The organism is Streptomyces sp. NPDC088794 (genome assembly GCF_044750545.1).
Classification (GTDB): Bacteria; Actinomycetota; Actinomycetes; order Streptomycetales; family Streptomycetaceae; genus Streptomyces.
The window spans coordinates 111824-168630 of sequence record NZ_JBIVKB010000006.1 but is presented as its reverse complement, the minus strand read 5'-3'; the positions used below and the strand labels follow the sequence as shown (position 1 = coordinate 168630).

Annotated in this window: 51 protein-coding genes, 1 tRNA gene and 3 pseudogenes (2 of these 55 running past the window's edge); 25 read left to right on the top strand and 30 right to left on the bottom strand. The window is 69.5% G+C overall.

All coding sequences use genetic code 11. From position 1 onward, the window contains the following. The 17 genes from ACIP6U_RS19205 to ACIP6U_RS19125 form a co-directional block, all read right to left on the bottom strand. Positions 1 to 90, bottom strand: partial view of a hypothetical protein gene (locus ACIP6U_RS19205; protein ID WP_401718943.1) — the 5' portion only. 69 nt of this gene lie to the left of the window's left edge; 90 of the gene's 159 nt are visible here — the first part of the coding sequence; the start codon lies at positions 88 to 90; its stop codon lies beyond the left edge, outside the window. After that, positions 87 to 767: a hypothetical protein gene (locus ACIP6U_RS19200; RefSeq protein WP_401718940.1), complete on the bottom strand. Its 681-nt coding sequence runs from the start codon at positions 765 to 767 to the stop codon at positions 87 to 89. Before ACIP6U_RS19200 ends, ACIP6U_RS19205 begins: the two co-directional genes overlap by 4 nt. Then, complete coding sequence (locus ACIP6U_RS19195; RefSeq protein WP_401718937.1) at positions 764 to 967, bottom strand: DUF6907 domain-containing protein; 204 nt, start codon at positions 965 to 967, stop codon at positions 764 to 766. The genes ACIP6U_RS19200 and ACIP6U_RS19195 overlap by 4 nt, the downstream gene beginning before the upstream one ends. A gap of 180 nt (positions 968 to 1147) precedes the next feature. Further along, on the bottom strand, positions 1148 to 1363 hold the full coding sequence (locus tag ACIP6U_RS19190) for a hypothetical protein (protein ID WP_401718934.1): 216 nt from the start codon (positions 1361 to 1363) through the stop codon (positions 1148 to 1150). 80 nt (positions 1364 to 1443) lie between these two features. Next, entirely contained in the window at positions 1444 to 1611 is a 168-nt protein-coding gene (locus ACIP6U_RS19185) for a hypothetical protein (RefSeq protein WP_401718931.1), read from the bottom strand. Beyond that, positions 1611 to 2234, bottom strand: a complete 624-nt coding sequence (locus tag ACIP6U_RS19180; RefSeq protein ID WP_401718928.1) for a hypothetical protein — start codon at positions 2232 to 2234, stop codon at positions 1611 to 1613. The genes ACIP6U_RS19185 and ACIP6U_RS19180 overlap by 1 nt, the downstream gene beginning before the upstream one ends. After that, a complete protein-coding gene (locus ACIP6U_RS19175; protein WP_401718926.1) occupies positions 2231 to 2431 on the bottom strand; it encodes a hypothetical protein in 201 nt (66 codons plus the stop codon). The genes ACIP6U_RS19180 and ACIP6U_RS19175 overlap by 4 nt, the downstream gene beginning before the upstream one ends. A gap of 13 nt (positions 2432 to 2444) precedes the next feature. Next, positions 2445 to 2969 carry a single-stranded DNA-binding protein gene (locus tag ACIP6U_RS19170; RefSeq protein WP_401718923.1) on the bottom strand — a complete coding sequence of 175 codons (525 nt, stop codon included), beginning with the start codon at positions 2967 to 2969 and terminating at the stop codon, positions 2445 to 2447. Positions 2970 to 3043: 74 nt separating this feature from the next. Beyond that, complete coding sequence (locus tag ACIP6U_RS19165) at positions 3044 to 3580, bottom strand: hypothetical protein (protein WP_401718920.1); 537 nt, start codon at positions 3578 to 3580, stop codon at positions 3044 to 3046. Continuing rightward, the gene (locus tag ACIP6U_RS19160) at positions 3577 to 3801 is read right to left on the bottom strand and encodes a hypothetical protein (protein WP_401718917.1); all 225 of its coding nucleotides are present in this window, start codon (positions 3799 to 3801) and stop codon (positions 3577 to 3579) included. Before ACIP6U_RS19160 ends, ACIP6U_RS19165 begins: the two co-directional genes overlap by 4 nt. Further along, positions 3798 to 4013, bottom strand: coding sequence for a hypothetical protein (locus ACIP6U_RS19155; protein WP_401718914.1), 216 nt, complete (start codon positions 4011 to 4013; stop codon positions 3798 to 3800). Before ACIP6U_RS19155 ends, ACIP6U_RS19160 begins: the two co-directional genes overlap by 4 nt. A gap of 424 nt (positions 4014 to 4437) precedes the next feature. Continuing rightward, positions 4438 to 5982 carry a phage/plasmid primase, P4 family gene (locus ACIP6U_RS19150; protein WP_401718911.1) on the bottom strand — a complete coding sequence of 515 codons (1545 nt, stop codon included), beginning with the start codon at positions 5980 to 5982 and terminating at the stop codon, positions 4438 to 4440. Next, entirely contained in the window at positions 5979 to 6554 is a 576-nt protein-coding gene (locus tag ACIP6U_RS19145) for a hypothetical protein (protein ID WP_401718909.1), read from the bottom strand. Before ACIP6U_RS19145 ends, ACIP6U_RS19150 begins: the two co-directional genes overlap by 4 nt. 80 nt (positions 6555 to 6634) lie before the next feature. Next, on the bottom strand, positions 6635 to 6835 hold the full coding sequence (locus ACIP6U_RS19140) for a hypothetical protein (RefSeq protein ID WP_401718906.1): 201 nt from the start codon (positions 6833 to 6835) through the stop codon (positions 6635 to 6637). After that, positions 6832 to 7005 (bottom strand): hypothetical protein, encoded by a 174-nt coding sequence (locus ACIP6U_RS19135; RefSeq protein ID WP_401718903.1) that lies wholly within the window; start codon positions 7003 to 7005, stop codon positions 6832 to 6834. The genes ACIP6U_RS19140 and ACIP6U_RS19135 overlap by 4 nt, the downstream gene beginning before the upstream one ends. A 149-nt stretch (positions 7006 to 7154) precedes the next feature. Continuing rightward, complete coding sequence (locus ACIP6U_RS19130) at positions 7155 to 7907, bottom strand: DUF6907 domain-containing protein (RefSeq protein ID WP_401718901.1); 753 nt, start codon at positions 7905 to 7907, stop codon at positions 7155 to 7157. Between the two features lie 154 nt (positions 7908 to 8061). Further along, the gene (locus ACIP6U_RS19125) at positions 8062 to 8247 is read right to left on the bottom strand and encodes a helix-turn-helix domain-containing protein (RefSeq protein WP_401718898.1); all 186 of its coding nucleotides are present in this window, start codon (positions 8245 to 8247) and stop codon (positions 8062 to 8064) included. A 221-nt stretch (positions 8248 to 8468) separates the two neighbouring features. Here ACIP6U_RS19125 and ACIP6U_RS19120 point away from each other — a divergent pair, with 221 nt between their 5' ends. After that, positions 8469 to 9335, top strand: coding sequence for a helix-turn-helix domain-containing protein (locus ACIP6U_RS19120; RefSeq protein WP_401718895.1), 867 nt, complete (start codon positions 8469 to 8471; stop codon positions 9333 to 9335). Here the strand turns inward: ACIP6U_RS19120 and ACIP6U_RS19115 are convergent. Then, on the bottom strand, positions 9332 to 10819 hold the full coding sequence (locus ACIP6U_RS19115; protein WP_401718892.1) for a recombinase family protein: 1488 nt from the start codon (positions 10817 to 10819) through the stop codon (positions 9332 to 9334). The two genes, ACIP6U_RS19120 and ACIP6U_RS19115, sit on opposite strands and share 4 nt — an antisense overlap. A 42-nt stretch (positions 10820 to 10861) precedes the next feature. Here ACIP6U_RS19115 and ACIP6U_RS19110 point away from each other — a divergent pair. The 6 genes and pseudogenes from ACIP6U_RS19110 to ACIP6U_RS19085 form a co-directional block, all read left to right on the top strand. Then, positions 10862 to 11461, top strand: a pseudogene (locus ACIP6U_RS19110) (CpaF family protein); the annotation flags it as partial. A gap of 196 nt (positions 11462 to 11657) precedes the next feature. Beyond that, complete coding sequence (locus tag ACIP6U_RS19105; protein ID WP_401719617.1) at positions 11658 to 12533, top strand: type II secretion system F family protein; 876 nt, start codon at positions 11658 to 11660, stop codon at positions 12531 to 12533. A gap of 72 nt (positions 12534 to 12605) precedes the next feature. Next, positions 12606 to 13394, top strand: coding sequence for a type II secretion system F family protein (locus ACIP6U_RS19100; protein ID WP_401718889.1), 789 nt, complete (start codon positions 12606 to 12608; stop codon positions 13392 to 13394). Positions 13395 to 13566: 172 nt separating this feature from the next. Next, positions 13567 to 13776 (top strand): DUF4244 domain-containing protein, encoded by a 210-nt coding sequence (locus tag ACIP6U_RS19095; protein WP_401718886.1) that lies wholly within the window; start codon positions 13567 to 13569, stop codon positions 13774 to 13776. Next, entirely contained in the window at positions 13763 to 14149 is a 387-nt protein-coding gene (locus tag ACIP6U_RS19090; RefSeq protein ID WP_401718883.1) for a TadE family type IV pilus minor pilin, read from the top strand. The genes ACIP6U_RS19095 and ACIP6U_RS19090 overlap by 14 nt, the downstream gene beginning before the upstream one ends. Next, positions 14149 to 14433 (top strand): annotated as a pseudogene (locus ACIP6U_RS19085) (Rv3654c family TadE-like protein); the annotation flags it as partial. The gene ACIP6U_RS19090 and the pseudogene ACIP6U_RS19085, both read left to right, overlap by 1 nt. 40 nt (positions 14434 to 14473) lie before the next feature. Here the strand turns inward: ACIP6U_RS19085 and ACIP6U_RS19080 are convergent. Next, positions 14474 to 17089: a DEAD/DEAH box helicase gene (locus tag ACIP6U_RS19080; protein ID WP_401718880.1), complete on the bottom strand. Its 2616-nt coding sequence runs from the start codon at positions 17087 to 17089 to the stop codon at positions 14474 to 14476. 80 nt (positions 17090 to 17169) lie between these two features. Here ACIP6U_RS19080 and bldG point away from each other — a divergent pair, with 80 nt between their 5' ends. The 12 genes from bldG to ACIP6U_RS19020 all read left to right on the top strand — a co-directional run bounded on the left by bldG (position 17170) and on the right by ACIP6U_RS19020 (position 36614). Then, positions 17170 to 17511 carry an anti-sigma factor antagonist BldG gene (gene bldG, locus ACIP6U_RS19075; protein WP_003975386.1) on the top strand — a complete coding sequence of 114 codons (342 nt, stop codon included), beginning with the start codon at positions 17170 to 17172 and terminating at the stop codon, positions 17509 to 17511. A gap of 116 nt (positions 17512 to 17627) precedes the next feature. After that, complete coding sequence (locus ACIP6U_RS19070; protein WP_123998665.1) at positions 17628 to 18059, top strand: ATP-binding protein; 432 nt, start codon at positions 17628 to 17630, stop codon at positions 18057 to 18059. Between the two features lie 320 nt (positions 18060 to 18379). Continuing rightward, positions 18380 to 20788 (top strand): sodium-translocating pyrophosphatase, encoded by a 2409-nt coding sequence (locus ACIP6U_RS19065; protein ID WP_401718877.1) that lies wholly within the window; start codon positions 18380 to 18382, stop codon positions 20786 to 20788. Positions 20789 to 21005: 217 nt separating this feature from the next. After that, positions 21006 to 21596 (top strand): small secreted protein, encoded by a 591-nt coding sequence (locus ACIP6U_RS19060; protein WP_401718874.1) that lies wholly within the window; start codon positions 21006 to 21008, stop codon positions 21594 to 21596. Positions 21597 to 21785: 189 nt separating this feature from the next. Beyond that, on the top strand, positions 21786 to 23321 hold the full coding sequence (locus tag ACIP6U_RS19055) for a methyltransferase (RefSeq protein ID WP_401718871.1): 1536 nt from the start codon (positions 21786 to 21788) through the stop codon (positions 23319 to 23321). A 232-nt stretch (positions 23322 to 23553) separates the two neighbouring features. Beyond that, positions 23554 to 26208 carry a protein kinase gene (locus ACIP6U_RS19050; RefSeq protein ID WP_401718868.1) on the top strand — a complete coding sequence of 885 codons (2655 nt, stop codon included), beginning with the start codon at positions 23554 to 23556 and terminating at the stop codon, positions 26206 to 26208. Positions 26209 to 26349: 141 nt separating this feature from the next. Continuing rightward, positions 26350 to 26547: a hypothetical protein gene (locus ACIP6U_RS19045; RefSeq protein WP_401718865.1), complete on the top strand. Its 198-nt coding sequence runs from the start codon at positions 26350 to 26352 to the stop codon at positions 26545 to 26547. A 248-nt stretch (positions 26548 to 26795) separates the two neighbouring features. Next, on the top strand, positions 26796 to 29627 hold the full coding sequence (gene topA, locus ACIP6U_RS19040; protein WP_401718863.1) for a type I DNA topoisomerase: 2832 nt from the start codon (positions 26796 to 26798) through the stop codon (positions 29625 to 29627). 146 nt (positions 29628 to 29773) lie between these two features. Next, positions 29774 to 33121, top strand: coding sequence for a dTMP kinase (gene tmk / locus ACIP6U_RS19035; protein WP_401718860.1), 3348 nt, complete (start codon positions 29774 to 29776; stop codon positions 33119 to 33121). Positions 33122 to 33414: 293 nt separating this feature from the next. Further along, the gene (locus tag ACIP6U_RS19030) at positions 33415 to 34620 is read left to right on the top strand and encodes a DNA polymerase III subunit delta' (RefSeq protein WP_401718857.1); all 1206 of its coding nucleotides are present in this window, start codon (positions 33415 to 33417) and stop codon (positions 34618 to 34620) included. Between the two features lie 214 nt (positions 34621 to 34834). Further along, positions 34835 to 36421, top strand: coding sequence for an alpha/beta hydrolase (locus ACIP6U_RS19025; protein WP_401718854.1), 1587 nt, complete (start codon positions 34835 to 34837; stop codon positions 36419 to 36421). Between the two features lie 119 nt (positions 36422 to 36540). Beyond that, positions 36541 to 36614: transfer RNA gene (locus ACIP6U_RS19020), tRNA-Thr, on the top strand. A gap of 47 nt (positions 36615 to 36661) precedes the next feature. On the opposite strand, the gene ACIP6U_RS19015 is transcribed toward ACIP6U_RS19020, so the two are convergent. From ACIP6U_RS19015 to ACIP6U_RS18970, 10 genes are all read right to left on the bottom strand, one after another. Next, positions 36662 to 38059, bottom strand: a complete 1398-nt coding sequence (locus ACIP6U_RS19015; protein ID WP_401718851.1) for a tyrosine-type recombinase/integrase — start codon at positions 38057 to 38059, stop codon at positions 36662 to 36664. Positions 38060 to 38123: 64 nt separating this feature from the next. Further along, complete coding sequence (locus ACIP6U_RS19010) at positions 38124 to 38309, bottom strand: helix-turn-helix domain-containing protein (protein WP_366433649.1); 186 nt, start codon at positions 38307 to 38309, stop codon at positions 38124 to 38126. 455 nt (positions 38310 to 38764) lie between these two features. After that, a complete protein-coding gene (locus ACIP6U_RS19005) occupies positions 38765 to 40240 on the bottom strand; it encodes an ATP-binding protein (RefSeq protein ID WP_401718848.1) in 1476 nt (491 codons plus the stop codon). Further along, on the bottom strand, positions 40233 to 41075 hold the full coding sequence (locus ACIP6U_RS19000; protein WP_401718845.1) for a DNA primase: 843 nt from the start codon (positions 41073 to 41075) through the stop codon (positions 40233 to 40235). The genes ACIP6U_RS19005 and ACIP6U_RS19000 overlap by 8 nt, the downstream gene beginning before the upstream one ends. After that, positions 41072 to 42145, bottom strand: coding sequence for a DNA cytosine methyltransferase (locus ACIP6U_RS18995; protein WP_401718842.1), 1074 nt, complete (start codon positions 42143 to 42145; stop codon positions 41072 to 41074). Before ACIP6U_RS18995 ends, ACIP6U_RS19000 begins: the two co-directional genes overlap by 4 nt. Before the next feature lie 98 nt (positions 42146 to 42243). Further along, entirely contained in the window at positions 42244 to 44085 is a 1842-nt protein-coding gene (locus tag ACIP6U_RS18990) for a type IV secretory system conjugative DNA transfer family protein (protein ID WP_401718839.1), read from the bottom strand. Positions 44086 to 44405: 320 nt separating this feature from the next. Then, positions 44406 to 44714: a hypothetical protein gene (locus ACIP6U_RS18985; RefSeq protein WP_401718836.1), complete on the bottom strand. Its 309-nt coding sequence runs from the start codon at positions 44712 to 44714 to the stop codon at positions 44406 to 44408. Positions 44715 to 44731: 17 nt separating this feature from the next. Continuing rightward, positions 44732 to 45097 (bottom strand): RRQRL motif-containing zinc-binding protein, encoded by a 366-nt coding sequence (locus tag ACIP6U_RS18980; protein ID WP_401718833.1) that lies wholly within the window; start codon positions 45095 to 45097, stop codon positions 44732 to 44734. Further along, positions 45097 to 45990: a DUF2637 domain-containing protein gene (locus tag ACIP6U_RS18975; RefSeq protein ID WP_401718831.1), complete on the bottom strand. Its 894-nt coding sequence runs from the start codon at positions 45988 to 45990 to the stop codon at positions 45097 to 45099. The genes ACIP6U_RS18980 and ACIP6U_RS18975 overlap by 1 nt, the downstream gene beginning before the upstream one ends. Next, a complete protein-coding gene (locus ACIP6U_RS18970; protein WP_401718828.1) occupies positions 45987 to 46253 on the bottom strand; it encodes a DUF6284 family protein in 267 nt (88 codons plus the stop codon). Before ACIP6U_RS18970 ends, ACIP6U_RS18975 begins: the two co-directional genes overlap by 4 nt. Before the next feature lie 556 nt (positions 46254 to 46809). Here ACIP6U_RS18970 and ACIP6U_RS18965 point away from each other — a divergent pair. From ACIP6U_RS18965 to ACIP6U_RS18955, 3 genes are all read left to right on the top strand, one after another. Then, positions 46810 to 47604 carry a GntR family transcriptional regulator gene (locus tag ACIP6U_RS18965; RefSeq protein ID WP_401718825.1) on the top strand — a complete coding sequence of 265 codons (795 nt, stop codon included), beginning with the start codon at positions 46810 to 46812 and terminating at the stop codon, positions 47602 to 47604. Continuing rightward, positions 47601 to 48266, top strand: a complete 666-nt coding sequence (locus tag ACIP6U_RS18960; protein WP_401718822.1) for a YdcF family protein — start codon at positions 47601 to 47603, stop codon at positions 48264 to 48266. Before ACIP6U_RS18965 ends, ACIP6U_RS18960 begins: the two co-directional genes overlap by 4 nt. A 523-nt stretch (positions 48267 to 48789) precedes the next feature. Continuing rightward, the gene (locus ACIP6U_RS18955) at positions 48790 to 50553 is read left to right on the top strand and encodes an AAA family ATPase (RefSeq protein WP_401718819.1); all 1764 of its coding nucleotides are present in this window, start codon (positions 48790 to 48792) and stop codon (positions 50551 to 50553) included. Positions 50554 to 50813: 260 nt separating this feature from the next. On the opposite strand, the pseudogene ACIP6U_RS18950 reads toward ACIP6U_RS18955, so the two are convergent. After that, positions 50814 to 51136: pseudogene (locus tag ACIP6U_RS18950) on the bottom strand (hypothetical protein); the annotation flags it as partial. A gap of 269 nt (positions 51137 to 51405) precedes the next feature. Here ACIP6U_RS18950 and ACIP6U_RS18945 point away from each other — a divergent pair. The 3 genes from ACIP6U_RS18945 to ACIP6U_RS18935 all read left to right on the top strand — a co-directional run. Continuing rightward, a complete protein-coding gene (locus ACIP6U_RS18945; RefSeq protein ID WP_401718816.1) occupies positions 51406 to 54207 on the top strand; it encodes a hypothetical protein in 2802 nt (933 codons plus the stop codon). Positions 54208 to 54213: 6 nt separating this feature from the next. After that, the gene (locus ACIP6U_RS18940) at positions 54214 to 55794 is read left to right on the top strand and encodes a hypothetical protein (RefSeq protein ID WP_401718813.1); all 1581 of its coding nucleotides are present in this window, start codon (positions 54214 to 54216) and stop codon (positions 55792 to 55794) included. Between the two features lie 240 nt (positions 55795 to 56034). After that, on the top strand, positions 56035 to 56807 hold the beginning of the coding sequence (locus ACIP6U_RS18935; protein WP_401718810.1) for a WD40 repeat domain-containing protein. The gene runs 2050 nt beyond the window's last position; 773 of the gene's 2823 nt are visible here — the first part of the coding sequence; its start codon is at positions 56035 to 56037; the stop codon falls past the right edge of the window.

The following is a 56807-nucleotide window of genomic DNA, read 5'->3' as shown; positions in this document are numbered from 1 at the left end:
GACGATCGAGTTCGCGGCGACCGCAAGGACCAGGGCGGGGCACAGGACCAGGAGGAGGCCGAGGATGGCGCCGGCCAGGATCCACCTCATGCCCTCACCCCCATGTGCGGCGGGTTGAGTTGCTCAGGGTGGAAGAGGTTGTGTCCTCGGGCGTCCTTGGTGAAGACGTCCAGGCGTCCGGCCGCGACCCAGCCGCGAACGGTGGACGGGTCGACGCCGTAGTGCTCGGCGACGTCCTTGGACGTGAGGAGACGCAGCTCGGACGGCTCGGCGTCCTGCGCGTCCTGGTCTGTCCCGGGCGGGAGTTCGGGGGTCTCGCCGGTGTTCTGCTGCTCGTCGCGTGCGAGGGAGATCTCGATGTCCGGCGGGACGTCCGGGACTCGCTCGGGGACGGGCGGGACAGTGGTGGACGGCATGTCGTCCAGGGGCGTCTGCCGGGCGAGCGCGTGCGTCCTCCACAGCGCGATCGGTACGAGGAGGGAGACGACGGTGACGAGGGTGAGGTCGACCTCGACGACGCCGGCCTCCAGGGCGTGGGCGGCGACCTGCGCTGCGCCCATCAGGGCCAGGGACAGGAACACGTCGACGGCGCGGAACCACTTCAGGGCGGCGACGACGTAGCAGTCGATCGAGGTCGGGAGCATGACCGCGATCGGCGGGCGGGCGCCGAGGCGGCGGGCGAGCTCGTACTCGGCGATCGCCGTGTAGCAGAGGCCGGCGGCGGTGGAGGCGCGGCGGATCCACACGCGGGAGTTGTCGGTGCTCATGCGGCGCCTCCGGCGAGGATCTCGGCGAGCTGGCGGCCGAGGTCGCCGGGGGCGATGACGTGCTCGGGTCCGGCGTGGGAGACGTCGACCTTGTAGCCGGCGCGGTCGGTGTCGTGGCCGGCGCACCAGTCGGGTTCGTCGATCTCCAGGGGCTTGGTGACCCAGACATTGACGGTCGCGGTACGGGGCTCGGTGCTCACTGGCCACCGCCGGCGGGCAGGTCGCGGACGGGTTCGGTGAGGGGGGAACTTGCGGCGCCGTCGGGGCGCGCGGAAAGATCGGCCATAGCCGGATCTCCTCCTGTGTTGGCAGGTAGGTGGTGCGGTCAGGCCCTTGGCTGGCGTTGGCGCGCCGGCCTTGGGCCGTCTTCAGTTGTGGGGCTACGCCCTCGACTGCTTCTTCTTGAGGGCGTTGATGGCGCGGCTGATGCCGGCGCGGGTGACTCCGAGTTCTCTGGCTACTTCGGCTTGGCTGCCGAGTTCGGTCTCGCCGTCGATGAGGGCTTGGGCCCGTTCGTCGGTGGCCTCCTGGTAGGCCTGCTGTGCGGCCTCTTGCTTCTGGACGGCGGCGTCATGGCGCTCTCTCCACGTAGTCACGTCCCTCCCTTTACCGGAAGCGGTGACTGCCCGACAACTGTAACCAGGGGTGGCGACAGGCGTCAACACCCCTGGCGACGTCACGGCTTCTCCTTGCTCTTCGCCCGCTGGAACGCCTCATGTATGAGTCGCTGCGCGGCGGCCAAGTGGCGTGTGCAGATGAGGAGTTCCGCCGACCCGTCGACGGCCTCGCCGGTGCACTGGTTGCCGTTCCGGTTCAGCACGCGGCAGGTCAGGTAGCCGGCCATCACACCGCCTCCTTCGGCTGGTGGAACTGCAGAAGTAGCAAGTCCTGCTCGGTCCGGTACTCCGTGCGGCACCACCGGCAGCGCAGCGTCTCCCCGGGCAGCCGGGACAGGACCGCGCCGCACACCGTGCCCGCGTCGTCGGTCACCGCCACGCACAGGCCGAGCCGCTGACGGCGCGGCACCGGATCCCCGACGACCGACCGGGCCGCCCGCTCCAGCTCCCGCACCTCGCGCGCCAGCTCCCCGGCCGCCGGGTAGTGCTCGGCGATCCACTCCAGTTCCATGGCCAGCCAACGGGCGTCGGCGCCCAGCCCGCCCGGGGGCGGTGCGCTGTGCTGCGGCCAGCGCACCCGCTGTACGTCCACCCGCCAGGAGTGCACGACGGCCGCCATGCCGCCGGTGCCCATCTCGTCGAGCACGTCCTCGTTGAGCGGGGAGCGCGGGCCGGCCGCGCCCCGGGTCGCGACGATCTCGCCGAAGCCGGACCGGCGCGGCACCAGGCACTGGACCAGCTCGTCGTACAGCAGGGGCAGTTCGGCAAGGCGCCCGGCCAGGGCCACGGTGTCCCGCTCGCACAGGTACCGGCCGCCGGTGTCGTCGCCGCACAGTTCGCAGGTGGTCATGCCCGGCTCCGCTGCTGCAGCTGGTAGAGGCGGAAGCTGCTGTGGAAGAGGTCGCCGGCCGTCTGCTTGCGGGCGGTCTCGGCTTCGGTCCGGCCGCGGCGGGCTCCCCGCATGCTGCCGATCATGTCGAGTGCGGCCATGCCCTGGGCGCCGATGCCGATGCCGTAGATGAGCATCTGGAACTCGGTCAGTGTCACGTCGTCTCCCGGCTCAGAAAGGGGGCTCTTCGGGGTGGCCGACCGGGGCCGCGGCGGGCTGCTGCTGTTGCGCGCCACCCCATCCGCCACCCTGCGCCTGGCCGTTGGCGGGCTGCGCTCCGGCCCAAGGGTCAGTCGTTGCTCCCTGGGCAACACCTGCCTGCCCGCCACCGCTCGGGTTCTTGGTGACCTTGGCGGTGGCGCGGGCGAGGGTCGGGCCGACCTCGTCGACGTCGATCTCGTACACGGTGCGCTTGACCTGCTCGCGGTCCTCGTAGCTGCGCTGCTTGAGCCGGCCCTGCACGATGACGCGGACGCCGCGGGCGAGGGACTCGGCGACGTTCTCGGCGGCCTGACGCCACACCGAGCAGGTCAGGAACAGGCTCTCGCCGTCCTTCCACTCGTTCGAGGTCTTGTCGAAGACGCGCGGGGTGGAAGCGATGCGGAACTTGGCGACGGCGACGCCGGCCGGGGTGAAGCGGAGTTCGGGGTCGTCGACCAGGTTGCCGACGATCGTGATGACGGTCTCTCCGGACACGGAGGGCTCCTTCTGTGGTGTGCTGGGTGGGCGGCCGGGCCCGATATCCGCGGGCCCGGCCGGTGTTGTGCGGGTCAGGCGTCGTCGCCGGTGCCGTTGGCGCCGTCGAGGTCCTCGACGATCTCCAGGTCGAGCGTGGCGGCGATGCCGCCGAGCTTCAGGTAGGTGTCCTCGTCGAGCTTGTCGGCGAGCGCCTTCGTGACCTGGTTGATGGCGGCTGCGGCGTAGGAGCGTCCGACGTGGTTGAGCGCGGTAGCCAGGGCGTGCCGGTGGGCCGCGTCCCCTTCGAGGTCCAGGTAAGCGACGGCAGCGTGCTGCCCCTGCATGTACTCCTCGACGGCCCTGGCGAGGACGCGCTTGTAGGCGAGCGCGCTGTAGGGGCTGGTGTGCTCGTTGAGGACGTACTGGGTGATGGTGGCGCCGCAGTCGAAGTGCTCGCTGATCGGGTCGCCGGCCTTGATGCCGCAGGCGCAGCACTGCAGGAAGTTGCCGCCCTTATGGGTCTTCGGGTCCCACCAGCTGCCGAAGTGCACGCTTTCGGTGGTGCCGCAGTCCTGGCAGTTGGTGGGTCCGGTGTGGCCGTGGGCGCGGGCGATATCGGTGGTGGTCACTGGTTCTCCTCGGGGGTGTTGAGGCCGCGGGCGGCGGCCACGATCTGGTCGACGAGGGCCTGGCCGCGGGCCGGGTTGGGTGAGTGGGCGGCGAGCGTGCGCATGCCGGCTTCGTCGATGACGACGTGTGTGCGGCCGAAGGTGTCGGTGATGGTCTTGGTGTCGACGCCGAGTGCGGCACAGATGGCCTTGGCGTCGGCGTCGGTGAAGTCGTCGGTCACTGGTTCTCCTCGGTGGTGTTTGTGGAGGACGGGATGTCCTTCGCAGATCCGTCCGTCTGCTGGACGGAATTCAGGTGCCGCAGCTTGGCGGCGTGCCGGTGGGCGAGGCCGCGCTGCCGGGCGGCGTTGAGGGCTGCGCGCCGGCGCTTCGCTTCCTCGGCCCGGCGGGCGGCGGCGGCGATCTTCTCGGCCACGACGTCGTCGACGTTCACGACGGACGCGCAGGGGGCAGCAGGGGCAGCCGTGCGCGCAAACTCTCGGCGGTACAGACAGAGCGACCCATCCGTGATCCGAATGCGGGGTAATGTCCGTTTCCGCTGAAGTAGCTACAGGGAAACTTTCCGGAATTAGCTGCCCCCACTGCCCCCTGCGGAAGAAAAGCCCAGGTCGCGGCGGGTTTAGAGCGGGGGCAGACACGGCCTTTTACCTGCCCCCAAGCTGCCCCCACCTGCCCCCTTGTTGCTGCCCCTTGCTGCCCCAAAACTGCCCCCTGTGGATAACTCCGGCTTGAGCCATGAAGGCGCAGGTCAGTGGCTGTGGAGAAACGCAGCAGCAGGGAGGTGGTGTGGGGCTGGGGGCAGCTGCTGGGGGCAGGTGGGGGCATGGTGCTGGAGGGGGCAGCAGGGTGCTGGTGCATCAACGTCCCCAGCCTGCGGGCGCCATCTGCTTGGGGCCGATGGTGATGCCCGCGTAGCCGCGCGTGCCGCTGATCTTGGCCTGGCGGTACGACACATCGAGGCGTGCGTAGAACCTGGACGGGCGGAGCGGCTCGCGCATGGCGGACTCCTTGCACCACCGCTTGTACATCTCGTACAGCTCGGTGCGCGGGGACCAGCCGCCCTCCTCGATGGTGAGGAAGTCGTCCTCGGCGAACTCGGCGACGAACGCGGTGACGCCGTCCGCAGTGGACCTGAACCGCTCGCCGGCCTGGACGACTTCGGGCGGTGGGGCGAGGCCGTCGCTCAGGTACTTCTCCAGGCCACGAGCGGCCCACGCGAAGATGCCTTCCAGCTCGCCGTGCAGCTTCTCCTCAAGCCGCTCGTCGCGGTCGGGGTCTCCGGCGAGGAACTGGCGGAGGAACGGGACGACGCGGATGCGGGTCCAGATGGCGTCGTCGTCGCCGGTGATCTTCGGGTACTGGTTGGAGCACACCCAGATCACGCACTCCGGTGTCCATGTCCGGTTGTTGGCGTAGAGCTCCCTGGTGGTCTGCTCGTCGCGGCCGGTGAGCCGCTTGACGAGGGCCTCGTCCATCTCCTCGCCGGGCCGTGATTCGGAGGTGGTGACGAACCGTCTACCCGCCATGCCGTCGACGTCGTTGTTGACGGCGCCCTCGCGGCGGGGGCGGAGTGCGCCGTCGGATGCGACCTGCCCGTACTCGCCGAACAGGCGGGACATGACGCCGGTGAAGATGCTCTTGCCGGTGTCGGAGGGGCCGTACAGGTAGACCAGTGTCTTCTCGTTAGACAGGCCGGACAGGGTGTATCCGGCGGCTTTCTGCAGGTACAGGCGGGTGGCCTCCTCGGGGATGTTCATTTCCAGGAAGCGCTCCCACTGGGGCGCCTTGGCGTTCGGGTTGTAGGGGACGCCGAACATCTTCGACAGCATCAGGTCGGGTTCGTGGGGGCGGAGTTTCACTCGGTCGGTGTCGAGTACGCCGTTCGGCAGGTTGAGCCAGCGCCGGTCGCGGTCGAAGTCGTCTGTCTGCGCGTGCAGTTCGGGGAAGGACAGGGCGGCGGAGATGGCGCGACCCATGGCGCGGTGGTCGCGGAGCTTGGCGACGTAGGCGAGGAAGACGTCACGGTCGCTGGGCAGTTGCTTGCCCTTGTCGTCGACCGGGTTGTCGCTGCTGTACTCCAGGGCTTCGGACCTGGGCAGGTCTTCGACGGTGAGGCGCATGAGGGTGCGCACGAGGGTGTCGCCACCGTGGAACGCCCACCGGCGGCCGTCGTACACGGCCCACTCGCCGCCCTTCTTGACGAGCACCCAGCGGACGATCGGTCCGTACCGGTCGATGAGGCGCTGGGCGTTGCCGATGTCGTCGCGGGTCCGCATCGTCCGGGCGGCACGCGGGGGCGGCGGGAAGGTGGTGACGGTACGCAGCTTCGGCACTGCGTCCGTCCACTCCTCGCCTCCCCACATGTCGTCGGCGGGTGAGCCGACATCGGCGGCGGAGGTCACGCTGCCTCCTGTCGCTGCTGGGTGTAGGTGAGGTACGTGCCGGGCTGGCCGGGTACGGCGATCGGCGGCCACCCTGCCGTCGCGTGCAGCTGGTGTGCAGGCTTGGGCCTGGCGGCCTCGTCGAGCTGGGCACGGCTGCGGGTGTCGATGAGGTTGGGTGTGCGGCCCAGGTTCTTCAGCCAGGCGCCGAGTTCCTCCTCGTCGCCGTAGCGCCGCCACATCTCGGCGGCTTCGAGGGCTCCAGCCAGCCGGCGGGGGTCATCGGGGGTGAGGGCGACCCACTCGGGGCTGCCGTAGCGGGGGAAGTCGCGCGCCGACCAGGCGATCTTGGCGTTTGCCCACAGCGCGGTCATGGCGTCCGGGTCCACGGTGGACGGCTCTGGGGCAGGGGTACGCACTTCCTGCGTACCCTCACCGCACCCGGCGGCGGTGCAGTCGAGGGGGTCGCGGTGCCCACAGTCGAACGGCTCGCAGCGGCTCGCCGCGGCGCGACGGTTCGCCAACTGGGCCGCGATGCCGAGGGAGTCGAGCCGGATCGCTTGGATCGGCTTCTGCTCGGGGGTGCTGTTCACGAACGGCTCTTCTCTTCGAGCTGGATCAAGAGTTCGCGGGGGTGCAGGCCGGGCGCGGCGCGGTACACCCGGCCTGCGGCTCACCCGGTGCTGCGTCGCTGTTTGGCGAGCGCCTCGGCCATGGCGGTGACCTGGTTGCACCAGCGGCGGCCGGCGGCAAGGACGCTGCGCGGGGAGGGCTGGGCGTCAAGGTCCGCGCGGATCGCGTCGATGGTGAGTTGACGGCGGGCCCGCTCGGCGGCATACCGAAGCCGCACGTCGTCGTCTGGGGGCTGGCTCACGCCGCCTCCCTTGCTGCGGGCGCGTGGAAGGCGGCACGGATCCGGGCGCGCTGATCGTCCGTGAGGGGCGGCGCCTGGTCGGCGATGCGGACGATGCGTGCCCAGTAGGCGGCGTTCCGCACCGGGTCGTCGAAGCGGACGGGCCGGGCCGAGGGGTACACAAGGGCCATCGAGTCCTCCTTGGACTCTCCAGGCCCCGCGCCTGTGTCCAAGCACAGCACAGATTCGCTGCCGTGTTCCCCCTGCTCGGGCCTGGCCGGGCGGCCGGGGGTTTCGGGTGTAGCGAAACCCCCAGCCGTCGCGGTGTTCTGTGGGGTGCTCACGCCTCGGCTGCCTTGAGGTGCAGGCGCATGGCGCGCAGCTGGTCGAGGAACGCGGCCAAGTCGTCGATGACGGGGTCGAGTTCGTCGCCGGTCAGGACCGTGCCGTTGCTGTCGGATCCGCTGATGGAGACGGTTGCCCCGCCCCCGTCGCTGGCGTCGGAGCAGAGCCGGGCACTGAGCAGCGTGCCTTCTGCGGTCTGCACGTGCTGCGGCGCGGACACGGAACTCTCGAAGCCCACGTGGTCGACGTAGTCGCCCTGTTCGTCGGGGTCGCCGCTGACGCACGCACCGGGCTGGCACCACGGGAAGTGGCCAGCGACGGGTTCAGCCGTCATGCTGCGGGCGAAGTGGGTGAGCCCCCGGACCTCGGAGCCGAACGTCGTGAGCCTGCCGCTGAAGGTGTCGGCCTGGTCGAGGGTGTAGAAGCCGGCCTGGCCGCCGCCCTCTGTGATGCGGACGTGGGGTTCGCGCATCTTCGGGTCGGACGAGTAGATGTCCTGGCCGAGCTGGCCGTAGGCGAACAGGTCGTCCGCGCTGCCGTCGAAGCAGGGCGCGTAGAGGTTGACAGGCCTGCCGGTGTGGTCGATGTCGACGACATCCCGGAAGCGGTTGGTCTCGTGCTTCTCACTGCAGAACCAGGTCGGGCAGGCAATGGGAACCTGAATCCCACTGACGTGCGCGGTGACGATGGCCAGGCCGAGGTGGGGGGAGCGCTGGACGGTCGGGGTCGACGGCGTCGTTGCCGCCATGGGAAGCTTCATGTGAGTTGTTCCGTTCTCTTACTGGTGTGAGGTGCGGATTGCTCGACTGGAGAGCCCGGCTGAGACCCGGGCTCTCTGTCGTTTCCGGCGGACGCTCCCGGCTGAGACCCGAGAGCGGCCGAGGCTTCGGTGGTCGGCGCGCTCACGCGACCTTCTCCCGCTCGGCGAGCCAGGCGTCGACGGCTTCGCGGCGGTAGACGATGTCCCTCCCGAGGCGGAATCCGTTGGGGCCGACCTTGCGGTGGCGCCATCCACGGATGGTGTTCACCGGCTTGTTGAGGTACGTGGCGAGCTGCTTCGTAGTGAGCAGCTCAAGACTCTGGGTCATGGGCAGTGCTCCGTTGTGGCTGGGCGTCGCCATTGTGATTGGCGTTGCGAGCTGACCCACAATTTACGCAACGTTATGACCAACGTCAACCACAATGTTGGGAGTGTGTAGAACATTGTGGGTGATCATGGAGCCCTGGCCCAAAGCTGCACTAGCGCTGCACCCCAACGTTGTGGATGCTGTACCTCGACGATGACCAACGTTGAGGAGGATTGGACGGCATGGCCACAACGCGGAAGCCAGAAGACTGGGCGCGGCTCGGCGAGTGGATCGCCTTGCGGCGCAGGCAGTTGGGGATGGACCAGAGCGAACTGGCTGAAGCGTCAGGGGTCTCTGAGAACACGATCAGCAACTACGAGCGCGGGCGGGTGCCAGCAAGGGGCAAGGTGCCGGCTGGGTATTACCGCGTAGAGAAAGCTCTGCAGTTCGCCAAAGGTAGCGTCGACCTGATCCTCGACGGCTACGACCCTGGGTTCGCTGTCGAAGGGGCGATGAGTGACCGAATGACTCTGAGGTCACCGGATGAAGTTGATGACCCGCTGCTTGCCGCAGTGGTCGAGAAGATCCAGGAGGCCATGCAGCTATCGGCTGCCGTCTCGCTATTCCTGGACCTTGCGCATCGCTGGAATGCGCCTCGGGAGGATATTGAGCGCTTCAAGGAGGCTCATGATGTGCTTTTCGGCAGGCTTTTCGAGGCGGGGAACGGACCACCGGAGGTGCAGCGATGGCACGAAGCAGCCGCTGCAGGCAAGGTGTCATCTGAACTGCTGAGTAAGCGTCCCGACCTTGGGTGGGCCGCCCTGGCCCTCGATCCTGCGGACCTGGAATCGCACCACAGTATCGGTGATGTACTCCGCGAGGCATGCTTGGACAAGGGGATCGACCAGGACGAATTGGCTCGGCTCAGTAGGGTCCCGAAGCGGATCGTCAGTCTGATCTTGGCCGACCGATACGACTTTCCCGGCGCATTCATGCATGCGCCTGTCTATATCCGCCTCCTCGCTGATGCTCTCGAAATCGATTCGGCGCCACTCCTCGAACAGTTCGATGAAAAGTACGCGAAAGACTTGGATGAGAGCGAGGACTAGTTTCCCCTCTTCCAGCCGAACACGACGGCGTCGTAGTCGAAGTACCCGCCGTCGGGCATGCGCCCGGGCCGCGGCGTCTTCAGCGTGACCTCGACCAGCGCCCGCAGTACGTTCCGCTTCCGCTCCAGCTCCAGCGCCCGCCACGCCTTCCGCACATCCGGTGCACCCACGAGGCCGACCAGCGGATCGACCGTCGCCGCACGCGCCAACTGCCGCGTCACGCCCTCCAGCTGCGCGCGGGCCGTGTCCATGCCCTCGGTGAACGGCGCCAGCTCCAGCTGGCCCGCACCGAACATGCCGCCCAGATCCTGCATGCGCTGCCGGATCCGCGCGTCCTCGGCTTGCAGCCCCGCCACGTCCACGCCGTCGTCCACGGGCAGCAGCAGGTCGTGCGCGTCGTCGCGTGACAGACGCTCGACGAGGACGTCCTCGACGTACTGGTCGACCTTCTCCGCCCGCCGGCCGCCGCCGTGCCCGGTCTGGCACCGGTAGGACGGGTACAGCCGCCCGCCGCTCTGCGTCACGTACACGAAGTGCGGGCAGTCCCCGCGACCGCACCGGAACAGGATCGACCCCAGCCACCTCGGGGTGGTGCCCCGGGACGTCCTGCGGGCCGGGTCCTTCAGGATCGCCACCACGGCCCTGTACTTCGCCTCGTCGACGATCGGCTCCCACTGGCCACGCCCGACCTCCTCGCCCTTGTAGACGGCGATCCCGGCGTTCCTGGGGCGCATCAGCATGTCCCGCAGCTCGGTGTGCGTGATGGGGTTCCCGCGCGTCGTGAGGATGCCCTTGGCCGCGCACCACCGCACCAGGCCGTGGATGGACCCGCCGCCGAGCATCTCGTCCGTCCAGTGCCGCAGGACCTCGGCCTCCTCGGGGACGGTCTTCGACATGTCCAGCTCGGGGACCTCGACCTCCTCGCCGGTCTTCCGGTCGACCCGCTTCTTCAGCTCGCCAGTGGGCACGCCCCACCCGAACGGGCGGATCCCGCCGGCCCACTCACCGGCCATGGCCTTCTGCTGGCGGGCCCGGGCGACACGGTGCCCCTTGTGCTCGGACTCCTGGCGTGCGACGGCGCCGAGGATCCGCGCGGTCATCCGGCCGGACGGCGTGGCGAGGTCGATCGTCCCGGCCTGCACCGTGTGCGTGGCGATGCCGCGGCGGTCGGACAGCTCGATGTACTCCTCCAGCTCGACGATCGAGCGGGTCAACCTGTCGGTGTGCCAGACGATGACGACCGTCGCGGTGCCCTCGTCGAGGTCGGCGAGCATCCGCCGGTAGCCCTTGCGCAGCTTCCCACTGTAAGCAGACACGTCGTTATCGACGTACACCTCGACGACGTCCCAGCCGTTACGTTCCGCGAGCGCCCGACAGTCTTCTTCCTGCCGCTCGACGCCGAGGCCGGCGCCCGTCCGGTCCTGCGAGATCCGGCAATAGATCGCGGCGCGCGTCGGGGTGTTGGCCGCTGGAGTGGGCTTCATCCTCCGAGTCTGCCCCAGTAGTGGTGTCACTGTCCCAGGTTCGGGAAGACGACTCTCTTGAGCGCGCTGCTGGGGCTGATCGGGCCCGGCGAGCGGATCGTGCTCGCGGAGGACTCTGCGGAGTTGCGGCCGGACCATCCACATGTCGTCCGCCTGGAGACCAGACCCGCCAACCAGGAGGGCGCGGGCCTCGTCACGCTCCAGGACCTGGTCCGGCAGGCGCTGCGGATGCGGCCCGACCGGCTGGTCGTGGGCGAGGTGCGCGGAGCCGAAGTGGTGGATCTCCTGGCCGCGTTGAACACCGGCCACGAGGGAGGCTGCGGCACCGTGCACGCCAACGCGGCCGCGGACGTGCCGGCGCGGTTGGAGGCACTCGGCGCGGCGGCCGGGCTCGATCGGGCGGCGCTGCACAGCCAGTTGGGGGCGGCGTTGGCGGTGGTCCTGCATCTAGTGCGCGACCGGACCGGACGGCGGCGGATCGCTGAGGTGCACGTGCTGGAGCGGGACCAGTCCGGGTTGGTGCGAACGGTGCCGGCGCTGCGGTGGGGGGAGGCGGCGTTTGTGTACGAGCGGGGGTGGGAGCGGTTGCGGGGGTTGTTGGACGGCGGGTTCTTCGATGGAGCGCCGGGTGGGTGTGGGTGAGGCGGGGTTCGTGTGTGGGCGGGGGCTGTTGGAGGGCGAGTTCAGGGACGGGGACAGGGACGGTGGTCGGCATGACGCAGGCGGAGGCGGGAGTGGCTGACGGGGCTGAAGGGGCTGCTGAAAAGCGAGTTCGTCGGAGGAGGACGTGATGGGTGGGACGGCGATGGCTGCGATGACGGAGGCGGGGATGGCGGAGATGGGGGCGATCGGGGTGCCGGAAGCGGCGATGGGTGCGGCCGTGGTGTGTGCCGGTGCCGTGGTGTGGCTGTTGGGCGGGCGGCAGTCCGGGGCTCGGCGGGCGCAGTTGCTGCTCGCGGGTGGTGGGGCGGTGGGGAGTGGGCCGCCGTTCTGGCGGGAGGCGGTCGGGGAGCTGCGGCGGCTTCGGGGGCGGCTGGGCGCTGAGTGGTGGGCGCCGGTTGCCGGGCTGGTGCTGGCGGTGCTGGGTGGTTCGGTGCTGCCGGTCGTCGCGGGGGCGGCCGGGGTGCCGTTGCTGCGCCGGGTGCGGGTGGCGAGCGAGGCCCGGCGTTCCCGGGAGAACCGGGCGGACGCGGTGATCGCGCTGTGCGGGGCGGTCGCCGGGGAGGTGCGGGCCGGGCGGCAGCCGGGGGAGGCGTTGTTGCATGCCGCGCGTGACTCCGGCGGGCTCGGGGACGGGCAGGCCGTGGTGCTGGCGGCGGCGCGGTTCGGCGGCGATGTCCCTGAGGCTCTTGCGGCGGCTGCTCGGCAACCCGGTGCGGAAGGCCTGCTGGGCCTGGCCGCGTGCTGGCGGGTGGCGGTCGGCCAGGGGGCGGGCCTGGCGGCCGGACTCGACCGGCTCGAAGGGGCGCTGCGCGCGGAGCGGGACCAACGGGCCGACCTGCGCGCCCAGTTGGCCGGCGCCCGGTCGACGGCCGTGATGCTCGCCGGCCTGCCGGTCCTGGGCCTCCTCCTCGGCGTGGCTCTGGGCGCCGACCCACTGCATGTCCTGCTGCACACCGGCGCGGGGTTGGGGTGCCTGGTGGTCGGGGGCGTGCTGGAGGGCGTCGGGATGTGGTGGGCGATGCGGATCGTGAAGGGGGCCGAGGCGGTGTGAGGGCGGGAGCGGGGCGCGGGTGGGTGGCGTGGTGTCGGGCGTGGATCGGGAGTGCGGAAGGGGTTGGGCGGTGTGAGTGCGGAAGTTGTCCACAGGGTGGGGGTGACCTTGGGGGTGTTGTGCGTCCTGGGGTGGCTGCTGCGGTGGGCCGAAGGGGTCCGGCGTGAGCGGCGGGTACGGCGTCGGGTGACTGAGCTGCTGGCCGCTGCGGAGCTGACGTCCGGGCGCCCGTGGGGCGAGGTGCGGACGGGGGTGCGGCGGCAACTGCCCTTGGTGGCGGCGGGGTGTGCCGGGTGGGTGCTGGTCGGGGGCGTTGCCGGTGTCGTCGTGGGGCTGGTGATCGCTGCTGGGCTGTGGTGGTGGCGTGAGCGGCAGTCGGCGGCGGGTGGTGTGCGGACGTACGACGAGGGCGAGGCGGCGCGTCAACTGCCTCTCGCGTCTGATCTGTTGGCCGCGTGTATCGCCGCGGGCGCCGGTCCCGTGGTCGCTGCTCAGGCAGTGGGCGAGGCGCTCGGCGGCCCCGTCGGGGAGGCGCTCGCTCGGGGTGCGGCGGAGGTGCGGCTCGGTGGGGAACCGGCAGAGGCCTGGCGGAGATTGGCCGCGTTGCCCGGCGCCGGGGCTCTGGCGCGGCTGCTGGAACGCGCCGATGTGTCCGGGCTCCCTGCGGCGGGGCCGGTGGCCCGGTTGGCGGCGGAGGCTCGCGCCGAGTGGACGCGCGCCGCGACGGCACGGGCCAGACGGGCGGCCGTGATGGTCACCGTGCCGGTGGGGCTGTGCTTCCTGCCCGCGTTCATCGCGGTCGGCGTACTGCCCGTGGTGATCGGGCTGGCGGGAGGAGTGATGGGAGGGGGTGGCGGGTGACGAGGGGCGAGTAGCCGTCGCTGGTGGACGGGATCGGTGGGCCGGAGGGCCTGTCCCGAGAAGCACGGCAGTGAGAAGTACGGCAATGAGAAGTGCGGCGCCAATCAGCGCGGCAGCACGACAGCACGACGACAGAGATCGTCAACGGGACTGATTCCTTACGGGGGTTGAGATGTACAAGGTGATGCGGGCACGGCTGTACGCCCTGGTGTGCCGGGTGTCGGCGGTGCGACGGGATTCCGGGATGGTGACCTCGGAGTACGCGATGGGGATCGTGGCGGCGGTGGCCTTCGCGGTGGTCCTCTACAAGGTGGTGACCAGTGGGGAGGTGAGCGCTGAGCTGCAGGGCATCGTGAAGAGGGCGCTCGATGCGGGGGTGTGAGCGCGGCAGCGGGAGCGGCCGTGAGGAGGGCGCGGACCGGGGGTTCGTGACGGCGGAGTCGGCCGTGGTGCTGCCCGTGCTGGTGCTCTTCGCGATGGGGCTGGTCTGGGGGCTGCTCGTGGTGGCCGCACAGATCCAGTGCGTGGACGCGGCGCGTGCGGGAGCCCGTGCGGCTGCCCGCCAGGATCCGGCCGACGCCGTCGTGGAGGTGGCCCGCGGGGTGGCGCCGGGCGGCGCGAGCGTCACGGTCAGCCGGGAGGGGGAGCGGGTTCGAGTGGTCGTGGTGGCCAAGCCGCCGGCGCTGAGCGGTCTGCCCTTCGAAGTGCGGGAGGAGGCCGTGGCGGACGCGGAGGAGACGGTGGGGGTCGGGTGATGAGGAGCAGAACCGTGATGCCGGTGGACGCAGACCGTGGCTCCGCCACCGTCTGGAGCCTCGGTGCCATCGCTGTGCTGTGCGTGGTGTTCGGGATCGTGCTCGCGATAGGGCACGCCGTCGTGACCCGGCATCGCGCGGCCGGCGGTGCGGATCTCGCGGCGCTCGCGGCGGCGGACCACTGGGCGCAGGGTGCTGCGGTGGCCTGCGCCCGGGCGGACGAGGTGGCCCGCGCGCAGGCCACCAGACTCGTGCGGTGCGCGATCGTCGGCGACACCTCGGACGTGACGGCGGCGTCGGGGCGGGGCCCGTTCGCGGCGGAGGTCAGGGCACGGGCGGGGCCTGCGGGTCCGGACCCGCAGTCGGTCCCTCCGCCGGCAGGTCGCGCAGGCTCGGTTCCAGCGTCGCTCCCTCCAGGAGCTGCTCCCCAGGCCGTTCCCCAGCCCCAGCCTTAGCCCCAGCTTCCGCCTCCCCCTCCGCCTCGGCCTTATCCTCCGGCGCCCCTCGAAGCAGCACCGTGAGCAGTCGCACCGCCCCCCGCTTGTGCAGCGGATCGTTGCCGTTGCCGCACTTGGGGGACTGGATGCAGGAGGGGCAGCCGGCGTCGCACTCGCAGGAGGAGATGGCCTGGCGGGTGGCGGTCAGCCAGGCGGCGGCGGTGTGGAAGGCGCGCTCCGCGAAGCCCGCGCCGCCCGGGTGGCCGTCGTAGACGAAGACCGTGGGCAGCAGCGTGTCGGGGTGCAGGGGGACCGAGACTCCGCCGATGTCCCAGCGGTCGCAGGTCGCGAAGAGGGGGAGCATGCCGATCGACGCGTGCTCGGCGGCGTGCAGGGCGCCGCCGAGGATCTCCGGGTTGATCCGGGCCTCGTCGAGCTGGTCCTCGGTGACGGTCCACCACACCGCGCGGGTGCGCAACGTACGAGGAGGGAGGTCGAGTTTGGTCTCGCCCAGCACTTCACCGGTGATGAGGCGGCGGCGCAGGAAGGAGACGACCTGGTTGGTGACCTCGACGGAGCCGTAGCACAGGCGGCCGTCGCCCCAGGGGATCTCGGTGTCCGTGGACAGCACGGAGATGGCGGTGGTGTCGCGGGCGACGGTCGAGTAGGAGGGGTTGGCCTGCTCCACCAGGGCCACCGAGTCCTCCAGGTCCAGGGAGCGCACGAGGTACGTGAGGCCCTGGTGGAGGTGGACGGCGCCCTCGTGGACGGTCGTGTGGGCGGAGCCCGCGTCGACCGTGCCCATCAGGCGTCCCGTGCCGGCTTCCACTATCTGGACCGGGCGTCCGCCCTCGCCGCGGATGTCGGCCAGGTCGGCGGCCCGTTCCCGGCGGGTCCAGTGCCAGGCCTTGGTCCGGCGGCGCAGCAGCTTCGCGGCCTCCAGCTGGGGGAGCAGTTCCTCGCAGGCGGGGCCGAAGAGGGGCAGGTCGTCGTCGGTGAGCGGGAGTTCGGCGGCGGCCGCGCACAGGTGCGGGGCGAGGACGTAGGGGTTGTCGGGGTCGAGGACGGTGGACTCGACGGGCTGGTCGAACAGGGCCTCGGGGTGGTGGACGAGGTAGGTGTCCAGGGGGTCGTCGCGGGCGACCAGGACGGCCAGTGCGCCCTGTCCTGAGCGGCCCGCGCGGCCCGCCTGCTGCCACAGGGAGGCGCGGGTGCCCGGGTAGCCGGCGATCACGACGGCGTCCAACCCCGAGACGTCGATGCCGAGTTCGAGGGCGGTGGTGGCGGCGAGGCCGAGGAGTTCGCCGGAGTGGAGGGCCTGTTCGAGGGCGCGGCGTTCCTCGGGGAGGTAGCCGCCGCGGTAGGCGGCGACGCGCCGGGCCAGGGAGCGGTCGATCTCGGCGAGGCGCTCCTGGGCGATCACCGCGATCAGCTCGGCGCCGCGCCGGGAGCGGACGAAGGCGACCGAGCGCACGCCCTGGAGGGTGAGGTCGGTCAGCAGGTCGGCGGTCTCGGCGGTGGCCGTGCGGCGGACCGGGGCGCCCCTCTCGCCGTGCAGCTCGGTGAGCGGGGGTTCCCAGAGGGCGAAGACCAGTTCACCGCGCGGTGAGGCGTCGTCGGCCACCTCGACCACCGGGAGGCCGGTCAGGCGGCGGGCGGCGACGGAGGGCTCGGCGGCGGTCGCGGAGGCCAGCAGGAAGACGGGAGAGGAGCCGTAGCGGGCGCAGAGGCGGCGCAGCCTGCGCAGGACCTGGGCGACGTGCGAGCCGAAGACGCCCCGATAGGTGTGGCATTCGTCGATGACGACGTACTTCAGCGACTTCAGGAAGGAGGCCCAGCGGGGGTGGGACGGGAGGATGCCGCGGTGGAGCATGTCCGGGTTGGTCAGGACGTAGTTCGCGTACTGGCGGATCCATTCGCGTTCCTCGAACGGGGTGTCACCGTCGTACACCGCGGGGCGTACCGCATTTCCCAGAGGTTGTGAAAGTTCCTTCACGGATCGCCGCTGGTCTGCCGCGAGCGCCTTGGTCGGGGCCAGGTAGAGGGCGGTGGCGCCGCGGCCGTTCGGAGCTTCGGAGCCGTCCAGGAGGGTGGAGAGGACTGGGACCAGGTACGCCAGCGACTTGCCGGAAGCAGTCCCTGTGGCGACGATCACGGATTCGCCGTCCAGAGCGTGCTCGGCGGCCCGTGCCTGGTGGGCCCAGGGGTGTTCGATACCGGCCGACTGAACGGCGGCGATGACTTCCGAACGAATCCGGTCAGGCCAGACGGCATGGCGGCCCTCACGTGGGGGCAAGTGCTCCGTATGAGTGATGCGCGAAGCCCGGCTCGGCCCGGAGGCGAGTCGGCCCAGGACCGTGCCCGGCGAGAGCCGGGAAACGGGGTCCGTCGGGGATCTGTCGGATCGATGATTCTTGGCCATCGGCACCGAGTGTGTCACTGGCGTGACGGACAATGGGACCAAGGCGTCGTGCACGCCTGCCGGTAAGTGATTGAATGCCATCGCGGCTGGCGATCCGTTCCGGGGGCTCTGCCGAGGTGTCCCGAGGGGCGACCGCTCGATAGCAAGGTGCTGGAGGATCCGTGGACCTGTCCCTGTCGACCCGTACCGTCGGCGATCGTACGGTCGTCGAGGTCGGTGGAGAAATCGACGTATATACCGCGCCAAAGCTGCGCGAGCAGTTGGTCGAGCTGGTGAACGACGGGAGTTTCCACCTCGTCGTCGACATGGAGGGCGTCGACTTCCTCGACTCCACCGGGCTCGGCGTGCTGGTCGGCGGCCTGAAGCGGGTGCGTGCCCATGAGGGCTCGCTGCGCCTGGTCTGCAACCAGGAGCGCATTCTCAAGATCTTCCGCATCACCGGCCTCACCAAGGTGTTCCCGATCCACACCTCGGTCGAGGAAGCGGTGGCGGCCACCGACTGACCACCGTCCCACGGAGCGGGAAAGGACCGCTCCAGGACGGAAGAAGTACCAACAGGGGGTCCGGGCTTTCGGCGGCCCGGTCCCCCGACAGCACGCCCGAAGTCTTAGGGGGATGCATGGCCACCGTTGAACTCCGCTTCAGCGCGCTGCCCGAGCACGTCAGGACCGCCCGACTGGTGGCGGCAGCGGTGGCGCGCAGGGCCGGAGTGGACGAGGCCGTCCTCGACGAGGTCAGACTCGCGGTCGGCGAGGCCTGCACCCGTGCCGTGGGGCTGCACCAGAGCGGTGGCATCACCGCCCCCGTGAAGGTGCTGCTGATCGAGGAGGAGAAGCAGTTCTCCATCGAGGTCGGCGACGAGGCGCCGCATGCGGCCCCCGGTGACAGCGCTTCGGGATCGGCGGGCGACGATGTGGACATCGAAGAGGACGAGATGGGTCTCGCGGTCATCAGCGGGCTCGTCGACGATGTCGAGGTGACCGCAGGAGAGCACGGCGGATTGATCCGCATGACCTGGCCGACCACGCCGCCGGCCGCGGTCCTCTCCTGAGTTCACCCCAGTTCAGCCATTGAACTAACTCTCGTACGATCTTCAAGGGCCCTGCTGAGCAGGGCCCTTGGTGTTTTTCAGTCGCACCCCGGGAATTCGTGAATCAATTCACGATCGATGGCCCGATAATTCGATCAAGCGCCGGTGCAGGCGTCAATGCCTTCGGGGCATTACTCCATTCGGGTTCCGTGGCGTGTTGTCGATCATTTGCTGTAGGGCATGTGAAGGCTAATTCCGTTTACCGCGCTCTGTTTTGATCAGGTGCGGGTACCTAGAATCCGTCCACATCTTGAGCTCAGCACAGGCGTCAAGGAGGACGAATGGCGGGGCTTTCTACCCCTCAGCAGTTGGACCACCCCACAACCCTCGCAGCAGCGGTACTGACCGACGGCAACCGGGTCATCGTGATCGTGATCGCGGTGGTCGCCCTGGCCGCGCTCGTGGTCGCGGGCGTCCTGGTACGCCAGGTGCTCGCGGCGGGCGAGGGCACCGACAAGATGAAGGAGATCGCGTCGGCGGTCCAGGAAGGCGCCAACGCCTATCTGGCCCGACAGATGCGCACACTGGGCGTATTCGCCGTCGTGGTCTTCTTCCTGCTCATGCTGCTGCCCGCGGACGACTGGAATCAGCGCGCCGGACGATCGGTGTTCTTCTTGATCGGCGCGGGGTTCTCGGCGGCCACCGGCTATATCGGCATGTGGCTCGCCGTGCGCAGTAATGTGCGGGTCGCCGCGGCGGCCCGGGAAGCGACCCCGGCGGAGGGAGAACCGGAAAAGGATCTCATCACCGTCTCGCACAAAGCCATGAAGATCGCTTTCCGTACGGGCGGCGTCGTCGGCATGTTCACGGTGGGGCTCGGTCTGCTGGGCGCCTCGTGTGTGGTGCTGGTGTACGCGGCCGACGCGCCGAAGGTGCTCGAAGGCTTCGGCCTCGGCGCCGCGCTGATCGCGATGTTCATGCGTGTCGGCGGCGGCATCTTCACCAAGGCCGCCGACGTCGGCGCCGACCTGGTCGGCAAGGTCGAGAAAGGCATTCCGGAGGACGACCCGCGCAATGCCGCGACCATCGCCGACAACGTGGGCGACAACGTCGGCGACTGCGCGGGCATGGCGGCCGACCTCTTCGAGTCGTACGCCGTGACCCTGGTGGCCGCGCTGATCCTCGGCAAGGCCGCCTTCGGCGACTCCGGACTCGCCTTCCCGCTGATCGTGCCCGCGATCGGCGTCGTCACCGCCATGATCGGTATCTTCGCGGTCGCCCCGCGCAGGACCGACCGCAGCGGCATGTCCGCGATCAACCGCGGCTTCTTCATCTCCGCGGTGATCTCACTCGTACTCGTCGCGGTGGCCGTCTTCGTCTACCTGCCCGGCAAGTACTCCGACCTGGATGGCGTCACCGATGCCGCGATCCGGGCCAAGGACGGCGATCCGCGGATCCTCGCGGTCGTCGCGGTGGCGATCGGCATCGTGCTGGCAGCCGTCATCCAGCAGCTGACCGGCTACTTCACCGAGACCACCCGCCGCCCGGTGCGCGACATCGGCAAGACCTCGCTCACGGGGCCCGCCACCGTCGTCCTCGCCGGAATCTCGCTGGGGCTCGAATCGGCCGTCTACACCGCCTTGTTGATCGGCCTGGGCGTCTACGGCGCCTTCCTGCTCGGCGGTACGTCGATCATGCTCGCGCTGTTCGCGGTCGCGCTGGCCGGTACCGGCCTGCTCACCACGGTCGGTGTGATCGTCGCCATGGACACCTTCGGACCCGTCTCCGACAACGCGCAGGGCATCGCGGAGATGTCCGGCGACGTCGAGGGCGCGGGCGCGCAGGTGCTCACCAACCTGGACGCGGTCGGCAACACCACCAAGGCCATCACCAAGGGCATCGCCATCGCCACCGCCGTCCTGGCGGCGTCGGCGCTCTTCGGGTCGTACCGGGACGCGATCACCACGAACGTGGCGGACGTGGGCGAGAAACTCACCGGGGCGGGTGCGCCACTGACCCTCTCCATGGACATCTCGCAGCCCAACAACCTCGTCGGCCTCATCGCCGGCGCCGCGGTCGTCTTCCTCTTCTCGGGGCTGGCGATCAGCGCGGTGTCGCGGTCGGCGGGCGCGGTGGTCTACGAGGTGCGGCGGCAGTTCCGCGAGCACCCCGGGATCATGGACTACACCGAGAAGCCGGAGTACGGGCGAGTCGTCGACATCTGTACGAAGGATGCTCTTCGGGAGCTGGCCACGCCGGGTCTGCTCGCCGTGATGGCGCCCATCTTCATCGGGTTCACGCTCGGTGTCGGCGCGCTCGGTTCGTATCTCGCCGGCGCGATCGGCGCGGGCACGCTGATGGCGGTGTTCCTCGCCAACTCCGGTGGCGCGTGGGACAACGCCAAGAAACTCGTCGAGGACGGCAACTACGGCGGCAAGGGCAGTGAGGCCCACGCCGCCACCGTGATCGGCGACACGGTCGGCGACCCCTTCAAGGACACCGCGGGACCCGCGATCAACCCGCTGCTGAAGGTGATGAACCTGGTGTCACTGCTCATCGCGCCCGCGGTCATCAAGTTCAGCTACGGCGCCGACAAGAACCTCGGCGTCCGGATCACGATCGCGGTCCTGGCGTTCCTGGTCATCGTCGGGTCGGTCTACATCTCCAAGCGGCGCGGCATCACCATGGGCGACGAGGAGGAGGACGGGGAGCAGAAGACCAAGTCGCCGGATCCCGCGGTGGTTTCGTAGGCGGTCCCACGACACGGTCCGACCGGGCCGGGCTCAGGTCCGACCCAAGGGGCGGGCGGGAGGCGCGCGTTGACGCGTCGACCGCCCGCCCTCGTGTGTGTGCGCCCTTTTCGTGAGCCTTCTCTCGCCTGGTGCAAATGGCTTCAAAAGCGTCTGTAGTGGATGCCCGGCATACGGCTGACGTCTGTGCGGCGTGTATGTTCCGGGGCCGAGAGCCATGGAAGGGACCAATCCGGTGAACAAGAAGCTCACGGCCGCACTGTCCGGCGGTGCGGTACTGGTACTGGCGCTGTCGGGATGCAGCAGCGACGACAGCAACGCGAAGCTGGATGCCTGGGCCAAGCAGGTCTGTGACGCGGTGCAGCCGCAGGCCAAGAAGATCGAGGCCGCCAACGCCGCGATCCAGCAGCAGACCTCGGACAACAGCACTCCGGAGGACGTCCAGAAGACCGACGCGCAGGCTTTCCAGGACATGTCCGACGCCTACAAGGCGATCGGGGACGCCGTGGAGAAGGCCGGGGCGCCGGATGTCGACGACGGTGCGAAGAAGCAGACGAACGCGGTGAAGGAACTCGACGGGATCGCGACGTCGTACGCCTCCTTGAAGACCCAGGTCGACAAGCTCGACACCAAGGACCAGGCGAAGTTCGCCGATGGCCTCAAGGACATCGCCACCTCGCTCGACAAGCTGGGGCAGAGCGGGAACGACGCGCTGAAGACGCTGGAGGAGGGTGACGTGGGGAAGGCGATGGCCAAGCAGGCCACCTGCAAGAGCGCGTCGGCTTCTTCTTCGTCCACGGCGAGCTGACGCGGGTAGGGGCGCGGGCGCGGGTCCGCTCGGCGTCGGGGCCGGAGCGTGTTGAGCCGGGCCCGGCGTTGCAGACTGTGCCCACCCGTTCCGCCCTGCGGAACGACTGCCCACAGCGGTAGCGGGGCAGTGGGGCTGTCGTAGGTGCACCGCTACGCGGTAAGCCGGCTGCCCGGACACAATGGGGGCGTGAGTAATTCAGGCCTGCCCACTCTGCCCGATTCCGATCGTTCCGATGTTGCCGCTCGGCTGCGGGATGCCCTGCTTGGCGCGTCCTTCACCGCCGACGGGCTGCTCGATCTGCTCGGGGCCCCCGCTTACGCGGCGCTGGCCCGTAGCGAGACCGTGCCCGCGCTCAGGGCGACCAGAGGGGACACCCCGCTCGCGGTGCTCGTACGGCTGTTCCTGTTGCAGCAGCCCGTGCCGCACGCACGCGTGGAGGGCGTTCTGCCCGTCGCCGCGTGTCTGGAGGCCGGGTGGCTGGTCGCCGTCGGTGCGGACGAGGTCGCCGCGACCGTGGACGTGCGGCCGTACGGCGGGCCCGGCGGTGAGGACTGGTTCATCGTGTCCGACCTGGGGTGCGCGGTCGGCGGCGCCGGCGGGATCGGCAGCCGCGAGGAGGGCGTCGTCCTGGGCGTCGGCGGCGCGTCCACGACCCTCGCGGGCATCACCGTGCGTACGCCCGTCCCGGCCGCCCTCGACCTCGGTACCGGCTCCGGCATCCAGGCGCTGCACGCCTCGCGGCACGCCACGCGCGTGACGGCTACCGACGTCAACCCGCGCGCGTTGCACATCACCGCCCTCACGCTGGCGCTCTCCGGCGCGCCGGCCGCCGAGCTGCGCGAGGGCTCGCTGTTCGAGCCGGTCAAGGACGGGGAGACGTACGACCTGATCGTGTCGAACCCGCCGTTCGTGATCTCACCGGGCGCGCGGCTGACCTACCGCGACGGCGGGATGGGCGGGGACGATCTGTGCCGCACGCTCGTTCAGCAGGCGGGGGAGCGGCTGACCGAGGGCGGGTTCGCGCAGTTCCTCGCCAACTGGCAGCACGTGGAGGGGGAGGACTGGCAGGACCGGCTCCGGTCGTGGGTGCCGCGCGGCTGCGACGCCTGGATCGTGCAGCGCGAGGTCCAGGACGTCACGCAGTACGCCGAGCTGTGGCTGCGGGACGCCGGTGACCACCGCGAGGACCCGGCCGAGTACCAGGCGCGGTACGACGCGTGGCTGGACGAGTTCGAGGCACGCAAGGTGCGGGCCGTGGGCTTCGGCTGGATCACCCTGCGGAAGACGGATGCCGCCGAGCCCTCGATCCTCGCGGAGGAGTGGCCGCACCCGGTCGAGCAGCCGCTCGGGGACGCCGTACGGGCGCACTTCGAGCGGCTCGACTATCTGCGGGCGCACGACGACGCGGCCCTGCTCGAAGAGCACTTCAGGCTGTCTTCGGAGGTCATCCAGGAGCAGGTCGGGCTGCCCGGCGCCGAGGACCCCGAGCACGTGGTGCTGCGCCAGCACCGCGGGATGCGCCGGGCGACCAAGGTGGACACCGTCGGCGCGGGGTTCGCGGGCGTGTGCGACGGCTCGCTGAGCGCCGGTCGCATCCTGGACGCGATCGCCCAACTGGTCGGCGAGGACCCGGTCCTGCTGCGCGACCGCACGCCCGCCCAGATCCGCCTCCTGGTGGAGCAGGGCTTCCTCGAACCGGCCCGAGAGCTGTCGCCGTCCTGAAGGCTGTCCTGAAGTCCGCCCCGGATCCGGGGCGGATTCCGGTCCGTTCCGGGTCCGCGTACGCCGGGCGCGCGTCACGGCTGGGGCGCGCCCGCACCCCTGATGCCCCTGTGTCCGACCTGATGGGATTGGCCCCGAAAAGGTCTGCTGTCAGTGGTGGGTGCGAAGCTATCTTCGAGGGACAGGGCCGCACGCGTTCTCGGGGGAGGCGCGCTGTCTCGGGGGAGGCGTGATGGCGGGGGAGACGCCGGATCAGGGCGAAGACAGGATCATCAACGGCCGGTACCGGTTGACGCGGACGCTCGGTGCGGGCGGCATGGGCCGCGTCTGGCTCGCGTACGACGAGGAGTTGGCCTGCGAGGTCGCGATCAAGGAGATCGCGCTCGCGGACGTGCCGACGGACCCGAGCGCGCCTTCGCAGCGCATCGCGCGCGCCCGCAGCGAGGCCCGGCACGCGGCGCGCCTGCGCGGCCACCCGCATGTGGCGACGGTGCACGACGTGGTGATGCACGAGGGGCTGCCCTGGATCGTCATGGAGTACGTGCCGGACGCGGTCGACCTCCAGGCGCTCGTACGGCGGACGGGGCCGCTGTCGCCCGTCCAGACGGCCCGCATCGGGCTCGCCGTGCTCGACGCGCTGACCGCCGGGCACCGCATCGGCATCCTCCACAGGGACGTGAAACCGGCCAACATCCTTCTGGCGTCGGACGCTTCGGGCGACCCCTACGCGCGCGTGCTGCTCACCGACTACGGCATCGCGCTCCAGCCCGAGTCCCGCGAGCCGCGCCTGACCGCGACCGCCGGCATCCTCGGCACGCCCGGCTATCTCGCCCCGGAGCGCGCGCGGGGCGAGCCGCCGACACCGGCCGCCGACCTGTTCTCCCTGGGCGCCACGCTGTACGCGGCCGTCGAGGGCCGCGGTCCCTTCGACCGCCACGGCGACTACGCCACCCTGACGGCCCTGCTCGGCGAGGAACCGACCCCGGCGGAGCGGGCCGGTGAACTGACGCCGGTGCTCCAGGGGTTGCTGGTCAAGGACCCCGTCCGCAGGTCGTCGCCCGAGACGGCCGCGCGGGGGCTGGAGCGGGTGGTGCGGGGGGCTCCGCAAGGGGCGGCCGACGGGGGCGTGGGATTCGGGCCACCGGTCGGGTACGTCCAGGGTGCGCCGCCCGGGTACGTCGGCGGCCCGCCACCGGGGTACGTCAGCGGTCCGGAGCCGGGCTACGTCAGTGGCCCCGCGCCCGGCTACGTCAGCAGTCAGCCGCCGGAGTACGCCGCCGGCTGGAGCGGCGGTCCCGGGGCGGGGGCGCCGCAGACTCCGGGTGCGCACCAGGACCCCGACTCCCCGCGGACACCGCACACTCCGGCGGGCGGTCCCGCCGGTCCGGCCACGCCCGGTGCCACGCCCGGTGCCACGCCAGGCTCGCCGCCCGGGGCGTCGGCCTACGACATGTGGGCGCCGCCCACCCAGCAGCGCGCGGCGGATCCGGCCAACCCGTACGCGCAGCCATCACCCGGCACCCCGTACGCGGGCGGTGGCGGTCAGGCGCCGTACGCGGGAGGGTCCACGCCGGCGGGGACGCCCGGGGGCGCGGGTGGGGCGCCGTACGCCGGGAGCAACACCCCGGCGTCCGCGCCGGGGAGCGCGGGTTCCGGCCCGTATGCCGGGGGCGCCGCTCCGGGGTCCGCATCGGGGAGTGCCGGTTCGGGGCCGTACGGCGGGGGTGCCGCTCCGCCGGCATACCCGCAGGGTGGCGCGGGCGCCTATGGGAGCGCGGGCGCCGCACCGCCGTACCAAGGCGCTGCTCCACCGCCGTACCAAGGTGGCGGTGCGACACCGGCGTATCCAGGTGGTGGCGCGACACCGACCAACGCGAGCCCAGGTCCCGGTGGTTACTGGAGCTCGGCTGCCCCCACGGCTCACGGGGTCGGTGGTCCGGGCGGGCCCGGTGGTGGTGGGGCTGCGTTGCCTCCGAGGTCGGCCGGGAAGCGGCGGCCGGCGGTTGTCGCGCTCGTCGTGGGGATCGTTCTCGTCATCGCCGGTGGTGCGTGGGGGGTTGCCTCCCTAATCGGCGGGGACGGTGACGGGGGCAAGAACAGCGCGGCGACGAAGAAGTCCGCGTCGCCGAGCGCGTCGCGCAGTTCGGCGACGCCGACCGGGCCGGTGCTGCCGTACGGAGATGTGGTGGGGCTCAGCCGGCCCCTGGAGACCGGGGACTGTGTGAAGGCGGTCTGGTCGGGGACGCCGTTCGCATCGGCGCCGAACCTCGGCGTGGTGGACTGCGCGAACGACTGGCCCGACGGACAGGTCGTGGCGGTTGACACGGCCACCGACTTCGCCGGCGCCAGCGCTCAGGGCGCGCGGCGCTGCGAGAGCCAGAGCAGGGCGGTCGTGGACGCGCTGCCGGACGCGGCCGGATACGCCGTCGTGCCGACGAAGGAGGGGTTCGGGGCGGCCGACAGCGGTACGGCGTGTCTCGTACTGGGGCGGCACGCGGCGATCGGCGGCGAGGTGGGCAGTTTCCGGGACGCGGGTTCGAACCTGTGGGTCGGTCAGATGAGTGTCGGTGACTGCTGGGAGTACGTGGAGGTGGACGACGGCTACAAGGCGCCGCTCACCGACTGCGTGAAACCGCATACCGACCAGGTCATAGGCGCTGTCCAGGCCCCGGAGAAGATGAGTTTCAAGCAGGGGTCCGAGAACGCGACCAAGCTCTGCGGCAACAAGTTCGAGTCGACCTGGGCGCCGGGGTCGGAGCGGGTCGTTTACGGCTGGGTGGCCGATCAGGACGACTGGGACCGGGGCTTCAGCAAAGTGGTGTGCACGGTGAGTCGCTCGGACAACACGAAGACGACCGGAAAGATACCTGTGCCCGGCTCCGTATGAGCCGGGTGCGGGACGGCCGTCCGGTGAGTCCACAGGTACGTCGGCCCCGCGTTCACCTGGGGTTCGTCTGTGCGCCGTCCGTTCGTGTCAGCCTCCACGGGCCGGGCACGCGCGGACGGGAGAAATGGGGCGAGGCAAGCCATGGAGAGCGGACCTGCGATCTTTGCGGGAGTGGTGTTCGCCCTGTTCGGAGGCGGGCTGCTGGTGTGGACGGTGAGCCGGGCGCGGCAGGGAGAACCGGTCGCGCAGGGTGTGAGTCCGGTCGCATCGGTGACGATCGCGAGTCTCATGTCACTGATCGCGCTGATTCTCGGGGTCTGGTGCTTCACGAGGGTCTGAAAGCGGGCCCGGAGCTGGGACTCCGACAACTGGGAGGTGATCCTCCGGTCAGGCGCGAAAGAGCCGGTGGGTACTCCGGGCGGCAGGAATGGCGGTAGTCGGGTTACCGTTCGAGTGGCCGTTGCGGGCTTTTCCCGTTTGACACGGGGGCGGGATGTACCGTCACACTCCGCAGCGTCACCATGACCCGACCCCGGGCCGAGCAGCTTCGGGGGAGGCCCCAGCGTCGACCGGAGAGAAGAGCGAAGTTGTCCCCGACCAGCGAGACCGCACACGGCGGCCGCCGACTCGTCATTGTCGAGTCGCCCGCCAAGGCGAAGACGATCAAGGGCTACCTTGGCCCCGGATATGTCGTCGAGGCGAGTGTCGGGCACATCCGTGACCTTCCCAACGGCGCCGCGGAGGTGCCCGAGAAGTACACGGGCGAGGTCCGTCGCCTCGGCGTGGACGTCGAGCACGACTTCGAGCCGATCTATGTGGTCAACGCCGACAAGCGCGCCCAGGTCAAGAAGCTCAAGGACCTGCTCAAGGACTCCGACGAACTCTTCCTGGCCACCGATGAGGACCGCGAGGGCGAAGCCATCGCGTGGCACCTCCTGGAGGTCCTGAAGCCCAAGGTCCCGGTCAAGCGCATGGTGTTCCACGAGATCACCAAGGACGCGATCCGTGCCGCCGTGGCCAACCCGCGCGACCTCAACCAGCTGATGGTCGACGCCCAGGAGACCCGACGCATCCTCGACCGCCTCTACGGCTACGAGGTCTCGCCGGTCCTGTGGAAGAAGGTCATGCCGCGCCTGTCGGCCGGCCGTGTCCAGTCCGTCGCCACCCGGCTCGTGGTGGAGCGGGAGCGCGAGCGCATCGCCTTCCGTTCCGCCGAGTACTGGGATCTGACCGGCACCTTCGGGACCGGCCGGGCCGGTGACGCGAGCGACCCGTCGTCCCTCGTCGCCCGCCTCCAGGCCGTCGACGGCAAGCGGGTCGCGCAGGGCCGCGACTTCGACTCCCTGGGACAGCTCAAGACCGCGAACACCCTCCACCTCGACGAGGCCAACGCCCGCGCGCTGGCCGCCGCCCTGGAGAACACGCGGTTCGCCGTCCGCTCCGTCGAGTCGAAGCCGTACCGCCGCTCGCCGTACGCGCCCTTCCGTACGACGACGCTCCAGCAGGAGGCCAGCCGCAAGCTCGGCTTCGGCGCGAAGGCCACGATGCAGGTCGCGCAGAAGCTGTACGAGAACGGCTACATCACCTACATGCGTACGGACTCCACGACCCTGAGCGAGACGGCGGTCACCGCCGCCCGCGCCCAGGTGACGCAGCTGTACGGCGCCGACTACCTGCCGGCCCAGCCGCGCGTGTACGCCGGGAAGGTCAAGAACGCGCAGGAGGCGCACGAGGCGATCCGCCCCTCGGGTGATCGTTTCCGCACGCCCGCCGAGACCGGCCTGACCGGCGACCAGTTCCGGCTCTACGAGCTGATCTGGAAGCGGACCGTCGCCTCCCAGATGAAGGACGCGGTCGGCAACTCCGTCACCGTGAAGATCGGTGGCACCGCCGCCGACGGCCGGGACGTCGAGTTCAGCGCCTCCGGCAAGACGATCACCTTCCACGGCTTCCTGAAGGCCTACGTCGAGGGCGCGGACGACCCGAACGCCGAGCTGGACGACCGCGAGCGCCGGCTGCCCCAGGTCGCCGAGGGCGACGCGCTGACCGCCGAGGAACTCACGGTCGACGGGCACGCCACCAAGCCCCCGGCCCGCTACACCGAGGCCAGCCTCGTCAAGGAGCTCGAAGAGCGCGAGATCGGCCGCCCGTCGACGTACGCGTCGATCATCGGCACGATCCTCGACCGCGGCTACGTCTTCAAGAAGGGCACGGCCCTGGTGCCGTCCTTCCTGTCCTTCGCCGTGGTCAACCTCCTGGAGAAGCACTTCGGGCGGCTCGTCGACTACGACTTCACCGCCAAGATGGAGGACGACCTCGACCGCATCGCCAGCGGCGAGGCGCAGGCCGTGCCGTGGCTGCGGCGCTTCTACTTCGGCGAGGGCGAGGCGACGGGCGCCGCCGAGGCCGGCAACGGCGACGGCGACCACCTGGGCGGCCTCAAGGAACTCGTCACCGACCTGGGCGCGATCGACGCCCGCGAGGTGTCGTCCTTCCCGGTCGGCAACGACATCATGCTGCGCGTCGGCCGCTACGGCCCCTACGTGGAGCGCGGCGAGAAGGACTCCGAGAACCACCAGCGCGCCGACGTGCCCGAGGATCTGGCCCCCGACGAGCTGAGCGTCGAGCACGCGGAGGAGCTGCTCGCCAAGCCGAGCGGCGACTTCGAGCTGGGCGCCGACCCCGAGTCGGGCCACCAGGTCATCGCCCGTGACGGCCGCTACGGCCCGTACGTCACCGAGGTGCTCCCCGAGGGCACCCCGAAGACCGGGAAGAACGCCGTCAAGCCGCGTACGGCCTCGCTGTTCAAGTCGATGTCCCTCGACACGGTGACGCTGGCCGACGCGCTCAAGCTGATGTCGCTGCCGCGCGTCGTCGGCACGGACGCGGACGGCGTGGAGATCACCGCGCAGAACGGCCGCTACGGCCCGTACCTGAAGAAGGGCACGGACTCGCGGTCGCTGACGGCCGAGGACCAGCTCTTCACGATCACGCTGGAAGAGGCGCAGGCGATCTACGCCCAGCCCAAGCAGCGGGGCCGCGCGGCCGCCAAGCCGCCGCTGAAGGAACTGGGCGTGGACCCGGTCAGCGAGAAGCCGGTCGTGGTGAAGGACGGCCGCTTCGGGGCGTACGTCACCGACGGGGAGACCAACGCGACCCTGCGCTCCGGCGACAGCGTCGAGGAGATCACCCCGGAGCGCGGCTACGAGCTGCTCGCCGAGAAGCGCGCCAAGTCGCCCGCCAAGAAGACGGCGAAGAAGGCGCCCGCCAAGAAGGCCGCACCGGCCAAGAAGGCGACGGCGGCCAAGAAGACCGCGGCGAAGAAGACGACGACGGCCGCCAAGAAGACGACCACGAAGAAGGCCGCCACGAAGACGGTCGCCAAGAAGGCGACGGCTTCGAACTCGGCGGACGACTGAGAGACGTTCGGGGCGGGGCCCACAATCGGCCCCGACCTTCACGTTCTGTTCGCGAAACGAACGCCTCGGCATCAGTTTGGTGTCGAGGCGTGCGCACGTTCGGGTGGGCGCCGCGTGCTGTCAGTCCGTCCCGATAGGCTGAAAGCATGACGCGAGCCGAGCAGCCAACGGCCCACCACCCGGCCCCCGACGACGCCCTTGTCGCGGACTCCCGCGAGCGCGCCGTCCGCGCCCTGTTGCGGCAACCGCAGCTGAAGCGATTGTGGAGCGCACAGTTCGTGGGGTCGGTCGGCGACACCCTCGCGCTGCTGGCGCTGGTGCTCCTCGCCCTGCAAGCGGCCATCGCCGAGGGCTCGTTCGGCGGCGGCTACCGAGGCGTGGCGTTCGCAGTGGCGACCGTTTTCGCGGTGCGCGTCCTCGCGACACTGCTCTTCGGCGCCGTGCTCCTGGGCCCGCTCACCTCGCTGACCTCGCACGAGGGCCCGCTGGACCGCCGCTGGACCATGGTCGGCGCCGACGGACTGCGCGCCCTGGTGCTCATCGTCGCGCCCCTGTGGATCGACTGGACGCCGGACGACGCACTGGCCGTCCTCTTGGTCACCGCCTTCGTCACCGGTGTCGCCGAGCGCTTCTGGACGGTGTGCCGCGAGAGCGCGGCGCCCGCGCTGCTGCCGGCCCCGCCCCTGGAGGGCGCGACGGTACGACCGCTGCCGGACCACATGGACGCGCTGCGCCGCCTCTCGCTGCGCACGACCTTCGTGGCGGTCCCCGCCGCCGCCGTCGTGCTCGTCGTGGCGGGGCTCGTCAACAACCTGCTGGGCACCGGGATCGAGTGGTTCGCGCAGCACCAGGCGGCCCTCGCGTCGTACGTCGCGGCCGGACTGTTCGCCGCGTCCCTGTCCGTGGTGACCTTCCTGGAGCTGCCCGACGCACGTACGCCACGCGCGCGTTCACCGCTGGAGGGCCTGCGCCGCCCCAAGACGGGCACCGGCGTCGACAAGGGCCGCACCGGAGCCATCCCGCTGCTGGTGCCGGCCACCGCCGCGATCGCCGGTGCGATCGCCGCGGCCGTCTCCGTGTCCGTGCTGCACGCCAAGGACCTGGGCGGCGGACCGGTGACGTACGGACTGCTGGTGTTCGGGCTGACCGGCGGTGTCGTCGTCGGCATCCGTACGGCGCCCAAGATGCTGGTGTCGCTGTCGCGGCGTCGGCTGCTCGCGCTGGCGATCGCCTTCACCGGCGTCGCCCTGCTGGCCGCCGGTCTCGTCCCGGACGTCACCACGGTGCTGCTGATCGTCGCGCTGGCCGGCGTCGGTGCGGGCGTGGCCGCCAACACCGGGCACACCCTCCTCGACCAGGAGGCCGAGGACTACCGGCGCACCCGCACCACCGAGCATCTGCACGCGGTGGTACGGGTCTTCGTGGCGCTCGGCGCGGTGATCGCCCCGCTGGTCGCCGCCGCGATCGGGCCGCACCGGCTGGAGAACGGCAAGTTCGTGTTCGCGCACGGCGGCGCCGCCTTCACCCTGATGCTGGTCGGCGCGCTGCTGCTGCCGCTGGCCGCGATGGTGCTGGCCAAGGCCGACGACCGCGCCGGGGTGCCGCTGCGGCACGACCTGCGCGACGCGCTGCTCGGCGGCGACGACCCGGTGACGGTGCCCGCGACGAGCGGCTTCTTCATCGCTCTCGAAGGCGGCGACGGCGCCGGGAAGTCCACCCAGGCCGAGGCGCTCGCCGAGTGGATAAGGGCCAAGGGCCACGAGGTCGTGGTGACGCGCGAGCCCGGGGCGACGCCGGTGGGCAAGCGCCTGCGGTCGATCCTGCTGGACGTGTCGAGCGCGGGGCTCTCGCACCGGGCGGAGGCGCTGCTGTACGCGGCGGACCGCGCGGAGCACGTGGACACCGTGGTCAGGCCCGCCCTTGAGCGCGGAGCGGTGGTCGTCTCGGACCGCTACATCGACTCCTCGGTGGCCTACCAGGGCGCGGGGCGCGACCTGTCCCCGACGGAGATCGCCCGCATCAACCGCTGGGCGACCGACGGCCTCGTACCGCATCTGACCGTCCTGCTGGACGTGTCCCCGGACATCGCCCGCGAGCGCTTCACGGAGGCGCCGGACCGGTTGGAGTCCGAGCCCGCCGAGTTCCACGCGCGTGTGCGCTCCGGCTTCCTCACGCTGGCCGCGGCCGACCCCGGGCGCTACCTCGTCGTGGACGCGGGCCAGGAGCCCGAGGCCGTCACGACCGTCGTACGCCACCGGCTCGACCAGATGCTGCCCCTGTCCGAGGCCGAGGTGAAGGCCCAGGAGGAGGCGCGGAAGAAGGCCGAGGAGGACGCCCGGCGCAGGGCGGAGGAAGAGGCCGCGCGCAAGGCGGAGGAAGAGCGGCTGGAGCGCGAGCGCCAGGAGCAGTTGGAGCGGCTGCGCGCCGAGGAGGAGGAGCGCAAGCGGCGCGAGCTGGAGGAGGCGCAGCGGCGCGAGGCCGAGCGGCAGGCGGAGGAGGCCCGGTTGCGTGCCGAGGAGGCCCGCCGTCGCGCCGAGGAGGAGCGCGTCCGGCTCCTCGCCGAGGAGAAGGCCCGCGCCGAGGAGGAGGCCCGCCGCAAGGTCGAGGAGGAGCGGCGCCGCAAGCAGGCCGAGGAGGAGGCCCGGCTGCAGGCCGAGGCCGAGGCCCGACGCCTGGAGAAGCAGCGCAGGGCGGAAGAGGCCCTGATGCGGGCCGAGGAGGCACGGCGGCTGGCGGAGCGGGCCGCGGCTGCGGCGGAGGCGGGGCCCAAGTCGAGGCCGGAGCCTTCGGGGGCGGCTGCGGCGGCTTCGGGTGCGCGGCCGGAGGCGACGACTGTGCCGACGCCGGTGGTGTCGCCGACGGAGGCCGCGGACGCGTCCAAGGGGTCGGGCGGGGCGAAGGCTTCCGGCGGGCCGGCCAAGTCCGGTGGGTCGGTGGACGATACGGCCGTATTGCGGCCGGTGCGTGAGGACGCGCGGGACGATGAGCAGGGCTCGGGCGGTTCTGCCGGCAAGGAGTCCGCGTCCGAGGTGACGGCGCAGTTGCCGCAGCCGCCGGCTCCCGCGGGGGCCGCCGACGAGACGGCTGTGCTGCCGCCGGTGCCGCCGGGTGCGGCTGATGAGACGGCTGTGCTGCCTTCGGTCGGGTCGGGTGCGGCGGACGATACGGCTGTGCTGCCGCCCGTGGTTCCGGGTGCGGCCGACGAGACCGCCGTACTGCCGCCCGTTCGGGGCGACCAGCCTGCGGACCGGGTGCCGCCGGGGTTCTTCCGGGAGGAGCAGGCGCAGGCGCCCTCCGAGCCGGGCGAGGACCGTACGCGGGAGATGCCCCAGGTCGACCCCGAGGGCGCGCCCAAGCGGCGGCCGCGGTCGGACTGGGCCGAGGAGACGCCGTTGGACGATCTGCCGTCGCTGGCGGACGAGTTGCTCGGCCCGCGGGACGACGACGAGATCGACGACGGGCGTGGACGGCGCGGTTGGGGACGGCGGGGCTGAGGCCGCTGTCTGCGGGGGCCTGGGTTGACGTTGGTTGTTCGGCCGGCTGCGTGGCAGTCGGCCGCTGCCCTCGCCGGCTCGGGCTCAGCCGCTGGCTCGGCGCCGGCTCCTGAGCTGAGGATGGGATCGGTCGTTCGGCCGGCTGTCGGGTCGGTGGCTCGGAGCGGCTCGGCTCGAGGCGGCTAGGGGCACCCTTCGGAGGCAGCGCAGCGCCCCGCTCGGGACCCGTTGTCAGTGGTGGCCCGCACAATGGAAGCCGCATCGCGAAACGTGACGAAAGGGCGGGGTGAGGCATGACCGTCTGGGACGACCTCGTCGGCCAGGAGAAGGTGGCCGAGCAGCTCGCCGCCGCTGCCCGGGACGCCGACGCCCTGGTCACGGCGGCCGGCACGAACACCCCGCCGCCCGAGGCGTCGAAGATGACGCACGCGTGGCTCTTCACCGGTCCGCCGGGCGCCGGGCGCACGCAGACGGCACGGGCGTTCGCCGCCGCCCTGCAGTGCGTGTCCCCGGACCGCGCGCTCGGCGGATCCCCGGGCTGCGGGTTCTGCGAGGGCTGTCATACGGCGCTCATCGGCACGCACGCCGACGTGACCACCGTCGCCGCCGTGGGCACGCAGATCCTCGCCGACGACATGCGGGACACCGTCCGGAAGTCGTTCACGTCACCGGCGACCGGCCGCTGGCAGATCATCCTCGTCCAGGACGCCGAGCGGCTGAACGAGAAGTCGGCCAACGCCGTCCTCAAGGCCGTCGAGGAACCCGCCCCCCGCACGGTCTGGCTCCTCTGCGCGCCCTCGCTGGAGGACGTGCTGCCCACCATCCGCTCCCGCTGCCGGCACCTCAACCTGCTGACGCCCTCGGTGGACGCCGTGGCCGACATGCTCGTACGGCGGGAAGGGATCGAACCGGCCGTCGCCGCCGCCGCGGCCCGCGCCACGCAGGGGCACGTCGACCGGGCCCGCCGTCTCGCCACCGACCCGGCCGCCCGGGAGCGGCGCACCGCGGTGCTGAAGCTGCCGCTGCGGGTCGACGAGGTCGGCAGCGCGCTCAAGGCCGCCCAGGAGCTCGTCGATGCGGCTGCCGAGGACGCCAAGCAGCTCGCCGAGGAGGTGGACGGCAAGGAGACCGAGGAGCTGAAAGCGGCGATGGGCGGGGGCCAGGGCAGCCGGATGCCGCGTGGTACGGCGGGGGTGATGAAGGACCTGGAGGACAAGCAGAAGCGGCGCCGTACGCGTACGCAGCGCGACAGCCTCGACCTCGCCCTGACCGACCTCACGTCCTTCTACCGCGACGTCCTCGCCCTCCAGTTCGGCTCCCGGGTCGCCATCGCCAACGCGGACGCCGGCGACACCCTGGACCGCCTCGCCCGCGCCGGCTCCCCGGAGTCGACCCTCAGGCGTATCGAGGCAATCGCCGCGTGCCGGGACGCCCTCGACCGGAACGTGGCTCCGCTGCTGGCGGTGGAGGCGATGGCGATGGCGCTCAGAGCGGGCTGAGGCGAGCTGAGAGCGGGCTGGGTCGAGCTGAGAGTGGGCTGGGCTGGGCCGGGGTCGCGGCTGGGGCTGGGGCGGGTCACCCTCGGGTGCCGTTCCTCTCTGCCGGACCTGGCGATCAATGGGAGCGATCAACGGGAGGTTGACGACGTAACTCGTACGAGGTTCATCGCACACGGAGAGCGTTCATCGAATCGCGCAGCGTTACGCTCGCGTGATGCACTTCAGGCGCCGCAGCATCCGCCCCGGTCGATCACGTACCGCCGCCGTTCTCCTTGCCACCACCGCCCTGCTCGCCTCCGCCTGCTCGTCCTCCGGCTCGGCGAACTCCGTCGACGGTGCCGCGTCCGTGGCGCTGGCCGCGCTGCCGCGGGCCACGCCGGCGACGCTCGCGCCGTACTACGCGCAGAAGGTGAGCTGGCGCAGCTGCGGAGTCCCCGGTTTCGAGTGCGCCACGATGAAGGCGCCGCTCGACTACGCCGAGCCGACCGCCGGTGATGTCCGGCTGGCCGTCGCGCGCAAGAAGGCGACGGGGAAGGGCAAGCCGCTCGGGTCGTTGCTGGTGAACCCGGGTGGTCCGGGCGGCTCGGCGATCGGCTACCTGCAGCAGTACGCGGGGATCGGCTACCCGGCCGAGGTGCGGGCCCGGTACGACATGGTCGCCGTCGACCCGCGCGGAGTCGCCCGCAGTGAGCCCGTGGAGTGTCTCGACGGGCGGGACATGGACACGTACACGCAGACGGACACCACACCGGACGACAAGAAGGAGACCGGTGAACTCGTCGACGCGTACAAGGAGTTCGCGGAAGGGTGCGGGGAGCGGTCGGCGGAGCTGCTGAGGCATGTCTCCACCGTCGAGGCGGCGCGGGACATGGACATCCTGCGGGCGGTGCTGGGGGACCGGAAGCTGACGTATGTGGGGGCGTCCTACGGGACGTTCCTCGGGGCGACGTACGCCGGTCTGTTTCCCGACCGGGTGGGGCGGCTGGTGCTGGACGGGGCGATGGATCCGTCGCTGCCCGCGCGGCGGCTGAACCTCGACCAGACGGCGGGGTTCGAGACGGCGTTCCAGTCCTTCGCGAAGGACTGCGTGCAGCAGCCGGACTGTCCGCTCGGCCGCAAGGGCACCACGCCGGCCCAGGTCGGCAAGAACCTGAAGGTCTTCTTCCGCGCGTTGGACCGGCACCCGATCCCGGCCGGTGACGCGGACGGCCGCAAGCTCGGCGAGGCGCTCGCCACGACCGGTGTGATCGCGGCGATGTACGACGAGGGCGCGTGGGCGCAGCTGCGCGAGGCGCTGACGATGGCGATGAAGGAGAAGGACGGGGCGGGGCTGCTGGTGCTGTCGGACAGCTACTACGAGCGTGACGCCAAGGGCGACTACTCGAACCTGATGTTCGCCAACGCCGCCGTCAACTGCCTCGACCTGCCGGCGGCGTTCTCGACCCCGGACCAGGTGGAGGAGTCGCTCCCCGCGTTCGAGAAGGCCTCCCCGGTCTTCGGCGAGGGCCTCGCCTGGGCCTCCCTGAGCTGCGCGTACTGGCCGGTCAAGCCCACGGGGGAGCCGCACCGGATCGTGGCGAAGGGCGCGGCCCCGATCGTCGTGGTCGGCACCACGCGGGACCCGGCGACCCCGTACGGCTGGGCTCGCGCGCTGTCCCGCCAGCTCTCCTCGGCGCGCCTGCTCACCTACGAGGGCGACGGGCACACCGCGTACGGCCGCGGCAGCGACTGCATCGACTCCACGATCGACGCCTACCTGCTCCACGGGACACCTCCGGCGGAGGGAAAGCGCTGTTCATAGGGGGTGCGGTCGGTTTCTCACCGGCCTCGGGGGGCGCTGCTCCGGGGCCGGTACGGAGCACCCCTCGAAACTGTGTAGACTTTCCGACGTTGCTGATCGCACCATGGTGTGACCAGCGCGCCGCCTTAGCTCAGATGGCCAGAGCAACGCACTCGTAATGCGTAGGTCTCGGGTTCGAATCCCGAAGGCGGCTCTGCCGAAGCCTCAGGACTCACTCGCCGTGACCTGGGGCTTTTGCTTTTACCGGATACGACGGCGGGCGCGGGAGCGAGCCGCGCGACGGTCCCCAGTCTCAGTTCTAGTCTCAGTTGCGGGTTCCGGGGCAGGTTCCGGGGCGGGCAGGAACGTGTCCCCCATGCGGCGCATGGCGTCCTTCGAGAGGTGCGAGCGGCCCTTGACGTAGCGGCGGGTCTGACTGATCTGCGTGTGCCGGAGGATCTCCATGATCGTGGGCATGTCGACCCCGAGTTCGTTCAGGATCGTGCCGGCGGTGTGGCGGCTCCCGTCGTAGAGGCGACGGTCTGTGATGCCTGCCTGTCCGAGCAACTCCTTGAACTCCTCCCAGTCGGCGCGGGGATCGATGGGGCGGCCGTCGGGGCGGGTGAACACGGCCTGGTGTTCCTGCCAGAGTTCGCCGGCTGCCTCGCGTAGTTCGTCCTGCTGCGCCTTGTGCGCGATCAGGTAGGGGACGAAGGCGGGCGGGATCGGTACGGGGTTCGTGCTCTTCTTGGTCTTGGGGCGGGTGAAGGCCAGCCCTCCGCCCTTGCGGTCGGGGCAGATGCTCGCGTGCTTGACGCAGGACGTGGTGCACGGCTTTGGGCACCCCCGCTTGTAGTTCCTGTGCGTGGCGCAGTCGGGCGGGCAGGGCTCGAAGCGGTGCAGACGCGCCCCGCAGGCGTGCGCGTCACCGCAGCCGTGGCGCCAAGTGAGGCGCTGTAGCTGCCACTTGGGGTGGAACAGTTCGGCCGCGAGGTCGACGTAGGGCCAGCGCAGTCCCAGGGTCTCGCCCTGCCGGAAGCCCATGCCGACGCCGACGATCCACCGCATGAACGTGGGCCGCTTGGCCGCCGCTTCCAGGAACGCCTTGGCCTCTTCCTGGGTGAACGGGTTCGCCTCGGTCTCGTCGATCGAGGGCGGGTCGACCAGGGTGGCGACGTTCTCGCCGATCACCCGGCGGCGGTGGGCAATCTTCAGGGCCCGCGACAGGATGCGGTGCACCTTCACCACGTGGGACGGGGCGTGACCTGCGTCGAGCATGGCCCGGTACATCTGCTCCAAATGCTCGGGGGCGAGCTTGTCGATGCGGTGCTTCCCGACCCCGGGGACGATGTCGTTGCGGGTCTTTGACCAGTAGTCATCCAGCGAGCGGGGCTTGAGCTTCAGGCTCGCGATGCTGGTCAGATAGGTGGTCATCCACTGCTCTACGGTCGGCTTGCGGCCGGCCACCGGAGCGCGCCCCTTGTCCCGGAGCTTCTCCAGCTCGCGGACCTTACGGCGCACAGCGGGTTCGGTGCGGGCCATGCGGTGGCGGCGGTCGGGGCTCCCATCGGGCAGCACGCCCATGGTCACGCGGCCGTGCCACCAGCCGTCATCGCCCAAGTAGATGGTGGATTCCAGGTTCGACTTGCGGGGGCTCATGCATCTCTCCAAGACAGAGGCGGCCCCGGACGAATCGTCCGGGGCCGCCTTGAGGGGGCTGGGGTTAGAGGCTGTCGACGTAGGCCTTGAGGACTGCGACCTTGATGCGGCGGCATCGGCCTTGTTTCACGAAGGCCAGGACACCGTCAGCCATGAGTTCGTAGACCGTGGACCGACCCAGCCGCAGGGCTACGGCGGCCTCCTCGGGGGTGTAGAGAAGGGGCTCAACGGGGCGAACGGCGGTGCTCATCCGGGGTGCCTCCGGGGCGATTCGGCCTTACCTGGCGGGGAGTTGGAGCGTGGATCTGTCCGAGGTTCGGATCTCTGCGTCACCCGCGCCATCAGCGTCATTAGAGGGTCTGACCTGTGGTTTTGGGTGACGTGGCGGATCGGGGCTGCGTCACCCGTGCGTCATCGTCTGCGTCACCGGGTGACGCAGGTGACGCAGGATGACGCAGAGCAAGCCGTCTGCGTCACCACTGTTCGTGCAGGTCAGAAGCCGTTTTCCGGCGCGGGTGACGCAGGTGACGCAAGGTCTTCCTACTTAGGACAAAGAAGGGGCTGCCTGTAGTAGTTGGGTGCGCCTTACAGAGCGAAGAAGGAGCCGCTTCGCGGCGCGACCTTGGGGCGGCTGCGCCGAACAGCAAGAGGAGCACGCCGCGACGGGTGCTCCTCTTGCTGTTCGTCTGGACGTGCCGGGTGTGGTCAGAACGCCCGCCCCTGCTCGTGCGGCGCCGGGGGGACTGTGCGGGTCATTTCGAGGTAGCGGCCCGCTTTGGTGCGGCCCGCGTCGACGATGACGCGCCGGGCGGCCAGGGTGGGTTGGAGGCGCTTGAGCCGGTCGGAGAGGACTTTGCCGGTGGTCGGCCACCCCTTGGGCAGGGGACGGCAGTCGTCGCCGCTGTAGAGGCGGCTGAGGCATGCAAGCCATTCCGTGGACGTCATCTGCTGCGAGGCGCCAGGCTCGATGGTCTCGGCATGCAGGAGAACCGTCTGTGCCAACAGGTCGCCCTCGATGACGTCGTCGTTCAGGTCGTCCAGACTCGCCTGGTAGGCGGCCAGAGCTCCGAGCCCGGTCGCGGCGTCGAACTGCGCGCACAGGTGCGCGAAGTCCGCCATCCGCAGGTCGGTCGGTGTCTCCGCGTCCATGGCGCGGACCTTGACCGTGAGGTCCAGGAGCGAGCCGAGAACTACGGGCAGCACTTCCGCGTAGTCCGCCCACAGTTCCGCCTCGGTGCGCCGGACCTTGGGGCGCTCCAACCGCAGCGGCAGGAGCCTGTCCGCAAGGTCGGGGCGGATGACGCCGACGTCGATCCCGGTCAGCAGGAGCGGCCGGCGGTAGCCGACGCGGAAGACGTCCCCGTCGGTGAACAGGGCCCGCTTGACGCTCTCGGCTCCGGTCACGATGCAGCACATCGCATCCGACAGGTCCGGCGTCACGTGCGAGAGGTTGTCCAGCGCGGTGACCCATCCCGCCGCCACGGCCGCGATCAGGCTTTCCTCATCCTTGGGCGCCCGGCGCAGGTCACCGCTCATGCCTTCGATGATCCGGGTGAGCATCCGTCCCCCGGTGGACTTGCCCGCTCCCTGCGGTCCGGTGAGGAACGGGGCGGGGACGGGCACGGATGGACCGAGGCAGCCGATCAGCCACACGATGGCCAGGCACTCGGTCTCAGCGTTGGCGAAGTTGCACAGCCGCATCAGCAGGTCGACGCCCTTGCCCTCAGTGTTCTTGGCTGGCAGGGGGAGTTCCCCGGTGAGCTGGGTACGGCGCCAGCACACTTCGCGCGGGTCGGGGGTGAGGATGTCCCACTCGGTGGGGTGGATGCGGACGGACTGTCCGTCGTCGCGGCCCAGGTCCAGCCACGTCGCCCCGTCGTATCCGGGGGCGACGCGGATGTGTACGGGCTGGACGTTCTCGGTCAGGGCGAGTGCTTCGATCAGGTCCAATGCCTCTTTGATCGCCGACCCGTTGAAGGCGCCGCGACCGTCCCGGTAGAGGCCGACCATGAGTTCCTGGCGGTGGCTGCCGGTGGTGCCCTGGGAGCGGATAGGGCGGGCGACGGGGTGGCCGTTCTTCTGCGCGTACACGGTTCCGTCGGCGGTGCGGAAGTACCGGAAATGGGCTTGTGCGTAGTCCGCGATGACTTCGCGGCCCGGGGGCTTGTCGTCGTCAGCCATGAGTCAGTCCCAACGTGGTCAGCGCGTTGGTCCACGCGTCGGTGCAGTGCCGGGCGGTTTCGCCTTTGGCCTGGGCAGCGGTGAACAGGCGTGCGGTGTGCGCGTCGGTGAGGCAGCCGCACCGGCCGTGTGTGGACAGCACTGCGAGGAAGGTCCGGTAGACGGTGGCGTGCACCGCCTCACGGGCCTGAGTGATGCGCTGCTCTGCCATGGCGATGCCACGGTCCAGGTAGGTGGGCGTGCGGTGCGGGCATTTCCCGCCCCGAGCCAGCACGGGCACGGTGACGGGTGCCGGCCGGACGGGGGTGGGCTCCTTCACGGTCAGCGCGCGCACGACGTCCGGGAGCGCCGTGATGGTGCCGGTGCCGGGTCCCAGCCAACGGGCGTAGGCCATGAGGGACTTGACGTCGACACCGGGCCGGACCGCGTTGGCCGACTGCATGGTGCCCTGGTAGATCCAGTGCTCACCCCGCGTCGTCGGCACGACCCGCGTAGCGGGCAGGCTCGCGCGGGCCCACGCGATGGCTACCGCGTTGTCGAGGTCAACGACGGTGAGGCTGGCGCCCCCGGGGTGGTAGCCGACCGCTGCCGACTGCCGCCACGCGGCGGCCCACTGGGGGGAGTTGAGGATGTCCGGGGCGGTCGTGGCGGCGGCCCATCCGTGGCACGGGTGGGGGCAGGTGCAGGGGCCGGGGGTCTTCATGTTCGGCCGGCCGCCGCACGCGTTCTTCGCGCAGACGCGGCAGTTGCCGAACGGCACCTTCCCCGCCCGCAACGGCAGCGTCGGCACCCCGCGCGCGGCTAGGCCGAGGGCGATGCCCAGATGGGTGGTCATGCGGCGGCCCCCCATTCCTGGCGTGCGTGCAGGTGGGCTCCGAGGAGCAGGCCGTAGGCGTGGTGTGCCTGCCGGGGCACGGCGCCGTTGCCGAGGATCCTGAGTTGTTCCTTGCGGGGAATGCCGGGCACGGCGGTGACCCACCCGTTGGGCAGACCCATCAGCCATTCCGTGAACGCGGGCGACAGCCGCCGGTTGCCGCGGGTGCCGGGTTCGGTCGGGCACGGTGCCGGCCGGCCCGTGATGCGCTCCCAACGTCGGACGGCGGGCCCGTAGTCGGTACCGTCGGTAGAGACCCAACTGCCGCTGTATGGCAGGCGGTTGACGACGAACTCGTTGAGCGGGCGGGCGTTGCGGTCCATCAGGTTGGAGGCGCCCGACTTCCAGTCCCGTGCGGCCGGTGTGGGGACCAGGCTCAGGATGCGGGGGGTGCCGGCAGCCTGGTCACGGCGGTCCGCAGGTTCAACCCACCCCTGCGTTTGGGAGAGGTGCCGGGGCCGCCAGTGCCGTCGGAGCTGGTGGGGGTCGGCATCAGTGGGATGGGCAACTGCGAACCAGCGGTCGCGTTCGTGCGGGGCGCCGGTTTCGGGGTCACCAGCTCGTATGCATGTCCAGCGGAGGTCATACCGGATCGCGGCCAGGTCCGCGGCGACGACGTCCAGCCCCCGCGAGCGGAGCGCCGCCACGTTTTCCAGGAACGCGAGACGTGGTCGAAGGATGCCCACAGCCTCAGCGACGTTCTTCCAGACCCGAGACCACTGCCCATTGATTCCGTCCCTTCGTCCAGCGTTCGAGGTGTTGCGGCAGGGGAAACCGGCGGTCACGACCGTGGGCCGGTACAGGTCCCGGACGTGCTGCCAGTCCGTGGCGGTGATGTCCCCGAGGTTGGGCACGTCGGGGTGGTGTGCGGTGAACACGGTTGCGGCGTGCGGGTCGTTCTCGGCGAACGCGGCGACCAGGCCGCCGATGTGGGCGCGGACGGCGGATTCGATTCCGCCGTAGCCGGCGCACAGGGCGACGATGACCGGCGGGGGCATGAGGGCTCGCCGGATGTCGGTGGGTTGGGTCATGCTGGAGTTCTCCAGTTCCTTGAGCGTGCTGGATTGGCGGCGGCCCCGATTCATTGGCGTGAGGGGGCCGCCGTTGTCGTTCAGTCCTGCGGGAGTGTTCAGGCCGCTTGTTGGCCGGGCAGGAGCATGCCGTCGGCGGTCCGGTGCAGGCTGCCGTTCGCGGTGAGTGCCTTGATCTCGCGGGAGACGGTGCCCTTGTTGAGTCCGGTCTGGTCGGCCACGTCCCGCGCGGTGCGGGCACCGGACTGCACGGCTGTCAGCACCTTGTCCCGGTTGGTCGACGCCCCGGAAAGCGCGGGGGCCTCCTTGACCAGGTGCAGCGGTCGCGGCGGCTGCCCGCCGGTCGACTGGTCCGGGGTCCAGATGGACTTGGGCAGTGCGCGGACGCCGGCGTCGTCGAGGGTCCAGGTGCGGAGCATGCGCGGCCCGTAGCCCTTGAGGTAGCCGTGCCCCCGGTACTCGCGCCCGTCCGGGATCTGGTGGGGGGCGTAGTGCGCGCAGTCGTCCAGCGCCACCTGAGCCTGGGTCGTGCCGGCCACGCGCAGCGAGAACCGGGTGAGGAGGTTCGGTGCGATCAGCTTGTGCACGCCCGGCGCCCCGCCATCGGTCAGCGGGTACTGCGTGGCCCACCACAGAACGACACCACGCGAGCGACCCAGAGACGACAGCTCGATCAGGCGTTGCAGCCGCTCCTTGTCCTTCGTGATCAGGGCAAGGATCACCTGCCCCTCATCCACCACGACGGTGAGCTGAGGCCCGTCCCACACGCTGATCCCGCGCGCCTTCATGTCTGTCTTGCGGCGAGTCATCTCCGCATGCGCCGCATCCACCGCGTCCGTGATCTCGCCCTGTTCCACGGCGACACGGCACACGGGCTCCCAGATGTTGGCCTCTTCGCCCTTCCCGTCGATCAGGAGCAGGTCACCGCGCAGGTGCGCGGTCGCCATGAGCGGACGGAACGACCAGGACTTGCCGGTGCCGGACGCGCCGGACACCAATAGCCGTTCGTCGAACGGGATCAGAACCTCATCCCCCGTCTCGGTGTCCAGACCGAGACTCATCATCAGCGCGTCCGCCGGGATGCGGTCCGGGGTCCACAACGAGGACACGCCCGCGGCTGCCGAACGCGTCGCCAGCGTCAGGACCGCCCAGCCGCCTCGCGAGGCGGATGTGATCCGCACCCGCAGCGCGGTGCGGGCCCCGAGCAGCGCACGGACAGAGTCGGCCTTGTCCGCGAGCGTCTTGACCGTCCACGTCCCGTCCAGCCGGATCTCACACCGGATGCCGCCCGGCTCCATGGCCGGGGGCGTGGTGACCGTGCCCGACAGGCCACGGTCGGGGGCGTGCTCGACCCAGTACGAGGGGTCGAGCCGTTCCATGAGCTGACGCTCTTCCACCGACACCGACTCATCCACCACGACGCGCAGCTTGCGCCGCCCGAGCGCGAGCGCGGTCACGTTCGCCCCGATCAGCACAGCCGACGTAGCGGCTGGCCACACGGTGAGGTGCGCGGTGGACAGGAGCGCGGACGCGACCGTACTCGGCACGGCGTGCACCGAATGTGCTTGCATCGCACGGGCCTTGAGCGTGGTGGGGTAGTTCACCCGGGCGGCCTTGAGCTTGGCGCGAGTGTCCCGCTCGTGACTCAGGGCCGCCTTGGCCGCGACGCGTGCGGCGCGTCGGCTGGCCGTGAACGGGTTGTTCGACGCGGCCCGCGCGGCGTGTTGCTGTGACTTGGCGGTGGCGTGTGTGGAGCGCGCGGCGTTGTGTTCCTTCTGCGCGGCCATGAGCGCCTTCAAGTGCTCGGGGGAGCGCAGCTTGTTGCGCCGGTCGGCTTCAAGGTCCCAGCGGGCCGCGAACGGGGCACACACCGGGGCCATGGAGTCCAGTGCCGCAGTGGTGGTGTTGGTGGTGGTCGACCATGCTTGTTTCCAGTCCACGAAAGGGTCCTCCAAGACCGTGGATGAGGGCCGGTGCGCCGTTGCGTGGCGTCACCGGCCCGCCGGGTTGCAGGGGGCAGTGCTGTCGGTTGCGTCGACAGCACCGGTTGATCCCCTGCAACCGTGTCTGACCTGCGAGGTTGCAGAGTTGAGCGAGGGGGAGGGTGGGGGCCCTACGCGCACGCGCGCGTAGGGCGTCGGAAAACAGGGCCCTGCAACCCCCTCGCAGGGCCCTCAACGGCCGTACGCGGCCCGGGGGTTGTCACCCCACACGGACGGGGGTCCAAGCCCTCTGCGGGCCGCGTACGGGCTTGGCCCGTTCAGTCCTTGGAACGAGCGAGGCGGAGCGTGATCCCGCCGATGCTGACGGGGCCGGTTGCGGCGGCGATGGCCATCGCGGTGTGCACGGCGAAGTCGAGCAGCGCCAGGAGCGCGGCGATGGTGGTGAAGACGCCGATGGCGCCTGCTCCGGCGACCGCGATCGGGTACAGGTACTCGCGCAGCGGCCGGCCGGTGTGGTCGGTGGTGTGGACGACGATGACGACCGGCTGACCGGTGGCTTCCGCGCGGCGGTAGGCGTCGGCGGGAATGTGCGGGGCGATGATCCCCGGCGGGTCACGATGTGCCATCAGGTCCTCCCTCGCGGTCAGTTGGGGTAGGCGCAGGGAACGCAGGTACCGAGCGAGGTGGGGATGACGTATCCCGCGTCCGTGCGGCACTGCGGGCAGGTACGACGGGCGAGGTTGGCCTTGTCCAGCGCCGCCCGCTTCGCCGGCGTCATCGGCCGGACCGGCTTGGCGCAGTCGAGGCGGTAGAGGTAGGCGACCAGCGGGCCCCGCCGGTAGCGCGGGCGCAGGACTTGCCCGGCGACGGGCTGTCCGCCCGGACGCAGGCCACGCGCCCGCAACTGGCGGCGCGTGACCATGCCGTCGGGTGCCATCCGCCACGGGAAGGTGGGGATGCCGTAGCGGGCGCCGTCGGGGTCGAAGCACTTGCCGTACGCGCGCCCCATCACGGGGTGGTGGCGGCGCGTTCGGCGAGCAGAGTGTCCCGCAGCATGCGGGCGTTGGCCGGCGAGGTGCGAACCTCGCGGCGGATGCCCTCAGCGGTCACGTTCGCGGTCGGCCAGGCGGCCGTCACGGTGCGCGCCTCATCGAGCAATTGAGCCGGGGTCCGCTTCGGGCGAGCCGATCGGGCAGCGACAGGAACGGTGCCGGTCGCCCTGCGCGGCCGGGCCGATGTGGCAGGCACCGCACGCTTCGCGGACACCGGGACCGGCGCCGGGGCGATGGCCCGTACCGGCTTGAACGGCAGAGCCGACTTCACGAACCCGACCGCGACCGGATCGGGCATCCGCACCGCAGCCACAGTGATCGGCGCGGGGGTCGATTCGACGAGGTCAGCCCTAGACCGATTAGTGATGATCTGCTCTGATTCCTCACCATTCGCAACCCGTGCGGGAATCGGGGCGGGACGGTGGTGCAGCACCTTCGCGACCAGATCCGAGCCGAAGTAGATCGAGCCGACCGGGAGCGAGGTGGCGAGCAGCACCAACGCGTAGTTGGCGGGGTCCCAGTCGGCGAGTCGACCCCAGTCGACCGACGCGCCGTGCAGTTCGGGAACCAGTCCGTGGATGTAGTTGAGGACCAGCGAGGCGAGCGTGTAGGTGCCCAGCACCTTCAGCGCGAACCGCTTGTCTCCTTCATCCGTCAGGACCAGGGTGGCGAGCAGTGCCAGGGCCATCAGGCCGTCGACCACGAACGGGTAGAGCGTCGCGGCTGTGTTGTCCGCGCCGATCGCGCTGGCCACGTCCCGCAGTGCGTTCCACGAGACCCTGAACGCCATCCCGACCACGGCGACCAGCGCCAGGACCAGAAGGGCCTTGCCCTTGCGGTTCAGGTTCATGACCGCACCTCCGGGAGGACCGGAGCAGCGGTGTTCGCCAGTGAGCGACGGGCCGCCAACACACGACGGTGCGCCCGGCGGATACGCCGGCTGTCCAACTCCGTCGGGGTGCGGTCCATGCTGATGATCTGCGCGTCCAACAGGTCGACGCCCGCCAGGATGACCGGCATTTCCTGCTCGATGGCGTCCAGTTCCGCGGCGGTCGGCTCCATGAAGTCGGCGAACGCGGTAACAGCGTCCTGAACAGTAACGATGTGGTCCATTGGGTCGTGTTCCTCTCACGGGTGAGCGGCCCGAACAGCGGCCCCGGAGTTGCACCTCCGGGGCCGCGCGCCGTTGAAGTCGGAACATCCGGCTCCCCGCACTCCCGCCCGTATGGCCACCACGTGTGCGGCCGGACGGACGGGAGAGGCAGCCGGCCGCGACAGTGCCTGTCGCGAAGCCGAGAAGGGACCGGATCAAGGGATTCGGCGCCGTCGGCCGGTCCATCACGGCGACGCCCAAAGTTGTCGTTGGTGCATCGGGACTCCTCGATCGAAGGGGTACGGAACATCACTGCAAGGGGGATCAAGTCCCCACACGCCGGCCGTTGCTCGTGGTCGCCGGGCCACCTCGCCAGTACGGGCCGAAACCCTGTTCCACCTGGCCTTTAGCGGGATTGCAGCGTCCCCGCCCTCTCCTTGGCGCAGCCCAAAGAGGACCACTTCCGCCCGCTGTCCTGGGACTGCGAGCGACCTGAGAAGAGAATGCACCGCAGTCCCAGGACTGTCAACAGTCCTGGGACTGTGCTTCACTGGGACCTGTCGAAAGGAGGTCTGCGTGGCACCCAAGTGGCGCGAACTGGCGGACAGGTTCGCGGAGCAGATCAGAAGCGGCCAGATCAAGCCGGGCGCCCAGTTGCCCCAGATCAGAGACCTGGTTGCCGCCGGCGAGGGGTCGAAGGACACCGTTCACAAGGCGTACAAGGAGCTGGAAGCCCAGGGGCTCGTGACTTCCTCGCGCGGTCACGGCACTGTGGTGCGCCAGCAGCAGCCGCTCAAGCGGCTCGGCATCGCGCGGTACGACAAGGCGAAGTGGCGGGACAGCGATGAGGTCGCGTTCATCGCGGACCGCGTGGCATCCGGTCGCTCGTACCGCCGGAACGAGCAGACGCAGACGGTCAGCCGAGTCGCAGCGTCGGCGGCCGTGGCAGCAGCCCACGGCTTGCCCGAGGGGGCTGACGTGTACGCGCGGGCACGCGTGGTGAAAGAGGGCACGCAGCCGACCCACACTCTGACCAGCTACTACCGACCCGAACACGTCGAAGGAACCCGCATCGTCGACCCGACCCCGGGTCCCGCCGGGCGGGGTGGCGGGTTCCGTGTCCTGTATGACGCGGGATACGAGATCGACCACATGAACGAGGAACTCTTCGCGCGCGTGCCCACGGCGGAAGAGGCTCAGCTACTCCAACTCGCGCCGGGTGAATGGGTGGTGGAACTGCACCGCACCACGTACACGGCGGATGGGACCGTTGTTGAGTTCGCCATCGGGGTACATGCAGCAACGCGGTTCGCATGGTCGTACGACTTCAAAGTGCCCGACTCAGCGAAGGCAGAGGGAGAGAGCAAGTGATCCCTGCACAGGCATGGGCGGATGCCCGACTTTTGTGGGACTACCACCGCATGCACCACACCCCACGGCCCTGCTCCGTGGCTGTTGGGCTGGGCAGTCACGACCTAGGTGTGGCCGACGTGACTGCGGAGCTTTATCACGAGGGCATGGCGCCGGTGATTGTGTTCACGGGGGCTACCAGCCCAACGACCCGAGCGCGGATGCCGCGCGGGGAAGCTGTCCATTACCGAGAGCGGGCGTTGCAGCTCGGGGTGCCGGAGTCCGCCGTACTCCTGGAACCCCGCGCCACGAACACAGGCGAGAACATCGAGTTCAGCAAGGCGGTGCTGGCAGAGGCCGGCGTTCCGGTCTCGTCTGTCCTGCTCGTGAGCAAGCCATATGAAGAACGGCGCTCGTACGCCATGATGCGGAAGCTCTGGCCCGACGTTGAGGTCGTATCCGCGTCCACGCCGATGGGCTTGGAGGAGTACGCCGACTCCATCGGGGACGCTCGCATGGTGATCGACATGATCGTCGGAGCCCTGCAACGAGTGCTCCTCTTCCCCGGCTGGAGTCTGGCCATCGAGCAAGCCGTGCCGGATACCGTCGTGGACGCGTACGAGCGTCTACGCGACCAAGGATTCACGAGTCGAATCATCCCGGACGCGGCACAACGTACTTGATGGGACCCAGTCCGCTGCTGACTCTCGCGTTGCCCGATGCCAGCCCCCGTTCGAGGCTTGAGCGGGGGCTGGCATGGCCCCCTTTTGGTCAACCTCCGGCTGAGAAGGGACCACGGGGAACGCGCTACAGCCTTCCTATCAACTGATTCACCCCATAGCGACGGCCCACACTTAGACGGCGTGGGCCGTCGCTGTTCCTGCTCGTTCCTTCTGCTGGCATCGACATGCTCGGGGGATCGCTGCAACGTCTGTTGATCTATCCCGAGCAAGGTTTCACGATCCCGCAGGATGCACCCACCGATGTATCCGAACATGTGAACACCTTGGGGCACGTGGCTTCACGAGCTGGCTCGTTCCTGCGGATGCTGACAGCGCTTAACGCCTGGCGATGTGGGCCACTCCATGGGACTGAACGGGCCCAGTAGGGCCAAAGTCCTGCATGACCAGCACACATTGGGCATCATGTCTCGTGGCCGTGGGGCCGCGAGCCTTGATTTGATCAATGCGAGGGTGTGACTTGACAATGGAAGAAGCTGTCGGTCAGGCGAGTAATTTCTCGGTGAGTTTTGGTGACGTCCATATCGCACCTGGACAGAAAATCACACTTCCCGCGCCTGGCGTTACTGTCTTCGTTGGCCCCAATAATGTTGGTAAATCCACGGTCCTGAGGCAGATGCATGCAATTAGCAGTCAGGGAGTTGCAGGAAAGCCATTCCCGGGGGCGCCGACCCTGATTGGGGGAGTCGGTATTAAAGTTTCTGGTGACCATAAGGACGCGCTAGCCTGGCTCGAACAGCATTCTCGAAGCAGGGAAGACATTTCACCCCGGAGATTTTATAGGCCGGGTGGTGGTGAGGTGCAGTCCCAATCTATCCAGCATTTTCTTTCTACTGGAATGGAGGGTAGCGGACTGGGATCTCTACAGCCATTTGTTGTCTACTTCGGTGACCCATGGAATCGGATCAGTTCGGTAAGTCCCGTAGAAATGCGCGAGACGCTTGATCAGCCACCTCTGCATGCAATTCACGCACTGCAAGATGACCCCGATGTGTTTAAGGAACTGAATGACCTCTGCTTGCGTGTATTTAAGCATCCACTGACGTTGGACTCTCTTACCAGATCGGTGAATATTCGAGTGGGTGTCCCGACGGTCGACGTGCCGCCTGTTGATAGAGTTACGCAAGGATACCGGGAGGCATTGTCGGAGCTGCCTCGCCTGGAGCACCAAGGCGACGGTATGCGCAGTTTTATCGGTCTAATGCTTCCGCTGATTACGTCCACTTATCACGTTGTATTGATCGATGAGCCGGAAGCGTTCCTCCATCCTCCGCAGGCAAATCAGCTGGGGAAGATCCTTGGTGCGCTAGCAAAAGAGAAGTCCATGCAGATCGTAATGGCAACTCATGATAAGAATGTGTTGGCTGGGTTGCTTCAGTCTGATGCCGATATTTCGATCGTGCGACTTGATAGGACGTCGTCAGATATCACTACGGCACATCAGTTGAGTGTCGCGAATCTCCAGCGAATTTGGGAAGATCCTGTGCTGCGCCACACGAATGTGCTCGATGGGCTCTTTCATAAGTTGACGGTGCTCGCTGAGGGGGATCGGGACTGTACATTCTTCAGTGCGGCTCTAGAGTCTCTTAGTGCGAAAAGAGAGCTCCCGCTCTCCCCGTCTGATGTACTATTTGTTCCTTCCGGCGGCAAGGGTGGACTGCCTCTGTTGATTGAAGTTCTCTCCTCCGCTAGCGTTCCAATTGTAGCCAGTCCCGATCTCGACGTTCTTGACGATAAGGGGTTCCTTGAGCGCCTAGTTGTATCCTTCGGCGGCGACTGGGCGGATTTCAGTGGGGACTACGGTCAAGCCGTTCAGCCTTTTATTCAGCCGCGAGAGAAGTTTCGCGTGTCGGTTGTTCTCAATTCCCTAAACGAGGTTTTCAAGGACCGTTCGAGCGAGATCTTTAATTCGGATGTCGCTGAAGAATTCCGCACGTTGGTGCGATCGAGGGAAAGTCCGTGGAAGACGCTCAAGCTCTTTGGTGAAACTGCTTGGAATGGGAACCCGGCTGCGGCTGCGGCGGCGCAAAGTCTCCTAGGGAAGCTGGATGCCCTCGGAATCGTGGCGGTGCGGGTAGGTGAGCTTGAAAGGTTCGCGCCCACACTCAATGTGAGGAAGGGGCCAGAGTGGGTGCCTGCGGCCATTTCGGCTGGCTATCATGAAAAACAAGCGGCCCAGGATCACGTGACAAGAATTCTGTCTTCGTCAGTCGAAGGTTCTCTGTCGTAGTGCTTTCGCTAGTTCCTTTGTAAATCTACCGCCTGCTCTTCTGGTCGGAGGGAGCTGCGCGGATGGAGCCAGTCTCAGTTTTAGTCTCGATTGCCGCCCAATCCGCCACAGTGCGCGCTCGTCCATAGACGTCCAGCACGTCGCCTGACCTGCAACGCGAGCTCTTTGGTGGACGCTCATGGACCCCTGCGGACCAACATCGGACAGCTCGTAATGCGTAGGTCTCGGGTTCGAATCCCGAAGGCGGCTCTGCCGAAGCCTCAGGACTCACTCGCCGTGACCTGGGGCTTTTGCTTTTTTCGGATGTGGCGGCGGGTGCGGGAGCGGGGTGCGCGGCGGTCCCCAGTCTCAGTTGAGGTTGAGGGGCCAGGTTCCGGGGTGGGCAGGAACGTGTCTCCCATGCGGCGCATGGCGTCCTTCGAGAGGTGCGAGCGACCCTTGACGTAGCGGCGGGTCTGGCTGATCTGTGTGTGGCGCAGTGGGGCGGGCAGGGCTCGAAGCGGTGCAGACGCGCTCCGAAGGCGTGCGCGTCACCGCATCCGTGCCGCCAAGTGAGGCGCTGTAGCTGCCACTTCGGGTGGAACGCAATGCGTAGGTCCCCGGTTCGAATCCCGAAGGCGGCTCAAGTAAGGAAAGCTCGGAAGCTTGAAGGCCCTCCATGATGATCATGGGGGCCTTCTTTCGTGCTTCGCGAGGGCTGCCGTTGGCCCGAGGTCGCTTCAAATGGCTGGAATGCCCTGGATGTTGGCCTCTGAGTGGCGAGTAATCGCCTGTGCTGTGTGAGGCGGTTCGGTACCATCGTGTGCGGAGCGTGTTGATCGTCTTACTTTGAGTCACAGGCGGGGGCTGGGCATGAAGGTCGACTTCAAGGGGTTCGAGGGCACGTTGCCGTACGCGTCCGAGGCCTATGGCGTTTACCAGCCGCTCCTCGGCTGGCGTTCGCGGCGTATGCAGCAGAGGCTGCGGGGTGTGCAAGAGGGCGTGCATCAGGGCGTGTTGGGGCAGGTGGCGCGTGGGGTGCAGCCCGTGGTGGAGGTGGCCTCCGGCGGCGGCGACCCGAGGGCGCTCGACATCCAGGCCGCCACCGTGAAGATCGGTATGCCCGCTCCTGCCACGGCGCGGACGCTGCCCGGTTCCACGGACAGCCTGCTCGGCGCTGTTCTCCGCGAGCAGTTGGCGCCCTTCAGGCGAGCGGACCTGGAGCAGTGGCAGCAGTTCTTCGCCCCGGAGAAACTCCAGCAGCTCCTGGACGAGGCGACGACGCGGGCGGTCGGCGCGGTTCGTCTGGGCTTCGAGGCGCTTGCGAGGGCGGACGCGGGTCAGGACAGTGCGGGGCTGGCCGCGGCGGGGGCTGCCGCGCTGACCGACCGCCTCAACCGTGAGTCGACGATCGCCGGCGCCCTGAGCCTGCTGGCGGGCGGTGGGCGCTACGACGTGCTGGCAGGGCTCTTCTTCGCGAACACGACCGGGGATGTGCGGCCGGGAGACGTAGCCGGTCTGATCTACCCGCCCTCCACGGACGCCCAGGCGTTGACCGGGGCGGACGGCCAACTCGGTTTCGGCGACGTGGCGTTGTCCCCAGTGGGACTGGTGCACCTCTTCCAGCAGTACTTCTTCGAGTTCGCGAGCTTCCTCGGGCCCCCTGTGCAGCACGTCTGGCTCAGCCCGGGTGGGACGGTCGAGCTGGTCGAGGTCAGCACCCGCAAGACGATCGCCGAGCGGATCCTGGAGAACTCCTTCGAACAGGTCGACAAGTCCGAGAAGGCGTTGACCACGGAGGACGAGCTGTCCGACGCGGTGAAGTCGGAGAACCAGCAGAACACGAAGTTCGGTGTGGGGCTCACCACGTCCTCCAGCGGAGGCATCGGTGTGTTCATGGCCGAGGCCAACACGACCACCAACTACGAACTGGACAACAGCAGCAAGGAGTCCAAGGAGCAGACACACAAGCAGAACCGGCAGCAGACCCAGAAGAACTCCTCGGAGATCAAGCGCAGTTTCAAGTCCACGTTTCGTACGGTCACGGAGACCACGGACACCACCAGCAAGCGATACGTGCTGCAGAACACCACGTCCAAGCTCGTCAACTACGAGATGCGCCGCAAGATGCGCCAAGTCGGCGTGCAGCTACAGGACTTGGGGACCCAGCTGTGCTGGCAGGCGTACGTCGACGATCCTGGTACCGAGCTGGGCATCGCCCGGCTGGTGCATGTCGCCGAACCGCCGGACCTCAACCAGCTGCCGAACCCCACGCAGGTTCCGATGCCGGAGCCGATCGTCAAAGGCACGGCCGTCACGATCAACGCGGAGTGGTTCTTCGAGGACCGCAAGCACGGTTTCGTCCCGATCGGCGGGCGCCTTCAGCTGGTTCCCCCGCAGAGCGGTTATCTCTTCGAGACCGCCGAGGTCGTCGTCACCGCGGGCGAGCACTGGTACTGGCGTTATGAGAAGGGGGAGAGCGGTCAGATCGACGACGGTGACGGTGGCAAGGAACTGAGCATCACCTCCATCGACATCGGAGTGCAGACCGGGCCCGGCGGGCTGGAGACGGACGACCATCCCTCGTTCACGGTGCAGGTCACCCCGGTCTTCAGGCCGTCGAAGAAGCTGATCAAGGACATCACGACGACCAACACCGCCAACCAGGCCAAGGCCGACGAGGCGGCGCAGCGGGCGGCCAAGGAGGCGTACATCAAGGCCGCCCAGGAGCGGATCAAGCAGGCCGGTGACGTACAGGCACGCAAGTTCGAGGAACTGCGCGAGGAGGAGCGGGTCATCGTCTACCGCTCGCTGGTGCGCCAACTCGCGGCCGAGACCGGCATGGACGGCGACGACCCGCAAGTACGACACGTGCTCTCGGAGTTGCTCCAAGCACTGTTCGACATGGATCGGATGCTGTACTTCGTGGCGCCGGAGTGGTGGGTGCCCCGCGCGCGTCGCGGCAGCATTCCTGACAACAGGCCCGCGGAGAGCTCTCCCCAGGCGGTCGGCGACATCCAGTTCGGCTCACGGGACCTGGCCACCTGGGGCGGGGCCAACGCCGAGCGGCCCGACAACTACTACATCACCGCGGACTCCAGTCCGGCCAGGCTGGGCAGCTCCCTCGGCTGGACGCTTCAGCTCGACGGCGACAACATGCGCAACGCGTTCCTCAACGCGCCTTGGGTGAAGGCGGTCATCCCTATCCGCCTCGGCAAGGAACTCGATGCCCTCAGCTGGTTGGAGCGCAACGCCGTGGAGGGGGCGGACGGCCTCGACTTCCTCTACCAGGCCGAGAACGACGCCGCGGCGGAACGCACGTTGGACACGCTGCACGACCACCCGTGGCCGGCGGGCAGTCCCCAGCGCCGGCGGTACGACACGATCGATGCGGACGAACTCACCATCAGGGACGCGCTCACGTATCTGGCGCTGCGTGTCGCCGCCAAACACCAGTTGTCCAAGGAGAAGGTGCGCGACCCGAGCGACCCGTCGCTGTCGTATCTGCCGACCGACCAGGTCTACGAGCACGGCTTCTCGCATCTGGCGGGCGGCTTCGAGGCGGCCCGGTCGAAGCCGTTCGCGGTGTTCGACCAGTGGGTCGAGGTGATGCCGACGGATCAGATCGTCGCCGTCGAGGTGACGTACGACCCGAAGACCGGGCAGCAGGTGTAGCGCGGCGTGCGACTCACCGTGACCGTGGCGGATGTCAACGGCAGGCCACTGGACGCGGACGTCGGCGTGGTCCACGCCGTACGCGGACCGGGCAACCAGGTCAACCAGGTGACCACCCACCTCAAGCCCGGCCAGCCCCTGGAAGCCGAGTTGCTCGGCAAGCGGGTTGGTCTCACCGCCACCACGGCCGACTTCACCGTCGAGAAGGCCGTGGTTGCGGAGTTCAGCGGACGCTGGGGGAGTGACAACCCGGCATGCGGGGTGCAGTCGCGCGGTGACGCGCTCGACGTCGCCCTCACCGTCGGCTGCGTACGGTTCGCGCCGACCGTTCACCTCCCGGAGGGGACGACGCTGCGCGACAATCCGCGGGCCGCGTATGTCGAGCCGACCGGCGGTGGCGGGTGGATCTACCGCGGCGGATGGCTCAACGACGAGAAGATCTGGCGGTTGAAGGATCCGGTTTTCGGCGACGCGGACGCCATCGAGTGGAAGCGCTTCAGCCACGAGCGGGCGCTGCCGGTCCGCCTCGTCGACCAGGGCACCTTCGTCCTGTTGGAGTACGGGTTCCCCGTGGGCGTGGGCCGCAACGAGCCCCGGTTCCTGGTCCTCGTGTGGGCACCGCGGCAGCCGCTCGGGACCACCCCCTCGGTGGTCACCTTCTTCTCACCGACAACCAGCGCCCCCTCGTACCCGGCGGACACACACCCGTTCCTGGCCAATTACCCCTATGCTTTCCTGCCGTTGCGGCCCAAGAAGCCGGTGCCGGTGAAGGAGACCCGTCAGCCGTACGTCGACATCGGCTTCAACTACATCGACACTGGCTACAAGATCATTTACCAGTTGCTCGCGGCCGGGCGGAATCCGATCGTCGTGATGCCGATCCAGGCAAGCGCCAGTTGGGGGCCGATGGCGACCCAGTCGGGGATGGCCCGGCTGCTCAAGGAGGTCGTACGGTTCCTTTACGCGCGCGGCCTGGTCGCCGGCCGCTTCGCCTCGACGGCGCGGTTCTCGCTGACCGGTGGTACGGCGCAGATGGTGCCGGATGGTGGGCTGATCACCCAGGAGCGGGTTCCGGACGCGCTCGCCGTCACCGTCAGCGGCTTCAGCGCGGGGATCAACGCGGTGGTCAGTCTGTGTCGGACCGAGCAGTTCGACAAGGACAAGTACAAGCCCGCGTTGTTCGGGGCGTCCGCTGGGCCGTTTCTGCGGCAGTGGCGTGAGCTGTGGGACATCGACGGCGTGGACGCGTCGGGGTGGGCTCATCTGGTGGCCGCCTTCAAGGGGTGGGCCAAGGGTCAGAGGAGCCTGCGTATGTACCACTCACAGGACACCTACCACGGGCAGACCACCAACGGCCTGGTCGAGCAGGACCGCATCAAACGCCGCTCGGGCAAGGCCGGGTTCGTCGAGCAGGGCACCAGCCGTGACGAGCGGAGCCTGTGGGTGCACTTCTCCAACTCCTATCTGATCGGCGACATGAAGGACCCGCAACACGAGACGACCATCCCGGAGTTCGGGAAACTCGACGCACACCACATGGTGCCGGCCATCGCGTTCGGCCACGCGGCCCTGCTGCCCCAGCCGTGACCTGCGGGGTCCCTGGAAGGGCTCGGGGCGGGCCGGGCGGCGGTGCCGGGGTCGGCATTGGTCTGACGGACTACGCGGCACCGCGATCGAGGGCATAGCTCGCTGGCCTGGGGAAACGGCTCCCGCGTCAGCTGTCTGCGTCTGCCGGTCTTGCGGGCCGGGCTGGGTGCGGGCCGTTAAGGTGCTGAATCCGGCGCCCCCAGGTGCGTGGAACTGATCCGGCACATGACGAGGTGCTCCATGGAACGGGATGTGCTCGCCGCGCTGGACTGTGCCGTCGGGGACGAGGTGTCCGGTGAGGTGCTGCTCGCCCTCGTCAACGGGGTGCGGTCGGGTGAACGGGCTTACCGGGAACGGGACTTGAGCGCGCTGGTGCGGGCGGCCGGGGGTGCTCTGGAGGAGCGTGAGCGGGCGGGGCGGCGGGTGTTCGTGGTTGTCGGTCCGCGGTCCCGTTCCGGTGAGGTCGGTCCGGAGCGGGCGGTTGCCGTCGTCGACGCCTTGCTCGGTCTGGTTCCGCTGGATGCCGACGGTCGCCGTAGCTGGCAGGGCGTCGACCTCTATCTGCGGGACCATCTGGCGACCCACGCGGCGGCCGCGGGGCGGTTGGCGGAACTCGCCCGTGACGCCCGGTTCCTGGCCTTCGCCGACCCCGACCGGCTCGCGCGTGTACTGCACCGGGTCGACCGTTCCCGCTCACCTCTGCTGCGTGCGTACTGGCGGGCCCTGCACCGGCTGCGCGCGGCGGCACCGGCCGACCGGTCCGCCGTGCTCCAGGCGATGGTGCACTGCGAGGAGCCGGAGGCGCTCGACGCTCCTGGCGTGAGTGAACTCGCCGACGCGGCCGGGTGGGCGCCCGCGTGGGCGGGGGAGCGCGGTCGTACGGCGTTCCATCGGCGGCTGCCGGGGCACGGAGACGACCCGACGCGGGACGAAGTGCCGCTGGACGCGCTGGCGTTCGGCGCGATCGGGGACCGGACGGTGCTCGCGAGCGGTGGCCGCGACGGTGAGACACG

Coding starts and splice junctions, on each gene's coding strand:
- ACIP6U_RS19200 (WP_401718940.1), bottom strand. CDS start 767: ATGAGCACCGACAACTCCCGCGTGTGGATCCGCCGCGCCTCCACCGCC.
- ACIP6U_RS19185 (WP_401718931.1), bottom strand. CDS start 1,611: ATGGCCGGCTACCTGACCTGCCGCGTGCTGAACCGGAACGGCAACCAG.
- ACIP6U_RS19180 (WP_401718928.1), bottom strand. CDS start 2,234: ATGACCACCTGCGAACTGTGCGGCGACGACACCGGCGGCCGGTACCTG.
- ACIP6U_RS19135 (WP_401718903.1), bottom strand. CDS start 7,005: ATGGCCCTTGTGTACCCCTCGGCCCGGCCCGTCCGCTTCGACGACCCG.
- ACIP6U_RS19130 (WP_401718901.1), bottom strand. CDS start 7,907: ATGGCGGCAACGACGCCGTCGACCCCGACCGTCCAGCGCTCCCCCCAC.
- ACIP6U_RS19125 (WP_401718898.1), bottom strand. CDS start 8,247: ATGACCCAGAGTCTTGAGCTGCTCACTACGAAGCAGCTCGCCACGTAC.
- ACIP6U_RS19120 (WP_401718895.1), top strand. CDS start 8,469: ATGGCCACAACGCGGAAGCCAGAAGACTGGGCGCGGCTCGGCGAGTGG.
- ACIP6U_RS19115 (WP_401718892.1), bottom strand. CDS start 10,819: ATGAAGCCCACTCCAGCGGCCAACACCCCGACGCGCGCCGCGATCTAT.
- ACIP6U_RS19105 (WP_401719617.1), top strand. CDS start 11,658: ATGGGGGCGATCGGGGTGCCGGAAGCGGCGATGGGTGCGGCCGTGGTG.
- ACIP6U_RS19095 (WP_401718886.1), top strand. CDS start 13,567: ATGTACAAGGTGATGCGGGCACGGCTGTACGCCCTGGTGTGCCGGGTG.
- ACIP6U_RS19090 (WP_401718883.1), top strand. CDS start 13,763: ATGCGGGGGTGTGAGCGCGGCAGCGGGAGCGGCCGTGAGGAGGGCGCG.
- ACIP6U_RS19080 (WP_401718880.1), bottom strand. CDS start 17,089: ATGGCATTCAATCACTTACCGGCAGGCGTGCACGACGCCTTGGTCCCA.
- ACIP6U_RS19070 (WP_123998665.1), top strand. CDS start 17,628: ATGGCCACCGTTGAACTCCGCTTCAGCGCGCTGCCCGAGCACGTCAGG.
- ACIP6U_RS19065 (WP_401718877.1), top strand. CDS start 18,380: ATGGCGGGGCTTTCTACCCCTCAGCAGTTGGACCACCCCACAACCCTC.
- ACIP6U_RS19060 (WP_401718874.1), top strand. CDS start 21,006: ATGGAAGGGACCAATCCGGTGAACAAGAAGCTCACGGCCGCACTGTCC.
- ACIP6U_RS19050 (WP_401718868.1), top strand. CDS start 23,554: ATGGCGGGGGAGACGCCGGATCAGGGCGAAGACAGGATCATCAACGGC.
- ACIP6U_RS19045 (WP_401718865.1), top strand. CDS start 26,350: ATGGAGAGCGGACCTGCGATCTTTGCGGGAGTGGTGTTCGCCCTGTTC.
- tmk (WP_401718860.1), top strand. CDS start 29,774: ATGACGCGAGCCGAGCAGCCAACGGCCCACCACCCGGCCCCCGACGAC.
- ACIP6U_RS19030 (WP_401718857.1), top strand. CDS start 33,415: ATGACCGTCTGGGACGACCTCGTCGGCCAGGAGAAGGTGGCCGAGCAG.
- ACIP6U_RS19025 (WP_401718854.1), top strand. CDS start 34,835: ATGCACTTCAGGCGCCGCAGCATCCGCCCCGGTCGATCACGTACCGCC.
- ACIP6U_RS19015 (WP_401718851.1), bottom strand. CDS start 38,059: ATGAGCCCCCGCAAGTCGAACCTGGAATCCACCATCTACTTGGGCGAT.
- ACIP6U_RS19010 (WP_366433649.1), bottom strand. CDS start 38,309: ATGAGCACCGCCGTTCGCCCCGTTGAGCCCCTTCTCTACACCCCCGAG.
- ACIP6U_RS19005 (WP_401718848.1), bottom strand. CDS start 40,240: ATGGCTGACGACGACAAGCCCCCGGGCCGCGAAGTCATCGCGGACTAC.
- ACIP6U_RS19000 (WP_401718845.1), bottom strand. CDS start 41,075: ATGACCACCCATCTGGGCATCGCCCTCGGCCTAGCCGCGCGCGGGGTG.
- ACIP6U_RS18995 (WP_401718842.1), bottom strand. CDS start 42,145: ATGACCCAACCCACCGACATCCGGCGAGCCCTCATGCCCCCGCCGGTC.
- ACIP6U_RS18985 (WP_401718836.1), bottom strand. CDS start 44,714: ATGGCACATCGTGACCCGCCGGGGATCATCGCCCCGCACATTCCCGCC.
- ACIP6U_RS18980 (WP_401718833.1), bottom strand. CDS start 45,097: ATGGGGCGCGCGTACGGCAAGTGCTTCGACCCCGACGGCGCCCGCTAC.
- ACIP6U_RS18975 (WP_401718831.1), bottom strand. CDS start 45,990: ATGAACCTGAACCGCAAGGGCAAGGCCCTTCTGGTCCTGGCGCTGGTC.
- ACIP6U_RS18970 (WP_401718828.1), bottom strand. CDS start 46,253: ATGGACCACATCGTTACTGTTCAGGACGCTGTTACCGCGTTCGCCGAC.
- ACIP6U_RS18955 (WP_401718819.1), top strand. CDS start 48,790: ATGGAAGAAGCTGTCGGTCAGGCGAGTAATTTCTCGGTGAGTTTTGGT.
- ACIP6U_RS18945 (WP_401718816.1), top strand. CDS start 51,406: ATGAAGGTCGACTTCAAGGGGTTCGAGGGCACGTTGCCGTACGCGTCC.